Origin of the sequence: Burkholderia sp. ABCPW 14, assembly GCF_001523835.1 — a bacterium.
GTDB lineage: Bacteria > Pseudomonadota > Gammaproteobacteria > Burkholderiales > Burkholderiaceae > Burkholderia > Burkholderia mayonis.
This window is the reverse complement of the sequence record NZ_LOVS01000061.1, coordinates 1-56,191: the sequence shown is the minus strand read 5'-3', so window position 1 is coordinate 56,191 and position 56,191 is coordinate 1. Positions and strand designations below refer to the sequence as shown.

Genomic DNA, 56,191 nt, shown 5'->3' with positions numbered 1-56,191 from the left:
AGGTCGAGCAGCAGCAGCGCGTACGGCGTCGTGCGCAGCGCGAGCGTCGCCGCGTCGCCGTTCTGCACCCAGTCGACCGCGAAGCCTTCCTGCTTCAGCCCCTGTTCGAGCCCGCTGCCGATGAGCGGATCGTCTTCGACGAGCAATACGCGCATGTTTCGTGATTCCGTCAGAGTGGTGCGGTGCGCGCGCGAGCGTGCATGCCGCTTGCGGGCATGATAAGCGGTCGATGCTTAGCGGCGGCTTAAAGCGTCGGGAAATGCGAGAAGGAGCGCGGTGGGACGCGGGTCGTCGGACGCTCGGACGGTCGAACGATCGACGGGGCAAGGGGCAAGGGGCAAAAGGGCGGGCGGGGAGATTAGGCGACGGATCGCGGATCGCGGATCAAACGATCGGAGGATCGGAGGATCGGAGGATCGAAGGGATCGAAGGGATCGAAGGGATCGAAGGGATCGAAGGGATCGAAGGGATCGGGGCGGCCGGCGATCGAGCCTCCGGCTTTCCCGGCATGATCGATTGGCTCGCCCACGCATCCACGGGTCCACGCATCCGAACATCCGCGCATCGTCCGACACGTCGCCGCAAACGCCTTTACCGCCCGCGTCACGTGGCATTCGCGCCCGTCGGGCGCGCAGGGCGGGTGATACCATGTCCGATCGACTTTTTCCGCGATCACGATGCCCGCCGATTTCGACGAACTCGCGTCCCTGATTCGGGCGCAATTTTCCGCGCTGAGCCCGCAATTCCAGGTGGGCGCGGCGTTCCTGCTCGATCATCCCGACGAGGTGGCCGTGTCGTCGATGCGCAAGGTCGCGCTGCGTGCGAACGTGCAGCCGGCGTCGCTCGTGCGGCTCGCGCAACTGTTCGGCTTTCCGGGCTGGAACGAGCTGCGCGATCTGTTCGTCGCGCGCGTGCGCACGCGGCCGCAACCGCTCACGCAGCGCGCCCGCTCGCTCGTGAAGCCGAACGCGAAGGCGTCGCTCGCGACCGATCTGCTTGCCGCGCAGCAGCACAACCTCGAAGCGACCGCCGCGCAGAACGCGCAGGCGCTCGCCGATGCGGCGAAGCTGATCCGCAGGGCGGCGCACGTGCACGTCGCGGGCTTTCGCTCGTGCTATCCGGTCGCGTTCGGATTCGTCTACGGCTACCGGCTGTTCCGGCCGACCGTGTCGCTGCTGACGGGTGTCGCGGGCTCGCTCGACATGGAGCTGCGGACGATCGCGAAGAACAGCGTGACCGTCGTCGTCAGCTTCGCGCCGTATTCGGCCGAAGCGACGCGCGTCGCACAGGCGGCGCGTGCGCACGGCGGCAAGATCGTCGCGATCACCGACAGCGCAGTGTCGCCGATCGCGCTGCATGCCGACGCGCAGCTGATCTTTGCGCACGACAGCCCGTCGTTCTTCCCGTCGCTCGTCGCCGCGCACGCGCTGGTGGAGGCGCTCGTCGCGCAATTGCTCGCGCTCGAGGGCGGCGACGCGATCGCGGCGCTCGAGCAGGCCGAGGCGGAACTGCACGCGAAGGGCGCGTACGTCGTCTGAGCGCGGCGCCGCACCCGCGCGGACTGCGAAAGTCTTTCATCCGGCGATATTCAGGCGCCGCCAATTTCTCACGGCGAATTTGAAAATCAATTCGCGCCGCGATTGGAAACGTTTCCACGTATCGGTGCGCCGATTTAGAGCGGCGGCGATTGGCGTGCGGCAAATGGAACCGCGCCGATCACCGCTTCGGAGGTCGCGCCGACGCGCCGCCAGGGCGGCCAAGGGGCCGTAACGATGCTGCGACTTATTAACCCGAGTCGAGAAAAATTTTAATGGCGACTTGCCGGTTATTCCGTCGATTGATAATCTCCGGGAGATGAAGAAATAGCCGGATCAAAGATCCGGAAAAAATGAATAAATAAATCATTTCCGAGAAAAGGCCACCATGACAACTTACCGTGATACCCATACCACATCATTTCGGATTGGCGACGTCGTGACGCTCAAGACAGGCGGCCCACGCATGACGGTGACGTATGCCGGCCCGGTCGTGTTCGACACGGGCGAGTGGGTGATCTGCCAATGGTTCGACGAGCACGGCGAGTTTCGCCAGGAGATGTTCCCGAACGAGACCGTCGTGCTCGAGCCGCGGACGATTTCTGCAGGGCTTGCGCGGATGCGCTCGCTCTCGGTGCGCGGCGGCATGCAGGTGTGAGCCGGGAGCGACCGCGCCAGGGCGTCGAGCATTTGTCAGGAAGCCGGCGGACGCGTGACCGCCGAGCGATGCGCTGCGGCCCGGACGGGCACGCGGCATGGCCGCTTTCGTGGATGGATTGCGGTGCCGCTCATGTCGATCGGCACGGCATGGGAAAGCACGGAAGGCGCTGCGATCGCGCGCGGGTTCAGCGAGTGCCTTGCTTCTCCGCCCACCGCTCCTGCGCGTCGATCCGCCGCTGCACACGTTCGACGAGACCCGTCGAGAACGTTTTCATGCTGAGCGCGCGGCGCTTGAGCCGCACGTCGCCGGCGAAATCATCGGCCGTGTCCGGCTGCAGCACCCAGTAGAGCGTGAGCAGCCAGCCGATGCCCGTCCAGCCGAACAGCGCGTTGAACAGCGCGATCGTGAACTTGTCGCGACGACGGCGGCGATCGGCGATGATCGCCGGAAGAAAGTAGAGCGCGATCGCGACGACCGAGCCGACAAGCTGGATCAGGATTTCCATCTGCATGGTGCTTCTCCATCCGTGCTGCGGTGCGACTTGACGCCGCACGTGCGATGGGACTGATTGTCGCGCTTTTTCGGTTGTTGTGCTGACAACTAATTGTTGCGGTTTCGTAACCGATCGATCGGCGCCTTACGCTGCGTTAAGCGCCGTTGCCGTGCGCGAGCGCGAATCCTTCGTCGAGCCAGCCCGTCACGCCGCCGAACATCCGCTTCACCGGCCGCCCGAGGCGCACGAGCCTGAGCGCCGCGCCGTTGCAGTGCGGGCCCGCGCAGTAGACGGCGAGGCACGTGTCTCGCGCAAAATCGGACAGCTTGCTTTCAATGATCTTTCGATGCGGCAGATTGAGCGCGCCGGGCACGTGTCCGGCCGCGTATCGCCGCGGCTTCGATGCGCGTTAGCGAGCGTCGGCACGCGAGCGGCTTGGCGGTCCGGAAGGTGCCGTCGCGATGGCGGCCGGCCTGGCCCGATTCGGCCCGGCGGCGATCGAGCGACGCAAGTCGAGTCGAGGCATTCGTCGTGCGATGCCGCCATGCGATCGACATCGAAAAACGCGCCGGACGGCGGTTCGATTCGACCTCGATGTCGATCTCGCTTTCATCCGAGTGACCGGCCCCTCGATCGGCGCGGAGAAACGATGTATCGAGTTGCATCGCACAACGCGCATCGCCTTTCCGATGCGTGCGTAACCGCCCGCATCGGCGCTATCATCGCCACTCCACTTCCGTTAGACAGTTCGCCTGTTCAGCGCCATGACCATCGCCACCGCTCCCGCCATCGACCACGACCGCCTCGCCGATTTCATCGAACGCAAATGGAACGACGAGATCCTGCATGCGTTGACCGACTACATCGCGGTGCCCGCGAAAAGCCCCGCGTTCGATCCCGACTGGGCGAAGCGCGGCTATCTCGAGCGCGTCGTCGTCGATGCCGCGCAGTGGTCCGAGCGGCAGCCGGTCACGGGTCTGAAGGTCGAGATCGTGCGGCTCGCCGGCCGCACGCCGGTGATCTTCTTCGAGACGCCTGCAACGCGCTCGGACAGCACCGACACGATCCTGCTGTACGGCCATCTCGACAAGCAGCCCGAATTCGACGGCTGGCGCGCTGACCTCGGCCCGTGGACGCCGAAGTTCGAGGGCGGCAAGCTGTACGGCCGCGGCGGCGCGGACGACGGCTATGCGATCTACGCGAGCCTCGCGGCGCTCGGCGCGCTCGACGCACAGGGCATCGGGCGGCCGCGCTGCGTCGGCCTCATCGAGACCAGCGAGGAATCGGGCAGCTACGATCTGCTGCCGTACGTCGACGCGCTGCGCGCGCGGCTCGGCGACGTGAGCCTCGTCGTGTGCCTCGATTCGGGCGCGGGCAATTACGATCAGCTGTGGCTCACGACGTCGCTGCGCGGACTCGTGTCGGGCGACTTGCAGGTCGAGGTGCTCGAGGAGGGCGTGCATTCGGGCGTGTACGGCGGGATCGCGCCATCGAGCTTCCGCGTGATGCGGCAGCTCTTCGAGCGGCTCGAGGACGCGGGGACCGGCAATCTGCTGCCATCGTCGTTCCACTGCGACGTGCCGGCGAGCCGCTTGCGCGAGACGGAAGCGGCCGCGTCGATTCTCGGCGACACCGTGTGGAAGGGGCTGCCGTGGGCGTGCGGGCAGGACGGCAAGCCGGTGCTGCCGACGACGACCGATCCGCGCGAGGCGCTTCTCAATTCGACATGGCGGCCGTCGCTGTCCGTCACGGGCGCGCAGGGGTTGCCCGCGCTCGAAAACGCGGGCAACGTGCTGCGGCCGCGCACCGCGTTCAAGCTGTCGCTGCGGCTGCCGCCGCTCGTCGACGCCGCGCAGGCGGTCCAGCAATTGAAGGCGCTGCTCGAGCTCGATCCGCCGTACAACGCGAAGGTCACGTTCAAGCCGGATGCGGGCGCGGCGACCGGCTGGAACGCGCCGGACGTCGCGCCGTGGCTCGGTGCGGCGCTCGACGATGCGTCGCGCCGGCACTTCGGCACCGACTGCGCATACATGGGCCTGGGCGGCACGATCCCGTTGATGAACGTGCTGCAGGAAGGTTTCCCGGCCGCGCAATTCATGGTGTGCGGGGTGCTCGGCCCGAAGTCGAACGCGCACGGGCCGAACGAGTTCCTGCACGTGCCGTACGCGAAGAAGCTGACGGCCGCGGTGGCCGACGTGATCGCCGCCGCGCGCTGATGCGCTTGCCGATTCGAACTTCCCCTGCGATGACGGCCGCGTTGCCGCATGTCTGCGGCGGCGCGGCTGCGGACGTGTGCTCGCGTGCGGCGCGGCGAGGCGGCATCCGATGAACTGGAAAGCGGAGAGGCTGCGCGCGGACGAACTGGCCGAGCGGCTCGCGGGTCTCGGGCCGATCGGCGTCGCGCGCTTCTTCAGCGGCGCGTCGCTCAGGCTCGACGGCGTGCTGTTCGGATTCGTTCACGAAGGATCGCTGTTCCTGCGCGTCGACGACGACAATCGCACGGCGTTCGAGCGCGCCGGCATGCAGCCGTTCTCGTATCCGGGGCGCACGCGGACGGTCGTCGTCGGCGGCTATTACGAGACGCCCGCCGACGTGCTCGAAGACGTCGGTACGTTGCGCGACTGGTGCCGCGACGCATATCGCGCGGCTGTCCGCGCGGGCGCGGGCGCGCGCCGCGCGAAGCGGAAGTAGCGCGGCGGCGTGCCGCAGCCGGGCGGCGCGCGTCGGCATTCGCAATGGTGTACGGTGTGTGCGATGGCGTGCCGGCGAAGCGGAAGGCAGAGGCAAAGAGAACGAGGTGATTGCGCGCGACCGCGTGCTACAGGCTTCGGTCGCTGCGCGCCGCGCTTCGGCGTGAGCGCGCGGGCCGAGAGGGACGGGTGCGTATTTGGCTCGTCGACATGGATAGGCGCGCGTGTCGATGCCGGTGCGGGCAGCGGCGGGATACATGATTGCACAGGCATCCCAATGCAAGCGCATCGCCCGATTGCATCGACGCGCGTGCCGTGCAAGCGTGTCGCCGAACCCGTATGCAGTCACGAAGAGTCACGAAGCAAGCGGTACTCGCATCGCGGAGAAGATAAACGCTGGCGCAGCCGATGCGCTCGACGCGAGGTGTACGATGCAAGGCCGCATCGTATGCCGATCCGGCCGACAACAAGATTTCCCCACCTGGAGACATGCTCATGCTCGTCCTGATTCTCGGTTTGTTGATCTTCCTGGGTACGCATTCGATTCGGATGGTCGCGGGCGATTGGCGTGCCGCGCAGATCGCGAGTCTCGGCGAGAAGCGCTGGAAGGGCATGTATGCACTCGCGTCGGTGGTCGGCTTCGTGCTGATCGTCTGGGGCTACGGGCTCGCGCGCGCGAACGCGGCGGCGCTGTGGTCTCCGCCGATCGGCGTCAGGCATCTGACGGGGCTCCTGACGGCGATCGCGTTCGTGCTGCTCGCGGCCGCCTACGTGCCGGGCACGCGGATCAAGGCGCTCGTCGGCCATCCGATGCTCGCGGGCGTGATGGTATGGGCGATCGCGCATCTGCTCGCGAACGGAACGCTGCACGCGGAGCTGCTGTTCGCCGCGTTCTTCGTGTGGGCGCTCGTCGACTTCATCGCGTCGCGTGCGCGCGATCGGCGCGACGGTATCCGCTATCCGGCAGGGTCGCTTGCGCGCGACGGCGCCGCGATCGGCGTGGGCCTCGTCGCGTGGGCGCTGTTCATGCTCGTGCTGCACGGCTGGCTGATCGGCGTGCGGCCGTTGGCGTGACCGCGCTGCGGCATCGCCGCGGCCCGCGCGATGCCGCAGCGATGCCGCGGATCGACAATCGATCGCGGATGGGTGCATCGCCGCATCACGAATCGGCCCGATCGAATCCCGATATATGACGACCGAATGGCAAAACGCTGAACATCGGAAAGCCGAGTGATTCCTATTTGAATGGCGCGAAATATAATTATTGATAGATTCGTGCCCGATAATCGAATGCTCGTCAACGAGCGATCGCAGTCAGGCGACCGGATGGCGCAAGGCTGAGCGCCGAACGGTCGCGCTGTCGAATCGAAATCTTGAGCAATCGAGGCTAAGGTATTGAAAATCGCCGCCGATAAGTGCCTCGGAGGCAATATGCGCCTCCTTGAAGTATCTCTTTATTTTCGTTTTTTTAATTCTCGCCAGCCGCATTTCAGGCGGCTACGTTTGCGTTCGAAGCTGCCCCCCACGCAGCGAAGGAGCGACGCATGAAATCGACCCGCACGCTGAACGCACTGTTAGCGGTGCTAACCGTATGGCCGCTGCTGCTCCGGCCGGCGGACGCAGGCGCACAGACCCAGCTCACTTACACGACGTCGTGGATCGGCAACACGTTCGGCTTCGGCGACGGCAAATGGGTGCAGCAGGATATCGAGGCGATCGCGGTCGCGGCCGACGGCACCGTTTACGCAAACGCGCCGTGGGACGAGAGCGGTGCGGAGGTCAGCGCGTACCGCGGCGGCGATCGCATCGCGGTGGCCGGATGGACCCACGGCTGGGGCAGCACGGGCGGCGATGCGATCGCGGTCAACGGCACCTATCTGTATGCGGCGATGTCGATCGGCAACGAAAACGGCTTGCTCGTCGGCGCCGACTATCCGCCGAAGGGGCAGACATGGTATGGCGTCACGCGCCGTCCGCTCACGAGCATCAAGATCGGTGCGCCGTTCGCGAGCGGCATCGGCAACAGCTGGAATCCGACGAAGAACAGCTTCTTGCGTGTGAACGTGTCGCCGATGGGCGTCGACGGCAGCGTGCGCGGCATCGCGGCGACCGACAAGGAACTATACGTCGCGAACACCGCGTCGAACCTGATCGTCGTCTACGACGCGAACACGATGCGTCAGCTACGCAGTTGGCGGGCGAACCAGCCGGGCCGCATCGCCGTCGACGCAGACGGCTCGCTGTGGGTGATCGAAGGCTATACCGCGGCGGTGGGCCGCGCGATCACGCATTACACGGCGTCGGGCGGCGCGTTGCCGTCGCTGGCCGCGCTGCCGCAGGGCGTGCTGCCTGCCGATCTCGCGATCTCGCCGTCGGGGCAGTTGCTGATCGCCGACAGCGGACCTTCGCAGCAGGTCTATGTCTATGCGAAGCCGGCCGGCGTGCCGGTGCTGTCGAGCATCCTCGGCACGCGCTCGGGGATCTTCCACGCCGTCAAGGGCACGCCCGGCGACTGGCGCTTCAACGGGCCGACGGGCATCGGCTTCGACCGCGGCGGCAACCTGTACGTATCGCAGAACGGCGTCGGACCGCGTGCGCCGGGTTCGACGCTGACGGGCGAAGGCGCGGTGCTCGAGAGCTACGTTTATGCGAGCCAGGCGCTGAACTGGCGACTCTACGGACTCCTGTTCGTCGACGGCGGCTCGATCGATCCCGACGAGCCGAGCCAGGTGTTCACCGGCTCGAAGCGCTTCGCGATCGACTACACGAAGCCGCCCGGCCAGGATTGGCGCTACGCGGCGTTCACGCTCGATCGCTTCGGCTACGCTGACGATCCCGCGTTCCATCTGCCGAAGGGCGTGCGCGGCGAGCCGATGCTGCGGCGAGTCGGCGGCCGCCGGCTGCTGTATGCGATCGACATGTATTCCCACTATCTGAGCATCTATCGCTTCGATACGGCGACGCAAGGGCAGATCGCGATTCCGGCCGGCCTGTTGTCGCAGAATCCGATTCCCGGCGCCTGGCCCGTCGGGCAGCCGGCGTACGGCGAATGGATGTGGCGCAACACGAACGGCGACGGCAAGGTCGACGCGAGCGAGATCGTCGCGAATCCGTCGACCGGCAACGCGATGCAGAACGGCTTCTGGTGGGTCGATTCGGCGGGCGACGTGTGGCTCGGCTCGCTCGTGAGCGGCATCCGCTGGCTGCCGTTCCAGGGCTTCGACGCTCACGGCGACCCGATCTACGACTACGCGAGCGCGCAGATGTTCGCGATGCCGGCGCCGTTCAACCGGATCGCGCGTGTGTCGTACCAGCCGGACAGCGACACGATGTACGTCGCGGGCTTCACGCCGGCGCTGCCGTACGATCCGGCGCACTGGAAGGAGCAGGGGCGCGTGCTCGCCCGCTACGACAACTGGCGCGCGGGCGCGCCCGAGTTGCGCTACGCGATCATGCTGCCGTGGGATATGAGCGCGAATCCGCAGCGCACGACGGTCGGCTTCGCGGTCGCGGGCAATTACATATTCGTCGTCGAGCTGTACACCGCGAAGATCGACGTCTACGACGCGCGCAGTGGCGATCTCGTCGGCTACATGACGCCGGGCGCCGCCGTCGGCGGCACGAGCGGCTGGGTCGATGTCTCTTTCGGGATCAGCGCGTTCCTGCGTCCGGGCGGCGAGTATGTCGTGCTCGTCGAGGACGATGCGCGCGCGAAGCTGCTGATGTATCGCTGGACGCCGTGATGCTGCGTCACGGCGTTGGTTGCGGGCGCCGTCCGGATCGAATGCGCGGGGCGGGGGGCGGGAGGCGGCGGAGGAGAGATGCGGCGCGAGCGGGTGCGGCGGTGTGGGGTGGCGCGCAAGATTCGCGTCGCGGTTATTTGGAGAAGGTATGCTCGCCCGCGAACCGCGAACCGCGAACCGCGAACCGCGAACCGCGAACCGCGAACCGCGAACCGCGAACCGCGAACCGCGAACCGCGAACCGCGAACCGCGAACCGCGAACCGCGAACCGCGAACCGCAAGCCGCAAGCCGTGTGCGTGGCGCTCGTCACGACCGACGCGCACGCGCTGTATCGCCCGGTCGGCTTCACGACGCCCGCGCATCCGGATCGCTGGATGGAGCTGCATCGGCGCGACGTCTACGCGCAGCCGCAGCCGCAGCCGGGCGCGCACTGAGCTCGGCCGCCCGCCGCCGCGCTCGGCGCGCCGCGCATACAATACGCGCTCACCGATTTTCATGGAGCGCACTATGACCGAGCAGGAAGCCGAACGAATCGCGACGCATCGCCATTACAAGGGCGGGCTGTATCGCGTGATCGGCGTCGCGCGGCATTCGGAGACGGAGGAGTCCCTCGTCGTCTACGAACAATTGTGGCCGAAGGAGCGCAGCCTTTGGGTGCGCCCCGAAGCGATGTTCAACGAAACGCTCGCCGACGGCGCGCCGCGTTTTCGCAAGCTGAGCGATTGACGCGCGCGGCGCGCGCCGATGGACACGCGCGCGCCGGCGAATCGGCGATGCCCGTCTGAGCGCGTCGCGGCTGTCTCTTTGATTGCCTCGGCGTCTTCTCGGTCGGCGCGATCAACGTGCGCGGGACGACGATCCTCGCGCTTCGGCGTCCCCGCGATGCTCGTCGCGGCGCGCCGCTCGCTCGTGATCGGCTTTCCGGCCCCGGACGTCAATCCGCACCGATCGCCCGCGCAATCTCCTTCGGCGCGTCGCCGACCTCGACGACGGGCGTCTCGTGCCAATCGGCAAGCTTGCGTACCGCGCGGCCGATGTCGACCGCGAGTCCCGCGCCGAGCCGCACACCCGGCTCGATGTGCACCGCCTTCAGCTCGAACATGCGTTGCGCGCGATGCGCCTTCGCGTCGACGCGGCCGACGAGCCGCCCGCGATGCAGGATCGGCAGGCAGAAGTAGCCGTAGCGGCGCTTGTGCGCGGGCGTGTAGCACTCGATCGTGTAATCGAAGCCGAACAGCGTCGATGCGCGCCGCCGGTCCCAGATGACGGGATCGAACGGCGACAGCAGCGTCGTGACTGTCGAGCGCAGCGCGCCGTCGCGTGCGGGGTCGACGAGCGGCGCGAGCTCGCGATGCACGAACGCGTCTTCCTTCCAGCCTTCGACCGTGACCGGCAGCAGCTCGCCCGCGTCGGCGAGCGCATGCAATTCGTCGCGATACGGGCGCTTCGGCAGCCGGTAATAATCGGCGATCCAGTCCGCGCGGACGATGCCGAGCGCGCGGCAGGTGTTGTCGACGAGGCGTGGCAGCACCGCTTCGCGCGGCGGCAGGTCGCGCGCGTCGTCCCAGTCCGGCAGCACGCGCTCGGCGACGTCGTAGACGCGCTGAAAGTTGCGCCGCTCGGCGACCATCAGATGCCCGGTCGAGAACAGCACTTCGAGGTGCCGCTTCTCGGGCTTCCAGTCCCACCAGCCGTTGCCCTTGCCGGCGCTGCGCGTGAAATCGGCGGAGCGCACGGGGCCGCTCGCTCGGACGTGCGCGAGCAGCTTGTCGATTTCCTTGCGATGCTTCGCATGCCATTCGGCCGCATATTTCCAGCCCATTCCGATCGGGTTGAGCATCTTGTGACGCATCAAGCCGAAATCCTCGATCGGCAGGAAGCACGCCTCGTGCGACCAGTATTCGAACAGCTTCGCGTCGGCGAGATGCTCGTCGAGCCATTGCGGCGCATATGGGCCGAGCCGGCTGAACAGCACGAGATACGGGCTGCGCGCGACGACGTGGATCGTGTCGATCTGCAGTTGCGCCATCCGGCGGACGGCGGCGAGCACATCGGCCTTGACGGCCTTGCGGCGAGGCGGCGTCAGCAGGCCCTGCGCGGCGAGGTGCAGCGCGCGGGCGGAGGCGATCGAGAGTGGGGCGGTCACGAGCGGCGCGAATGAGCAGACGGAAGCGGATGCGCCACTTTAGCGCGATTCCGCGCGGCGCGCCGTGCGCAGCGAAGCACTGCTGCGCGGGCGTCTGACAATCGTTGACAGAAGTCTCTCGGAAGTTTCCTTATAGTCTCATCGACACAAGCACTCTGCTTCCGACGCACGATATCTCAATGGCACGCAGGGAGCGAGTCCGGACGTCTCACCCCCGTCGAGACGGCCGGAGCAGTTCAAGCGGACATCCATGCGGCTTTCAGCCGGCCCCGAGTGGATGTCCGCCGATTTTTTTGGGACGCAGGAATTTCGGCATCCAAATTTCGAACGGCGGCGCGCGCATTCCTTCAGTACATCCCCCACCTTCAGCACCGATTCCCCGCACGTTCGGCACGCTCGACCGCTTCAACTGCGCTTGCCGCGCGCGACCTCGTCGCCTGCGTTCGGCGGCAGCCGCCGCGTGATCGGGATCGATGCGAACGAGCACAGCCCGACGACGACGAACGCCGGCCAGAAGTCCGACCAGACCATCGTCGGATGCCCTTGCGCCCAATGCGATACGTGCAGCACGAGCCCCGCGACAGTCACGCCGAGGCCGAGCGACATCTGCTGGACGACGCTGCCGAGGCTCGTCGCGCGGCCCGCGTCGCGCGCGGAGATCTCCGCGTAGATCATCGAATTGAGGCTCGTGAACTGCAGCGCGGGGAAAATGCCGCCGACGAGCACGATGAGCCAGATCGCGAGCACCGACATCCCCGGATGGAACACGCCGTACGCGGCGATCGCGAGCCCGGCGAACGCCGCGTTGTACATCAGCACCGTGCGAAAGCCGAAGCGCTTGAGCGTGCTCGGCGCGAGCACCCGCGTGAGCGCGCCGCCGACAGCCGACGCGCACGTGATCGCGCCGGAATGGAACGCGCTCATCCCGAGCCCTTCCTGCAGCGCGAGCGGCAGCAGGAACGGCACCGCGCCGAGGCCGATCCGGAACAGCGAGCCGCCGACGACGCTCGCGTGATACGTAGGAATGCGCAGGAATCTCAGATCGAGGACCGCCCGCTCGACGCGCCGCGCATACAGCACGTACATGCCGACGAGCGCCGCGCCCGTCACGCTCATCGCGAGCGCGGTGCCGCGCGACGTGAGCGCGCCGTCGAGCAGCGTGAGGCCCATCAGCAGCAGCGCGGCGCCCGCGGCGGAGAGAATGAAGCCGGACCAGTCGAGCGGGCCGGGGTCCGGCTCGTGCGTGTTCGCGATGTGCTTGTTCGCGAGATAAATGCCGAGGATGCCGATCGGCACGTTGATGAAGAAGATCAGCCGCCAGTGCAGGTACGTCGTGATGAAGCCGCCGAGGAGCGGCCCGGCGGCCGGTCCGAAGAGCGCGGGCACGCTCAGGTAGTTCATCGCGCGCACGAGCTCCGAGCGCGGCACCGCGCGGAAGATGATGATGCGGCCGACGGGCACCATCATCGCGCCGCCGACGCCTTGCACGAAGCGCGCGAACGTGAAGAGCTCGAGACTGTTCGACGCCGCGCACAGCAGCGAGCCCGCGACGAAGATGCCGATCGCGGTGCGGAACACGGTGCGCGCGCCGAAGCGGTCGGCGAGCCAGCCGCAGATCGGGATGAACACGCCGAGGCCGACGACGTAGCTCGTGATCGCGATGTTGAGCGTGACCGGATTCTGCCCGAAGTCGCGCGCCATCGCGGGCAGCGCCGTGACGATGATGTTGGCATCTACGCTCTCCATGAACAACGCGCAAGCGACGATCAGCGGTGCGATGAAGGCGTAGATAGCAGACGGCATGGCAACGACGCGCGATAAAGATGCCATTATTGCATCGATTGTTGCAGCATGCTTGCGCATGCAACGACGTGTTGCCGCCGCACGTCGCCGGTTGCGCGCGGTGTGCGTTTGCGCGGCTGATCGACTTCGAGGCGCGGCGGCAGCCCGTCGAGCGGCGGGGCGGCGACGTCGCCGGGCGGATCGTCGTGGCGCTGCTCGCGGCGTTCGGCAAGGACGGCGCGCGTCCGCTCGACACCCCGGTCGTCGCGGCGCACGACATGCTCGCGATCGTGAAGGGCATCGTCGACGTGCTGGCGAGCGCGCCGACGCCGACGCCGACGCCGACGCGGCCGCGCTCGAAGCGCGCGTGCTGTGCGCGGTGCACGGCTATTCGCGCGCAATGTGCGATGGACCGCTTGCGTGAGCGCCGGTTTTCGTGCGAATCTGCGCGGCGCGGCATCCGACAGACAAAAGCCGCGCCGCGCCGGGCACGCGTGACAGGAGACCTTATTGCCGTTCATCTCGAAAACGGGAGGAGGAGATATGGTCACGCCGCGGCATCGCCGGCTTCATGTTGAAAATCCGTTCTATCGTTGCCTGTTGAGCGCGCCCGCATGGGTTGCGCTCGTCGCCGCGGCCGGCATCGGCTGCACGAGTGCGACGCTCGCGCGCGCCGATTCGTCGCGCGTGCCGGCTTCGGCGGCCGCATCCACGGCGGCCGTCTCCACGGCGGCCGCATCCACGCCGAGTGTGGCGTCGATTCCGCCGCCGCCGAGCCAGCTATACGGCGATCTCTTTGTTGCAGTGCAAACCGCGCAGATCTTCGAAGACCAGAAGACCTTCGTCGATTCGACGCCGAACGCCGATCCCGCGACGATCGTCCAGCTGTACCAGCAGCAGAAGGGTCAGCCCGGCTTCTCGCTGAAGGCGTTCGTCGCGCAGTACTTCACGCCGCCGACCGATCAGTCGGTGACGCCGCCGCCGAGCCAGACGCTGCGCGAGCACATCGACTGGCTGTGGCCGAAGCTCACGCGCACGACGACGACCGTGCCGCCGTACAGCTCGCTGATTCCGCTGCCGAAACCGTACGTGGTGCCGGGCGGACGCTTCCGCGAGGGCTACTACTGGGATACGTATTTCACGATGCTCGGCTTGCAGGAGGCGGGCCGCGAGGATCTCGTCGACAACATGCTCGAGAACTTCGCATACCTGATCGACACCGTCGGCCACGTGCCGAACGGCAACCGCAGCTATTACGCGAGCCGCTCGCAGCCGCCGTTCTTCGCGTACATGGTGGCGCTCGCGGCGAAGGTCGAGGGCAATCGCGTCTATCAGAAGTACCTGCCCGCGCTGCGCAAGGAGTACGCATACTGGATGCAGGGCGAGAGTACGACGCCGCGCGGCTCGGCGACGCGCAACGTCGTCGCGATGCCGGACGGCGCGGTGCTGAACCGCTACTGGGATGCGAGCGACACGCCGCGCGACGAGTCGTATCTCGAGGACGTCAAGACCGCGCAACAGGCGAGCGGCAGGCCGTCGGCCGAAGTCTGGCGCGATTTGCGCGCGGCGGCCGAGAGCGGCTGGGACTTCAGCTCGCGCTGGTTCGGCGACAGCCGCACGCTCGCGACGATCCGCACGACCGCGATCGTGCCCGTCGACCTGAACAGCCTGATGTTCCATCTCGAGACGACGATCGTGAAGGGCTGTGCGGCGACGCGCGACTTTGCATGCGTCGCCGAGTTCGCCGGCCGCGCCGGCAAGCGCGCGGTCGCGATCAACCGCTATTTGTGGAACCGCAACGGCTACTACGGCGACTACGACTGGAAGCTCGGCAAGCCGCGCGACAACCTGTCGGCGGCGGCGCTGTATCCGCTGTTCGCGGGTGTCGCATGGCCGGAGCGCGCGAAGCAGACCGCGAAGAACGTGCAGAAGACGCTGCTCAAGCCGGGCGGGCTCGCGACGACGACCTACGACACGACGCAGCAATGGGACGCACCCAACGGCTGGGCGCCGCTGCATTGGATCGCGCTCGTCGGACTGCAGCAATATGGCGAGAAGGCGCTCGCGAACGACATCGGCACGCGTTTCCTTGCCGACGTGAAGGGCGTGTACGCGGCGCAGGGCAAGCTCGTCGAGAAGTACATCGTCGAGGGAACGGGCACGGGCGGCGGTGGCGGCGGCGAGTATCCGCTGCAGGACGGCTTCGGCTGGACCAACGGCGTGACGCTCAAGCTGCTCGATCTGTACGGCGGGTGACGCGCACACTCGGGCGGGGCGGACGCGAGCGGCGGCCGGCTCGCGTCCCGCCAGTTGGTTGCGTGTGCAACGATTGCGGCCGAGGTTCGGCTGCTGCCGGTGACGGTTGTTGATGGCCGTTCGACGCCGTGCGGCTCGGCGCGCGCTCGCACGGCGCGACGGCGGCGGCATGGGCGTCGCGTCGCCGTCGAGCGGAGATTGGCGCTTTGCGTTCGCGATCCGCGATTGCTGTTCGGCCTTCGACTATGGCCGCTTGATCGTGACCATCGCGACGACGTGACAACGTGACGACGTGACGACGTGACGACGTGACGACGTGACAACGTGACGACGTGACGACGTGACGACGTGACAACGCGACAACGCGACAACGCGACGCCGCGACGCCGCGTGCAAACATGCGCCAATACGCGCATCAGATCAATCCGCGCGCCGACGCGAAATAAGTCAACTGAATCCGGTTCGCGACGCCGAAGCGCTTGCGCAGCTTGCGCAGATGGTAGTCGACGTTGTGCGCGCTGGTGTCGAGCCGTCGGCCGATCTCCTTGTCGGATGCGCCTTCCGCGATGCCGACGAGCAGCTCGCGCTCGAACGGCGTGAGGCGCTCGGCCGCGCGCTCGCGCGACGACGCGATCAGTTGCGGCGCAGCGAACCGATGCACCGACAAGCCGAGCGACAGCACCTGCTCGAGCGTCGCGGACGAGATCCAGTCGCGCGAGCGCCGTGGCGCGGTGTAGCTCGCGAACGCATGCATCCGTGTGCCCGGCACGAGCATCGAATACATCACGCCGCTGCACATGTCATCGTCGTGCATCACGCGCAGAAAGCCGTCGAGTGCATCCGAGCCGCGCGCCGCGTGATCCCGCGCGAGCTGCCGCAGGTCCCAGACGACGGGCATGCCCAACGCGCGCGTGCCGAGCATCCGCGGATCGACGTCGTGATGGCGGCGGCGCACGTAATCGCCGCGATACGCGGCGGGCGTGAACGCTTCGTGCAGATACAGGCATTCGGCGTCGTCGCGCGAGAACTCGATCGCGAAATAGGCGAACGTCGCAAAGCCCATCAGCCGCAACAGGCTCGTCGCGATGCGGCCGCATTCGGCGGTGCCGCGCGCGCTCGCGAGCATCTCCGCGACGCCCAGGCGGGGCGCGAAGCGCGGCTCGGCATCGGCCGCGCACCTCGCGTGGCCGCACCAGACGACGTCGATCGTCTGCGCTTCGCGCGTCGTGCCGTCCGGATTCGAGCGCGGCACGGGGCGCGCGACGTCCGCGACGGCGGTGTCTTCCTGCACTGCAATGTCCGACATGACGAAAAACCTCGCGGCGGTAATCCGATGCCGTCCGACCGAGCGGCCGGACGCGATGTGCGATCGCAACTCGCATGCTTGTGGCGAGCGCGTGCGCAGCCTGCGCGTTTGCGACATGCGCGTTTGCGACATGCGCGTTTGCGACATGCGCGTTTGCGACATGCGCGTTCGCGACGTGCGCGTTCGCGACACAGGTGCGTCCAACATGCGGGTCGTCGATGCGCATGTCGCAAACGCGCACGTCGTCGCCACGCATGTTTGCGACCGACATCGAGACGACACGCGGCGCACGCTTGTCACGGGCGAAGGCATTGTACAAAGCGGCGCGCTTGCGCGTAATATCTTGTAATACTAACCGCGCTCGGCAGCGATACGAAAGCGCGGACCAAAGACCATTTGCTTGTCGGGGTTCCTGCGCAACAGCATCACGCACACAAGAAGCCGGCTTCCCCCATGACAATTGTCGACAGCGCGCCGCGCATCGAGTGGTTCTCGCATGCCGAGCTCGTCACGCCGCGCGGCGAATTTGCGCCGCGCGATGCACATCCTTCCGTCACGTCGTTCGCCGTGTCGCACGATTGGCCGCGTCGCGCGGCGTTCGACGTCGCGGACTGCGACGCGCGCCTGCGCGCAGCCGGCTTCACGACGCTCTGCTACGGCGCATTCGAGCTGATCGGTCAGCAGATGCTCGCCGCGTATCTGTTGCGCGATTTCGCGCCCGTATCGTTCGTGCGTGCGTACGTCGAAGGCCGATTGTTCGAGGCCGATCCGCGTTTCGCCGAATGGCGGCAGGGCGTGTCGCCGATCGCGTGGCGGATCGACGAGCTCGATGCGCATGTGCGCCGCGCCGGCGAGCGGCGCATGCTCGCGCTCGTGAATTCGTTGCGCGCGCATGCAATGCACAGCGGCGTGATCTTCTGCTGGCCGGTGCCGCATCTCGATCTGCGCGTCGCCGTGAGCCTCGCGTCGGAGGCGCACGACGCATGGCTCGACGATCGCGTGATCGGCTGCGCGCTCGCGCTCAGCCTCGACGTGCATCGCGCCGCGCAGCCGTACCTCGATGCGCGCGTCGGCGGAGCACGCGCGTTCGTGCTCGAGGACGACGAAGCAGCGGTGCTCGAGCGGCTCGTGCATGGCCTGTCCGATCAGGAAATCGCGAACGCGCTCAGCACGTCGCTGCATCGCGTCGGCGCGCAGATCCGCACGCTCGAAAAACGCTTCAACGCACGCAATCGCGCACAGCTTGCCTATCTCGCAGCGCGACGTTCGCGCGGATGACGAAACGCGCATCGGACGCGCGCCGGATGGCGCGACGCAACAAATTCGCACATCGTGTACAAAACTGCTTACAGGCGAATTAATTTTTCACTAGAAAAAAATGACCGCTGCAAGCCGGATTAATTGATGAATATTTTCTTCGTAATATGCGCCCAACCGACGGGTGCAGGGCGTCCGTCAAGCCATATCCTTTTCACTATTCAATCGAGATATTCGTCATGTGCGGAATCAGCGGCTTCGTGGGCCCTGTTGCATGCGCACCGGAGGCAGCCCGCGCGACCCTCGCGCGAATGACGGACAGTCTCGCGCATCGCGGCCCGGACGATACCGGATTGTGGGTCGATCCCGACGCGGGCGTCGCGCTCGGGCATCGGCGCCTGTCGATCGTCGATCTGTCGGAGCATGGGCATCAGCCGATGCTGTCGGCGTGCGGCCGCTACGCGATGACGTTCAACGGCGAGATCTACAATTTCCGCGAGTTGCGCCGCGAGCTCGAACGCGAGCGGCGCGCGCCCGAGTGGCGCGGTCATTCGGACAGCGAAGTGCTGCTCGCCGCGTTCTCCGCGTGGGGCATCGATCGTGCGCTGCAAAAAGCGGTCGGCATGTTTGCGCTCGCGCTCTGGAATCGCGAGTCGCGCGTGCTCACGCTCGCACGCGATCGCATCGGCGAGAAGCCGCTCTATTACGGACGCGTCGGCGGCTCGTTCGTGTTCGGTTCGGAGCTGAAGGCGCTGCGGTGCTTTCCCGGCTTCGGATCGCGCGCGATCGATCGCGACGCGCTGTGCCTGTATCTGCGACACGCGAGCGTGCCCGCGCCGTACACGATCTACGAAGGGATTCGCAAGCTGCCGCCCGGCACGTATGCGCAGCTCGAGAACATCGAGATCGAACCCGCGCCGCGCCGCTACTGGTCGCTCGAGCGCGTGATCGCCGCGGGCCGCGCGAATCCCTTCGACGGCGACGCGAACGCCGCCGTCGCGCAGCTCGATCACGTGTTGCGCGATGCGATCGCGGAGCAATCGGTCGCCGACGTACCGCTCGGCGCGTTCCTGTCGGGCGGCGTCGATTCGTCGGTGATCGTCGCGCTGATGCAGACGCAGACCGCGCAGCCGGTGCAAACGTTCACGATCGGTTTCCACGAGGCAGGCTACGACGAGGCGGGCTATGCGAAGGCGGTCGCGCGGCATCTCGGCACGTCGCACACCGAGCTCTACGTGAAGCCGTCCGATGTGCTCGCGACCGTCCCGCGCATGCCTTCCGTCTACGACGAGCCGTTCGCCGATTCGTCGCAGATTCCGACGCTGCTCGTGTCCGAGCTGACGCGTCGTCACGTGAAAGTGAGCCTGTCGGGCGACGGCGGCGACGAACTGTTCGGCGGCTACACGCGCTATTTCCTCACGCCGCGTCTGTGGGGCCGGCTGCGTCGCGTGCCGGCGTCGGTGCGGATGCGGATCGCGGCCGCCCTGCACGCGCTGCGGCCCGACCACGCGGATCAGATCGCCGCGCTCGTGCAAGGCGTATGGAGCTCGTCCGCGCAGCGCGACGCGTCGCCGCGTGTCGGCGACCGGCTGCACAAGCTCGCCAACGTGATGACGGCGGACAGCCGCACGTCGCTGTACCGGCTGCTGATGTCGTCGGTCCATCATCCGGAGCGCTTCACGCTCGCGGGCCACGAGCCGAAGACGCTGATCGACTCGCCTGGCGCGTGGCCCGCCGGCCTGTCGTTCGCCGAACAGGCGATGGCCGTCGATACGCTCACGTACCTGCCGACCGACATCCTGACGAAGGTCGACCGCGCGGCGATGGCGGTGAGTCTCGAGACGCGGATGCCGTTTCTCGATCATCGCGTCGTCGAGTTCGCGTGGCGGCTGCCTGAGGGGCTGCGCATCCCGGATGCACAGGACAAGTGGCTGCTGCGCAAGCTGCTCTATCGCTATGTGCCGCGGCCGCTGATCGACCGGCCGAAGCAGGGCTTTTGCGCGCCCGTCGGTGCGTGGCTGCGCAACGAGCTGAGCGACTGGGCGACGGAGCTGCTGTGCCCCGCGCGCCTGCGCGACGAAGGCTATTTCGACGCGGCGCGGGTCGATCGGCTGTGGCGGCAGCACCAGTCGGGCCGGATGAACTGGCAGCATCCGCTGTGGACGGTGCTGATGTTCCAGGCGTGGCTCGAGCGGCAGCGCGCCGAGTAGGCCGCCGAGCGCATGGCGGAAGCCGTCCGCGCGGGGCGGCGCGGGCGGCGTTCAGTGATATTCGGCGACGAGCTCGCGGTGCGGCGCGGCGGCCGGGCGCGCGACCGGCGCGGCCGCATCGGCGTCGACGTGCGGTTCGCCGACGCGCGCCGCTTGCTGCCCGTCGTGCGGCTCGACGCGCATCGTCGCCGCGCCGAACAGCACGAGCCGGTAGCCGATCGAATAGATCGGAATGATCCGCATGTTCTTGTCGTAGTCGAGGCCGAGCTTCGAGCGGATGCGCGACACGTGCGTGTCGAGCGTGCGCGACGACACGGCGAGCTCCCGGCCCCACACAGTCTCCTGGATCGCCTGGCGCGACACGACCTTGTTCATGTTGTCGAGCAGGAATTCGACGACGTCGAATTCGCGAGGGGTCAGGTTGACCGGTTCGCTGTCGATCTCGATGATGCGTCGGACGAAGTTGATCTTGATGTTGTCGATATACAGATACTTGCAATCCATGATGATCCTCGCGATTCGCAGATGGATGGGGCGAATGACACGAGGGGCTTATTGCAATTGTCGGGCCAGCTTGGCGCGATGCAGCAGGCAAGCGCTTCGAAAGGTCTTTTTTTATGGCTCAAGTGCATGAATTGACAGCATTTTCATGCGAGCGTCGCTGGCTTGTCATCATGCCTGAAATGTAACAATCTGAAACTGTTTGAAGGTGTGTTACGTAGCACGGGCGCTCGTGTTACGTCGGTGCGAGCGGCGACGTAACACGCGGGGCACGATTGGGGCGGGCGCGGCCGGTCGGGCTTCGGCTGCCGGGGCGGCGCATCGCGGTCGGGGCGGAATCCGCAAGAAGCGCGTCCTTTGGTGTGGCGTCGGACGAGGGCGGCTGGTTGCACGCGCGAGCAGCGGGGGCGCCGAGCCGCCGTTGCGGATTGCGATAACGGTCGACGGCCTTTCGACGATTTGACGAGTGGCGCCGGCGCGCCGGCGCGCGGCGACCGGCTCACAGCCCTTTCGGGACGACCGGCTCACGGCGACCGGTTCGAGACGGCCGGTTCGAGACGACCGGCTCACGGCGATGGGTTCAAGACAATCGATTCGACGCGATCATCTTCAATTGCCGGTTCGACACGACCGTTTCGAGAGCACACGTCGAATATGACCGCTTCAAGAACAACCGTTCCAAAGCGAGCGACCCGCGCGCCGCGCGCGACGGACGGCGCAAGCATGTCTGCCATGCCCGTCACGCGTTACGCGGTGGCTTCCCCGGCAGCGGGAAACGGCAGCGTATGGTGCCGCTTGCCGGTCGCGGCGAAGATCGCGTTCGCGACAGCCGGGCCGATCGGCGCGACGCCCGGCTCGCCGACGCCCGTCGGGGCCTCGCCCGACGGCACGATGTGCACCTCGACCTTCGGCATTTCCGCGATCCGCAGCACCCGGTAGCCGTCGAAGTTGTTCTGCTCGACCTTGCCGTCCTTCAGCGTGATCGCGCTGTGCAGCACCGCGCCGAGTCCGAAGCCGATGCCGCCTTCCATCTGCGCGGCGACGATGTCCGGATTGATCGCGGTCCCGCAATCGACTGCGCAGACGACGCGCTCGACCTTCACGCCGCCATGCTCGTCGACCGACACCTCGGCGACCTGTGCGACATAGCTCTTGAACGCCTCGGCGACCGCGATCCCGCGCCCGCGGCCCTTCGGCAGCGGCTTGTGCGGCTCCCAGCCGGCCTTTGCGGCGGCGAGCTCGAGCACGGCCTTCATGCGCGGCTCGTGCGCGAGCAGGTCGCGGCGGAACAGGTACGGGTCCTTGCCCGCCGCGTGCGCGGCCTCGTCGATGAACGCCTCGACCGCGTACGCGGTGTGCGAGCTGCCGACGACGCGCCACCACAGCACCGGCACGCCGGCCTTCGTCGTCGTCAGCTCGACCGACACGTTCGGCACCGCGTACGGCAGGTTCGCCGCGCCCTCGACCGACGTCTGGTCGATTCCGTTCTTCACCATCACCGGCTCGAACGGCGTGCCGGCGAGGATCGACTGGCCGACGATCCGGTGTCGCCACGCGACGAGCTTGCCGTCCTTCGTGAGCGCCGCGTCGAGCTTGTGGAAGTACATCGGCCGGTAGAGGCCGCCGTGGATGTCGTCCTCGCGGGTCCATTGCAGCTTGACGGGCGTGCCGTTCGCGCCGAGCGCCTTAGCGATCGACACCGCCTCGACGACATAGTCCGACCACGCGTTTGCGCGCCGGCCGAAGCTGCCGCCCGCGTACAGCGTGTGGATCTTCACCTTCGACGGATCGAGGCCTGCGACGCGCGCCGCGTTGCCCTGGTCGATCGTCTGGAACTGGTCGCCCGCCCAGATTTCGCAGTTGTCGGCCGTCAGCTTGACGACCGCGTCGAGCGGCTCCATCGGCGCGTGCGCGAGATAGGGGAATTCGTAAGACGCGGAGATCCGCTTCGCCGCGGCGGCGAGCGCGCGCTCGGCATCGCCGTCGCGGCGCGCGGGCGTGCCGGGGCGCTCGGCGAGCTGCCGATACTCGCGCATCATCGCATCGGAGCTGCGCTTTTCCGCGTTCGATTCGTCCCATTCGACCTTCAAGGCCTCACGGCCCTGCTTCGCGGCCCAGAAGCCCTGCGCGACGACCGCGACGCCGCGCTCCACCTGGACGACCGACACGACGCCCGGCACGGCCTTCGCCGCCGTCGCGTCGAACGACTTCACGGTCGCGCCGAAAAGGGGCGGCCGCTGCAGCAGCGCGACGAGCATGCCGGGCATCGTCACGTCGATCGTGAACTGCGCGGTGCCGTCGGATTTCGCGAGCGCGTCGACGCGCGGCACCGGCTGGCCGATCAGGCGGAACTCACGCGGCGACTTCAGCGTGACCTTGTCGGGCACGGGCAGCGCGGCCGCGGCCGTCGCGAGCGAGCCGTAGGCCGCCTCGCGGCCGCTGCCCGCGTGGCGCACGTAGCCGTCGCGGGTCGTCAGCTCGGCGGCGGGCACGTTCCATTGCGCGGCGGCCGCCGACACGAGCATCGCGCGCGCCTTCGCTCCCGCTTCGCGCAGCTGCATCCACGAATTCGCCATCGCCGAGCTGCCGCCCGTGCCTTGCAGCTTGCCGAACTGCAGGTTCGCGTAGCGCGTCGCGTCGGCGGGCGCGCTCTCGACGCGCACGTCGCGCCAGTTCGCGTCGAGCTCTTCGGCGACGATCGTCGCGATGCCCGTGTACGCGCCCTGGCCCATCTCGACGTGCTTCGCGATCACGGTCACGCTGTTGTCGGGCGCGACGCGCAGGAACGCATTCGGCGCGAACGCGCCGGTCGCGGCGGCGTCCGCGCCGGCAGCGGGCGCGGTGGCGGCGAGCGCCGGGCGGCTCGCGTCGAGCCATTCGAAGCCGATCGTGAGGCCGACCGCCGCGGCGGCGCCGGCGGCCTTCAGGAACGAGCGGCGGGACGCGTGCATCGCGTCCGGGAGATCGAGGTCAGGGGTCATCGCTCAGGCCTTCAAGGTGGCGGCCGCTTCGTGGATCGCGGCGCGGATGCGGGTGTAGGTTGCGCAACGGCAGATGTTGCCGTTCATCGCGGCGTCGATGTCGGCGTCGGTCGGCGCCGCGTTCTGCTCGAGGAGCGCGGTCGCTGACATGATCTGGCCGGACTGGCAGTAGCCGCACTGCGGCACCTGCAGCTTGACCCACGCGGCCTGGACGGCCTTCGCGGGCTTGCTCGCCAGCCCTTCGATCGTCGTCACGCGCTTGCCGGCGACGGCCGCGAGCGGCAGCACGCACGAGCGCACCGCCTGGCCTTCGAGATGCACGGTGCACGCGCCGCATTGCGCGGCGCCGCAGCCGAACTTCGTGCCGTGCAGGCCCGCGTCTTCGCGGATCGCCCAGAGCAGCGGCATTGCGGGATCGGCGTCCAGCGTCAGATTCTTGCCGTTCAGCACAAACGAGGTAGACATGGACAATCTCCGTGGGGAAATCCCGGACTTGGCGCCGGGTGATACCCGGCAGTGTGAGGGACGGACCGCCGCCGCGTTTACACAATCCTGCAAAAATAATGAACAATCCTGCAAATCCCCGAGGGCCGCGTGCGGCGGTTGCATCGTCCGCGCGCGTGCCTGCTACGATCACGACGACCGACGCTTTTTCATTGACGATGGAACAGCGCTACAACACGTTCGACCCCGCCGCGCACGCGGCGTCCCCCCGATCCGATGCGCAGCCGCCGCTCGCGCTGCGCGAAGCCGCACGCCGCGAGCTCGCCGCGCTGATCGAGCGCTTCGCGCCCGTCGACGGTGCGTATCCGAGCGCGATTCCCGCGCTGTCGTTCTTCCGCTGCTCGTCGCCCGCCAACCTCGGCTGCAGCGTCACGCGCGCCGCGTTCGTGTTCGCCGCGCAGGGTGCGAAGCGGGTGACGGTCGCGGGCCAGGCGTACGAATACGATCATCAGCACTGCCTCGTCACGTCGGTCGATTTGCCGATGCTGTCGCAGGTCACGCGCGCGTCGGCCGGTGCGCCGTATCTGTGCGTGAAGATCGCGCTCGATCTGCCGCGGATCGCCGAGCTCGCGGCCGAGATGCGGATGCCGCCGCCGGACGCGGTGCCGACGGGCGAGGGAATCGTCGTCGGCGCGCTGTCCGAGCCGCTCTTCGACGCGGCGCTGCGGCTCGTGCGATTGCTCGATACTCCAGACGACATTGCGATCCTCGCGCCGTTGATCGAAAAGGAGCTGCTGTACCGGCTGCTGACGAGCGGGCAGGGCGCGCGGCTGCGGCACATCGCGGTCGCGGGCAGCCAGACGTACCGGATCGCGCGCGCGATCGAGTGGATCAGGAATCATTACGCGGAGCCGCTCAGGGTCGAGACGCTCGCGCAGCAGGTCAACATGAGCGTGTCGTCGCTGCATCATCACTTCAAGCACGTGACGACGCTGAGTCCGCTCCAGTATCAGAAGCAGCTTCGGCTGCACGAGGCGCGCCGGCTGCTGATCGGTCAGCACGCCGACGTCGGCTCGGTCGCGCTCAGGGTCGGGTACGACAGCCCGTCGCAATTCAGCCGCGAGTACAGCCGGCTGTTCGGCGCGCCGCCGTTGCGCGACGTCGTGCAGTTGAGGCGGCGCAACGGAATCGGCATGCAGGAATGACGTGAGGTTCGCGCATTCGATCGGACACGAGACGCCGGTCTCGATTCGGGGGCATGTCACGTGGCGAGGGACGTGCGTCTCATTCGATTCGCATGGTCATGCACGCATCTGCGCGCGAGCGATGCGACGATACGAACATGAATATGGACATCGAAATGGCTGTCGACGTGGTGCGCGAGTTCTGGCGCTTGATGAGCACGAACGATTTTCACGCGGTCGCGGCCGTGCTCGCGGACGACTTCGTGCTCGAATGGCCGCAATCGAACGAACGCGTTCGCGGCGCCCGAAACTTCGCGCTGCTGAATAGCGAGTACCCGGCGCATGGACCGTGGATGTTCACCGTCGGCCGCTTGATCGGCGACCAGCACGAAGCCGTGTCCGATGTGTCAGTGACCGACGGCGTTCAGCGAGCGCGGGCGATTTCATTCTTCACGGTGGTGCATCGGAAGATCGCGCGCATCGTCGAATTCTGGCCCGTGCCGTACGATGCGCCATACGATCGCTCGCATCTCGTCGAGCCGATCGAATAAGCGAAGCGGTATGACGGGCGTGACGCGTCGGATTGCATCGGATCGTGTCGCGCGGTCGCGAATTGCATGCGCACGTGCATGTATGTACGCGCGACATGCGCATCGAATGATGCGATGCGGACTGCGAGAAAATCAAGCGCTCGCTTCAGGAGGGCTCGATGAATCACGCGTTGCGAACGGCCGCGCATGGGCGCGCGCAAGCCTCAAGCGCAAGCCTCAAGCGCAAGCCTCAAGCGCAAGCCTCAAGCGCAAGCCTCAAGCGCAAGCCTCAAGCGCAAGCCTCAAGCGCAAGCCTCAAGCACAAGCCTCAAGCACAAGCCTCAAGCACAAGCCTCAAGCGCAAGCCTCAAGCGCAAGCCTCAAGCGCAAGCCTTGAAAACGCACGCCACCAATGCAAAGCGGCGTTCGCCTGGTCTGCGAACGCCGCTCTCGACGTGTGATGTGTCGTGGTGGTTTGGAGGGGCGACTTCCGATCGACGTGTCCGATTCGAAAATCGATCGCGTGGCCGATCGTCCCGCGCGGTACTCGGCGATGCGTTGCCGGACGCGCGCGCCGCGTTCAGCGCACGACGGTGAAGCCCTGATGCTCGGGCTGGAACGACTCCGAGTCGACCGCCTGCAAGCGCCACGCGCCTTGTGGGCGCTTGCCGCCGAGGTCAGCGGTGCCATGCTCTTCGTCTTCGGACGACGGCTGTACGTTCGAGAACGACAATCCTTGCAGCCGGCACAGCGCTTCGCCGCTGTCGGCCGAGCACAGCGCAATCGCGCCTTCGACATCCTTCACTTTGCCCCACGTCGGCAGATCGATGCCCTGATGCGCTTCGCGTGACCACAGGTGCTCGTCGGTGTCGAGCCACAGGACCGCGAATTGCTGCGCAGAAGAATCGCTGCCATTGATTCGAATGGTGAGGCGCATGCTTCGTCTCCTTTCGAAGGTTAGCCGGTGAGCTTTCCCAGTCTAGGTGGATTGACGCGGAACGCAAGAAGCGTTGCGAAAAGATTGACGCGGGTCACATCGTCCGGCACTGGACGATGCGCGCGAAACTGATATGAGCGTAGCGTGCGCGCGCGGACTCTTCTGCGCAATCAGGTGTTTTCATGAGCGATGCATGCACACGCGTGTCATATATGATCCGACCTCGTTGCATGCGGGTGCGTCGATTTGCCGCCCGCATGCGGTCCGCATGCCACCAATGCGGCGCGCGCGATGCGCATTTTCTGCGGCCCGGAATAACGATTCCCGAATCGATCGGTTGGTCGCGGCGAGCCCCGTTGATAGATTGGTCCCTTGTTCCTCAACGGAGACACGCATGTCCGCGATCTATGAGACGACAGTCCAACCCGCGCGCGATGCGTCCGCGCGAGACGCGCATCCAATCGCGAGCGACGCCGAGGCGCTCGACATCGCGCGCACGCTCGCCGCGCGGCTCGCACAAGGCGCTGCCGAGCGCGATCGCGAACGCCGGTTGCCATACGACGAAATCGACTGGTTCTCGCAATCGGGCCTGTGGGCGATCACGGTGCCGAACGCATACGGCGGCGCGGGCGTGTCGCACGTAACGCTGACCGAGGTCGTGAAGATCGTCGCGGCCGCGGACCCGTCGCTCGGCCAACTGCCGCAGAACCATTTCGGTCTCGTCGACGTGATCGCGCTCACGGGCACCGACGAGCAGAAGCGCTTCTTCTTCGGCGAGATCCTGAAGGGCAAGCGCTTCGGCAACGGCTTCTCGGAAAAGGGCACGAAAAACGTGCTCGACCTGAAGACGAAAGTGATTCGCGACGGCGACGGCTATCGCGTCGACGGCACGAAGTTCTATTCGACGGGCGCGCTGTTCGCGCATTACGTGCCGGTGCTCGGGATCGACGACGACCGCAAGGGCTGGCTCGCATACATTCCGAAGGGCACGCCGGGGCTTTCCGTGATCGACGACTGGTCGGGCTTCGGCCAGCGGACGACCGCGAGCGGCACGGTCAAGCTCGACAATGTGCGCGTGCCCGCGTCGCACGTGTTTCCCGCGCATCGCGTATCGGACCAGCCGACGCTGAACGGTCCGCTGTCGCAGATCATCCAGGCGGCGATCGACGCGGGCATCGCGCACGCGGCGCTCGACGATACGCTGCGCTTCGTGCGCGAACGCTCGCGACCGTGGATCGACAGCGGCGTCGAGCGCGCGGTCGACGATCCGCTGACGATTCGCGAGATCGGGCGTCTCTTCATTCAACTGCACGCGGCCGATGCGCTGCTCGAGCGCGCGGCGCGCACGCTCGACGCGATCGCCGCGCAAAGCGAGATCGCCGAGGACGACGTCGCGCGCGCATCGGTCGCGGTCGGCGAGGCGAAGGTGCTGACGACCGAGATCGCGCTGCTCGCGAGCGAGAAGCTGTTCGAACTCGCCGGCACGCAGGCGACGCTCGCCGAGCACGGCCTCGATCGCCACTGGCGCAACGCGCGCACGCATACGCTGCACGATCCCGTGCGCTGGAAGTACCACCTCGTCGGCAACTACTATCTGAACGGCGTCGCGCCCGCGCGCCACGCGTGGAACTGAGCCGATGAACGCCGTCACGCAATCGTCCGTCGCGCGCGCGGCGCGGCGGATTTCGAACGATGCCGAGGCGATCGGCGCGGCCCGCACGTTCGCGGCGACGATCGCGCCCGACGCCGCCGCGCGCGAGCGCGAACGCCGCCTGCCATACGCGGAGCTCGACGTCTATTCGGCGACGGGCCTCTGGGGCATCGCGCGCGCCGCGTTCGCCGACGCGCGCCGCTTCGTGCGCGAGCGCGCGCGGCCGTGCATCGACAACGGCGTCGAGCGCGCGAGCGACGATCCGCTGACGCTCGAGCTCTTCGGCACGCTCGCGGTGGATCTCGACGCGGCCGGCGCGCTGACCGAGCGCGCGGGCTCGCGCGTCAACGCGGCGATCGACGGCGCGAACGCGCGCACGGTCGCGGCCGCGTCGATCGCGGTCGCGAAGGCGCGGGCGGCGACGACCGAGATCGCGCTCGCGGCGTCGTCGCGTCTGCTCGAACTCGCGGGCACGCAAGGCGCGCTCGCCGAGCACGCGCTCGATCGCCACTGGCGCAACGCGCGCACGCACACGCTGCACGATCCGGTGCGCTGGAAATACGTCGCGATCGCCGACCACTATCTGAACGACGCGCTGCCGCCGCGCCACGGCGCGCTGTGACGCGCGACCGCGCATCGACCAGCACAGAGCAGCACCGACCGGCATCGAGCACCGACCCGCATCGAGCACCGACCGGCATCGAGCACCGACCCGCACCGACCGAATCGAGAGACCGCTCCACCATGACCCGTCAGATCCGTTTCAACGCCTTCGACATGAATTGCGTCGGCCACCAGTCGCCGGGGCTTTGGGCGCATCCGCGCGACGAGTCGTGGCGCTATCGCCAGCTGAGCTACTGGACCGAGCTCGCGCAACTGCTCGAGCGCGGCAAGTTCGACGGCCTGTTCATCGCCGACGTGCTCGGCATCTACGACGTCTATCAGGGCAGCGGCGAAGCGGCGATCCGGCAGGGCGCGCAAGTGCCCGTCAACGATCCGATCCTGCTCGTGTCCGCGATGGCGGCCGCGACGCGGCACCTCGGCTTCGGCATCACGTGCTCGCTGTCGTACGAGCATCCGTATCCGTTCGCGCGGCGCATGTCGACGCTCGATCATCTGACGGGCGGGCGCGTCGGCTGGAACGTCGTCACGTCGTATCTCGACAGCGCCGCGCGCAACCTCGGACTGTCGCAGCAGACGAGCCACGACGAGCGCTACGCGATCGCCGACGAGTATCTCGACGTCTGCTACAAGCTGTGGGAGGGCTCGTGGGAGGACGGCGCGGTCGTGCGCGACGCCGCGCGCCACGTGTTCGCCGAGCCGTCGAAGGTCCATCCGATCGGCCATCACGGCCGCTATTACGACGTGCCCGGCATCCATTTGTGCGAGCCGTCGCCGCAGCGCACGCCGGTGCTCTATCAGGCGGGCGCGTCGAAGCGCGGCAAGGACTTCGCCGCGCAGCACGCGGAGTGCATCTTCGTCGCCGCGCCGTCGCGGACGATCCTGAAGGCGTTCGTCGCCGACATCCGCGAGCGCGTGAAGCAGTTCGGCCGCGATCCGCACGACGTGCTGATCTTCAACCTGCACACGGTGATCACGGGCCGCACGTCGGCCGACGCGCACGCGAAGCACGCCGACTATCGCCGCTACGCGAGCGACGAGGGCGCGCTCGCGCTGATGTCCGGCTGGACCGGGATCGACCTGTCGAAGTACGACCTCGACGCGCCGCTCGCGCACGTCGAGAGCAATGCGATTCAGTCGGCGGTCGAGGCGCTGTCGAGCGCGGATCCGACGCGCAAGTGGACCGTGCGCGAAATCGCGCGCTGGGGCGGCATCGGCGGACTCGGGCCGGTGTCGGTCGGCGATCCGCGCGAGATTGCCGACGATCTGCAGTCGTGGGCCGACGAAACCGGCGTCGACGGCTTCAATCTCGCGTATGCGGTGACGCCGGAGACGTTCGTCGACGTCGTCGAGCTCGTCGTGCCGGAGCTGCAGCGGCGCGGCGTCTATCAGACCGACTACGCGCCGGGTACGCTGCGCGAGAAGCTGCATCGCGCGGGGCCGCGGCTCGCCGCGCCGCATCCGGCCGCGCGGTATCGCGTCGGCGGCGAACACGCGGTCGCGCAGCGCGTCGCGGCGGGGGAGTGAGAGCGCAGCGGCGGGGCGCCGTCGTCGCTCGGCGGCGATGCGGTCGATGAATGGTTCGACGCGGCGTCGCGTGATCGCGGATTCAACGGCAGACCGAGTGGGGAATCGGGTGGCAATACGAACGGCGAAGCGAGCAGCCAGACGGACGGCGAAGCGAACGGCAAAGCGAACGGCAAAGCGAACGGCAAAGCGAACGGCAAAGCGAACGGCAAAGCGAACGGCAAAGCGAACGGCAAAGCGAACGGCAAATCGGCGCCGCCAAGCGGATGCCGCGCGTTTCGAGGAAGCGACGCGCGTCGACCCGACGCATCGCTAGCCGCTTTCGCGAAGCGGCCGGCGCGATTCATGGCGAATCGCCGCCTCCGCCACGGTCGACTCGCGTCAAGTCACCCGCTCCCGCGCCATCTGCTCGCGAGCCGGCATCTCGAGCGCCGGCAGCGTGATCACGAAGCGCGCGCCGCCGGTCGGCGCATCGCCGAGCCGCACGTCGCCGCCGTGCGCGAGCGCGACGCGCCGCACGATCGTGAGCCCCAACCCGAAGCCGCCTGTCTGCCGGTCGCGGCTCGAATCGAGCCGATGGAACGGCTCGAACACGCGGTCGCGATCGGCGGCCGGAATGCCGGGGCCGTCGTCGTCGACCGTCAGCACGAGCGCGCCCGCTTCGCCGAGCGCCGCTTGCAGCGAGATCGTCGTCGCCGCGTAGCGCATCCCGTTGCGGATCAGATTCAGCAGCGCGCGCGCGACGAGCTTCGCATCGCACACGTGGCACGCGGGCGCGCCGTGCATCGATACGTCGAACGTGAGGCTGCGATCGGCGATGTCGTTCGCGACGCTGCCCGCGACACTGTCGACCAGCTCCGCGACCGTCACCGGCATCAGCACGAGGTGTCCTTCGCCTTGCTCGAGCCGGCCGATCGTCAGCAATTCGGTGACGAGCTCGTCGAGCTCGCGCACGTCGCGGCGCAGCGCCTCCTGCCGTTCATGCATGCGCCCGGTCGCGTCCGGCGACGCGAGCAGCGCGAGGCCGAACTCGAGTCGCGCGAGCGGCGTCTTCAGTTCATGCGAGATCCCGTGCATCATCTCGCGCTGCCGCTGGATCGACGCTTCGATCCGCTGCGCCATGTCGTTGAACTGTTGCGAGAGCCCGTAGATGTTCGACTTGCGCGATAGCTGCGCGCGCGTCGACAGCCGGCCGCCGCCGAATGCGCGCGCGGCCGCCTCCAGCTTGCGCAGATCGCGCCAGTGGTAGTGAATCCACAGCGCGACGGCGAGCAGCGTCGCGAGCGCGACGGTCAGGTACGCGTAGATCTGGATATCGAGGCTCGGCGGCTCGTTCGGGTGCGCGTGCAGCACGGTGCCGTCGACGAGCGGCATGAAATAGTCCTTGCCGTCGTAGCTGATCGTGATCTCGCCGTGATCGAGGTCGCGTTGCTGCTCGGCGCTCAGCAGCTTGCGGGCATCGTCCATCGAGATGAATTCGAAGCCCTCGTCGCCGTGCTTCGCGAGCTCGCTCAACGCGTGCTTGCGCTCCGGACCCGGATGGCGCTCGAGATAGTCGTTCAGCACGAACGCGTAGGTGGCGAGCGTCTCGCGCGTCGCGCTCGAGATGCGCGCGTAGAAGAACCGGTCGAACGACGTATTGATGAAGATGATCGCGGCCGCGGCGCAGATGACCACGACGAGATACAGCCTGACGAGCGAGCGCAGCATTCAATCGTCCCAAGCGGAAGGGCTGAACAGATAGCCGCGTCCCCAGATCGTCTTGATCTTGTGCGGCTCGGACGACGCGTCCTCGAACCGGCGCCTCAGCTTCGAGATGCCCGAGTCGACCGAGCGGTCGAGACCGTCGAACTCGATGCCGCGCAACTGCTTCATGATGTCGTCGCGGCTCAGCACGGTGCCCGCCGCGCGCGCGAGGATCAGCAGCAGGTTGAATTCGGCCGTCTTCAGGTCGACGGGCTCGCCGCGCCACGTGACCGTGCGGTTCGGCGGCGAGATCGTCAGCTCGCCGAACACGAGCGCCTCGCTCGCCGGCGTGTCGACGGGCGCGCCCGGCTGCGTGCGGCGCAACAGCGCGCGGGCGCGCGCGACCAGCACGCGCGGCTCGATCGGCTTCGTCACGTAATCGTCGGCGCCCGTCTCCAGGCCGGCGACCTGGTCGTAGACGTCCGAACGCGCGGTCAGGATCAGCACCGGCACGTTCGAGAACGCGCGGATTCGGCGGCACACTTCCATGCCGTCGAGATGCGGCAGCATCAGGTCCAGAATCACGAGCGCGGGCTGGTGCTCGCGCACGGCCGCGACGGCGAGATCGCCGCGCCGGATCACCGTCACCGAGAATTCGTAGCTGTCGAGATACTCGCGGATCAGCTGCGCGAGGCGGTCGTCGTCTTCGATCAGCAGCACCCGATATTTGAGCGGGACTTCGTTCATGGTCTCCTCGGAATGGTTCTGCACGCGCGCGTGGGCGCGGGCAGGGCACGCGCATTCTAGCCGCGCGCGCCGTTTGTCGGGGTCGGCTGTAACAATCGCCGACAATCGAACACAAATCCGCACATATTCCCGAAACTTTCGGGACAGATTCGCGCGGCGCACGAACCTAGACTGCGGACTTCCCGACTCTTCCCCCGACATCGTGAGCCCGTCCATCCGCTCTCTTCGCTATTGCGTGCCGTTCGCCGGCTTGATGTCGGTTGCGCCCGCGCATGCGGAAAACGTCTATACGCTCTCGATCGGCGGCGGCTTCATGCCGCGCTATGCGGGCAGCGACCAGTATCACGGCGTGGTCGCGCCGTTGTTTTCCGCGAACTTCGACAATGGCTTCTTCATCGGCCCGCTCGACGGCGTCGGCTACAAGCTGAAGCTGCCCGGCGACGCGTTCGTCGCGGCTGCCGTGACCTACGATCCGGGCCGCGCGGACGAGAACCGCTACGGCCTGCCGGGCTCAAACTACCTGAAGGGAATGGGGCGCGTGCCGGGCTCGGTGCTCGTCGCGGTGCGCGCGGGCGTGAAGCTGTACGGCGGCAGCATGCTGAGCGTGACGGTCGATACGCCCGTCACGCAGACGTCGCGCGGCGTGTCCGGGCACGTCGAGCTCGCGGTGCCGGTGTTCAGCGCCGGGCGCAACGAAGTCGTCGTGACGGGCTCGGTGCACGCGGCGTCCGGCAGCTACACGCAGACGTTCTATGGCGTGACCGACGCGCAGGCGGCCGCGACCCGCTTCGCGCCGTACTCGACGAAGGGCGGCATCGACAGCGCGTCGATGTCGGCCGCGTGGACCTACGCGTTCTCGAAGCACTGGTCGGTGAACACGAGGGCGGGCGTCACGCATCTGCTCGGCCGCTACGGGAACAGCCCGATCGTGCAGCAGAAGACCAACTACTTCGGGCTGTCGTCGTTGACTTATCGTTTTTGATTTTGAAGAGGAGGTGGCCATCGTGCTGATCTGGAAAACCGCGCTCTCGCTGACCTGGCGGGCGGGCCTCGTGTCGCCCGCGAGCGCGCCCGCCGCGGCCGCGCACGTCGACCGGGTCGTGCTGACCGGCGCGACCGGTTTCATCGGCGGCGCGGTGCTCGTATCGCTCGTCAATGCCGGGCTGCTCGATCGCGTCGTGTGCGTCGTGCGCGCGTGCGACCGCGCGCACGCGCTCGCGCGGCTGCGCGCGGCCGCGCTCAGGAGCGGCCTCGCGCCGTTCTGGGCGGAGCGGCTCACCGAAGCGAACGTGATTGCGGGCGAGCTCGACGGCGCGTTCGCCGACGTCGACGCGGCGCGCCTCGCGTCGGCGTCGCACGTGATTCATTGCGCGGGCGTCGCGTCGCTCGCCGACGCTCCGGTCGTCAACGAGACGAACGTCGACGCGACGCTGCGCTTCGCGCGCCGTTTCGCGGGCAGCCGGCGGCTGCAGCGTTTCGTGCACGTCGGCGCGGCGTTCGCGTGCGGGATGAAAGGGCGCAGCACGGTTTGCGAGGACGACGCGCCGACGCGCGGCCGCGAGGTCGACTTCGTGCCGTATACGCGCGGCAAGCGCGACGCGGAAGCGCAACTGCGCGCGCTCGGCCTGCCGCTCGTCGTCGTGCGGCCGTCGTGCGTCGTCGGCCATACGCTGCTCGGCACGCAGCCGTCGGCGAGCACGTTCTGGATGTTCCGGATCGTTCACGCGGCGCGCCGCTTCACCGCGCGGCCGATGACGCGCATCGACGTGGTCGCGGTCGACGACTGCGCGCGCGCGCTGATGCTGCTCGCGCTGAAGCCGTCGCTCGCGCACGACACGTATCACGTATCGGCGGGCGACGAAGCGCCGACCGTCACGCAGATCGTCCGCGCGATGGACGAGGCGGTGGGCCTCGGCGACGAGCCGCGCTACGCGCTCTGCTCGTCCGCCGAGTTTCCGTCGATCGCGCGCGACGTGCTCGGCCGCCGCGACGTCGCGTGCGCGCGCGTGATCGAGCGGGCGTTGCAGTCTTACGCGGCGTTCGCCGAACTCGACTACGTGTTCGACAACGCGCGCGTGCGCGACGAGATCGACTTTGAACCGCTGCCGTTCGTCGACTACGTGAACGAGTGCATGCGCACGTCGCGCGGCGTCGACGTGCTCGCGCAGATGCCGCGAGCGGTCCGCTGACGGCGCGCGCGGCGGCCGCGCGTCACGAGCCGCCGACTTCGATCAGCTTGTCGAGCGCCGCGTACACTTCGCCCAGCGCGTCCGCGCCGAAGCGCTGCTCGATGAGCCGGTACTGCTCGTCGATGCGCGGACTGATCTGCGTGACGAGCTGACGACTCTGCGGCGTCAGGCTGACGATCAGCCTGCGCTGATCCTCCTGGGCGCGCGTGCGGCGAATCAGGCCGTCGCGCTCCATCCTCTCCAGCACGCCCGTGAGGCTCGGGCTCAGGATGCAGCAGCGCCGCGCGATCTGCCCGGCTTCGAGCTCATGAGACGGTTCGCCGTCCAGCACGCGAATGATCCGCCATTGCTGCTCCGTCAGCGCAAACTCCTTGAGGATCGGCCGGAACCGGCCCATCAGCGTTTCGCGGGCCTCGAGCAGCAGCATGGCCAGATTGCGATGATCGAACGTACGATTCATGAGGTTCCTGGAAGGACGGTTGATCCATCAATCTTAGCAGGGCGAAAATCGTCGGGGACCGCCTTATCGAGGTTATCAGGGTTATCGCGGTTGTTCTTTTCCCGGGCTGTAGTTAATATGTTAAGTAATTGACCCGGCCGCGCGACGCGGCGGAGGATGAATCGTATGGAGCTGTCTCTTGTCGCCGCTGGCGCGACCGTCGACACGGTGCGCATCGGCACGGTCTACGGCGCGTTGCTGAACGACCGCGGCGCGCTCGCGGCGCTCGGCGACGCGGTGCATGCGCCGCCGTACAACAAGCCGCCGCAGGCGCCCGTGCTGTACGTGAAGCCCGCGAACACGCATGCGGGCGACGGCGCGGCCGTCGTCGTGCCGGCGGGCGTCGATGCGCTCGAGATCGGTGCGACGGTCGGCGTCGTGTTCGCGCGGCGCACGACGCGCGTGCCGGTCGAACGGGCGCTCGACTTCGTTATAGGTTTTACGCTTGCAAGCGACGTGTCGGTCCCGCATCCCGATTATTATCGGCCGGCGGTACGCTTGAAGTGCCGCGACGGCTTCTGCCCGCTCGGGCCGGCGATCGTTGCGCGCGCAAGCATCGGCGATCCGGACGCGCTCGCCGTGACCGTGCGCGTCAACGGCGAGCGGCGCTACGAGGCGAGCACCGCGAATCTGATTCGCCCCGTCGCGCAGTTGATCGCCGACGTGTCGGCGTTCATGTCGTTCGACGCGGGCGACGTGCTGCTCGTCGGCGTCGGCCCGAACGCGCCGCGCGCGGCGGCGGGCAGCGCGATCGAGATCGAGGCGCCGGGCCTCGGCGTGTTGCGGCATACGTTGATGGCGGAGGACGCACGATGAAGACCGCACGCGTAGTATTCAACGGCGCGCTGCACGCGGCCGAGCCCGCGGGCGAGGGGCGCGTGCGGCTCGATACCGGGCGCGTGCTCGCCGAGACGGACGTCTCGTGGCTGCCGCCCGTCGTGCCGCGCACGACGTTCGCGCTCGGCCTCAACTATGCCGATCACGCGAAAGAGCTCGCGTTCAAGGCGCCGACCGAGCCGCTCATTTTCCTGAAGGGACCGAACACGTTCGTTGGCCATCGAGCGCGGACGGTGCGGCCGGCCGATGCGACGCACATGCACTACGAGTGCGAGCTCGCGGTCGTGATTGGCCGCGAGGCGCGCAACGTGAAGCGCGCGCAGGCGCTCGACCACGTGCTCGGCTACACGATCGGCAACGATTACGCGATCCGCGATTATCTCGAAAATTATTACCGACCGAACCTGCGCGTGAAGAACCGCGACACGTGCACGCCGCTCGGGCCGTGGCTCGTGACCCGCGACGAGATCGGCGATCCGATGAATCTCGCGCTGCGCACGACGGTCAACGGCGTGCAAACGCAGCGCGGCAACACGCGCGACATGATCTTCGACGTCGCGTCGCTGATCGAGTACATCAGCGGCTTCATGACGCTCGCGCCCGGCGACCTGATCCTGACCGGCACGCCCGAAGGGCTCGCCGACACGAAGCCGGGCGACGAGGTCGTGACCGAGATCGAGGGCGTCGGCCGGCTCGTCAACACGATCGTCGGCGAAGCGGATTACTATCGCGTCGGCTGAGGCCGTCGCACAAGGAGAGACGCATGAGCATCAAGCACTGGATTGGCGGCCGGGAAGTCGAAAGCCGAGAGACGTTCACGACGTTCAACCCGGCGACGGGCGAGCCGATCGCCGAGGTCGCGTCGGGCGGCGCGGAAGAAATCGACGCGGCCGTGCGCGCCGCGAAGGAAGCATTCCCGAAGTGGGCGAACACGCCGGCGAAGGCGCGCGCGAAGCTGATGCGCAAGCTCGGCGAACTGATCGAGCGCAACGTGCCGGCACTCGCCGAACTGGAGACGCAGGACACCGGCCTGCCTATCTCGCAGACGAAGAAGCAGCTGATCCCGCGCGCGTCGGAGAACTTCCACTTCTTCGCCGAAGTGTGCACGCAGATGAACGGCCGCAGCTATCCGGTCGACGACCAGATGCTGAACTACACGCTGTATCAGCCGGTCGGCGTGTGCGCGCTCGTGTCGCCATGGAACGTGCCGTTCATGACCGCGACGTGGAAGACCGCGCCGTGCCTCGCACTCGGCAACACGGCGGTGCTGAAGATGTCGGAGCTCTCGCCGTTGACGGCCGACCAGCTCGGCCGCCTCGCGCTCGAAGCCGGCATTCCGGCCGGCGTGCTGAACGTCGTGCAGGGCTACGGCGCGACCGCGGGCGATGCGCTCGTCCGGCATCCGGACGTGCGCGCGGTGTCGTTTACGGGCGGCACGGTGACGGGCAAGCGGATCATGGAGCGCGCCGGCCTCAAGAAATATTCGATGGAGCTGGGCGGCAAGTCGCCCGTGCTGATCTTCGACGACGCCGATTTCGACCGCGCGCTCGATGCGTCGCTCTTCACGATCTTCTCGATCAACGGCGAGCGCTGCACGGCCGGCTCGCGGATCTTCGTGCAGCGGACGATCTACGACAGGTTCGTCGCCGAGTTCGCGCGCCGTGCGAACAGCCTGATCGTCGGCGATCCGGCCGACGAGAACACGCAGGTGGGCTCGATGATCACGCGCGCGCACTGGGAGAAGGTGACGGGCTACGTGCGGCTCGGCATCGACGAAGGCGCGCGGCTCGTCGCGGGCGGCCCGGACAAGCCGGCGAACCTGCCCGCGCATCTCGCGAACGGCAACTTCGTGCGGCCGACCGTGTTCGCCGACGTCGACAACCGGATGCGGATCGCGCAGGAAGAGATCTTCGGGCCGGTCGCGTGCCTGATTCCGTTCGACGGCGAGGAAGACGGGCTGCGCCTCGCGAACGACACGCCATACGGCCTCGCGTCGTACATCTGGACGCAGGACGTCGGCCGCGTGCATCGGCTCGCGCGCGGCATCGAGGCGGGGATGGTGTTCGTCAACAGCCAGAACGTGCGCGATCTGCGCCAGCCGTTCGGCGGCGTGAAGGAATCCGGCACCGGCCGCGAGGGCGGCGAATACAGCTTCGAGGTGTTCGCCGAGATCAAGAACGTCTGCATCTCGATGGGCAGCCATCACATTCCCCGCTGGGGCGTGTGACGTCCGCGGACAACGAACGATACGCCGCGCGCCGGCGCCGTTGGCCGGCGACGCGGCAGGAGACTCACGATGGGAAAGCTGTCACTCGCCGCGAAGATCACGCACGTGCCGTCGATGTATCTGTCCGAGTTGCCGGGCAGGCATCACGGCTGCCGTGCCGAGGCGATCCGCGGTCATCAGGTGATCGGCGAGCGCTGCCGCGCGCTCGGCGTCGACACGATCGTCGTCGCCGACACGCACTGGCTCGTGAACGCCGGCTATCACGTGAACTGCAACGGGCATTTCGGAGGCGTCTACACGAGCAACGAGCTGCCGCATTTCATTCGCGACATGCGTTATGAATATCCGGGCAATCCGGCGCTCGGCCATCTGATCGCCGCGACCGCGAACGAGCGCGGGATCGGCACGCGCGCGCACGAGATCGACAGTCTCGAGCTCGAGTACGGCACGCTCGTGCCGATGCGCTACATGAACGCCGATCAGCACTTCAAGGTCGTGTCGATCGCGGGCTGGTGCATGTGGCACTCGCTCGACGAGAGCCGGCGCTTCGGCGAGGCGCTCAAGCACGCGATCGAAGCGAGCGATTCGAACGTCGCGTTCTTCGCGAGCGGCTCGCTGTCGCATCGCTTCAACGACAACGGCAGCCCCGAGGCGGCGATCCACATGATCAGCCGCGAGTTCTTCAAGCAAGTGGATCTGCGCGTCGTCGAGCTGTGGAAGCAGGGCGATTTCGCGACGTTCTGCAAGATGCTGCCCGAGTACAACGAGCACTGCTACGGCGAAGGCGGCATGCACGACACCGCGATGCTGCTCGGCCTGCTCGGCTGGGATCGCTATGACAAGCCGATCGAGATCGTGACCGACTACTTCGCGAGCTCGGGCACCGGGCAGATCAACGCGATCTTTCCGCTGGCGTGAACGCCATGAATGCCGTGCGCGCCGTGCGCGCGTCGCGCGCCGATTCGCTTCGGACGCCGACGCAATCCTGAAGAATACGGAGAGCCGACATGCCTCACATCATCGTCGAATACACCGCGAACATCCGTGATGACGCGCGGATTCCCGTGCTGCTCAAGACGGTCAACGAGACGCTGATCGCGCAGGGCGGCGTGTTCCCGACAGGCGGCATCCGCTCGCGCGCGATCGAGCTGCAGGATTACTGCGTCGCCGACGGCACCGCCGACGACGCGTTCGTCCACGTGACGTTCAAGATCGGCTCCGGGCGCGACGAGGCGACGAAGAAGGCCGCGTGCGACGCGCTGTTCGACGCGATCAAGGCGCATTTCGCGGCGCTCTACGCGCGGCGCTCTCTTGCGCTGTCGATGGAGCTGACCGAGTTCAGCGAGACAGGCTCGTACAAGCACAACAACATCCACGCGCGCTACAAGCGCAGCGCGTGATTCCAACCCCGACAACGACGACCATGCTAGATTCCGCCACCATCGAGTTGCTCGCCCGCCGGCTGCACGTCGCCGAGCGCGAGCGCAGGCAGATTCGCCAGATCTCGCTCGACTATCCGGACATCACGATCGACGACGCGTACGCGATCCAGCGCACGTGGGTCGGCATGAAGCTCGCCGAAGGGCGCGTGCTGAAAGGGCACAAGATCGGCTTGACGTCGAAGGCGATGCAGTCGTCTTCGCAGATCGATGAGCCCGACTACGGCGCGCTCTTCGACGACATGTTCTTCGAGGACGGCGCGACGATTCCGACGCGCCGCTTCATCGTGCCGCGCGTCGAGGTCGAGCTTGCGTTCGTGCTCGGCAAGCCGCTGAAGGGGCCGAACTGCACGGTGTTCGACGTCTATGACGCGGTCGACTACGTCGTGCCCGCGCTCGAGATCATCGACGCGCGCAGCCAGTCGATCGATCCGGACACGAAGCGTCCGCGCAAGGTGTTCGACACGATCGCCGACAACGCGGCGAACGCGGGCGTCGTGCTCGGCGGGCGTCCCGTGCGGCCGATGGACGTCGACCTGCGCTGGGTTGCGGCGATCATGTCGCGCAACGGCGTCGTCGAGGAGACGGGCGTCGCGGCGGGCGTGCTGAACCATCCGGCGAACGGCGTCGCGTGGCTCGCGAACCGGCTCGCGCGCTTCGACGTGGCGCTCGACGCGGGCGAGATCATTCTCGGCGGATCGTTCACGCGGCCGTGCGCGGCGAAGAGCGGCGACACGTTCAGCGTCGATTACGGTCCGCTCGGCGCGATCCATTGCTACTTCGAGTGACGGCCGACGATGCGGATTCCTGACAACACGTTCAAGGCCGCGCTCGCGCGCGGCGAAGCGCAGATCGGGCTGTGGCTCGGACTCGCGAATCCCTATAGCGCGGAAGTCGTCGCGGGCGCGGGCTTCGACTGGCTGCTGATCGACGGCGAGCACGCGCCGAACACGGTGCCGACGATCCTCGCGCAATTGCAGGCGATCGCCGCGTATCCGTCGCATCCTGTCGTGCGCGTGCCGTGCAACGATGCGGTCGCCGTCAAGCAGGTGCTCGATCTCGGCGCGCAGACGCTGCTCGTGCCGATGGTGCAGAGCGCGGACGAGGCGCGCGCGGCCGTCGCGGCGACCCGCTATCCGCCGCACGGCATCCGCGGCGTCGGCAGCGCGCTCGCGCGCGCGTCGCGCTGGAATCGCGTCGACGATTACCTGCGGCAGGCGAACGACCGGATCGCGGTGCTCGTGCAGGTCGAGACGCGTGCGGGGCTCGACGCGATCGATTCGATCGCGCGCGTCGAAGGCGTCGACGGCGTGTTCATCGGGCCGGCCGATCTCGCGGCCGATCTCGGACATCTCGGCAATCCCGCGCATCCGGACGTGCAGGCGGCGATCGACCGCGCGATCGCCTCGATCGTCGCGGCGGGCAAGGCGGCGGGCATCCTCAGCGCGGACGCGCGCGCCGCGCGGCGCTATCTCGAAGCCGGCGCGACGTTCGTCGCGGTCGGCGTCGACACGACGCTGCTTGCGCGCAGCGCGGAGCGGCTCGCCGCGCAGTTCAAGTCATCGGCCGATGGCGCGGCCCGCGCGGGCGACGGCACTTACTGACTCCGCGCCCCGCCCGCATCGCCCGAATCGCTCGCATCGGAGGGGCGCGCGCGCCGCGCGCCGTCCCGATGCTCGCCGGGCTCCGCGCTCACATACTGCCCTGGCGTCGTGCCGAGCGCCCGGCGGAACATGTCGATGAACGCGCTGACGTTGTCGTAGCCGAGGTCGAGCGCGACCGTCGTCACCGTCACGCCGTCCGCGAGCCGTTCGAGCGCGCGCAGCAGGCGCGCCTGCTGACGCCACTGCGCGAGCGTGAGCCCCGTCTCGGCCACGAAGCGGCGGCTCAGCGTGCGCGGCGCCATGCCGGCCCACGCCGCCCATTCGTCGACGCGGCGATTGTCCGCCAGATCGCCGGCCAGCGCATCGGTGATCCGCACGAGTCGCGGATCGCGTGGGCGCGGCAACCCCAGCGATCCCGCTTTCGCCGTCGCGATCTCATCCAGTATCACGTCCGCGATCCGCGCGCGCGTGCAGTCGAGCTCGGCGCCGCGCCAGCTCGCCGCGCGGCGAACCGCCTCGCGCAGCAGCGGCGACGCGATGATCGCGCGCGGCGCGTCCGGCAAGGATGCGCACCGGTGTTGCGCGATGAAGACGCTCCAGCCGGAAAACGGGCCGAACGAGCGCAGCGAATGCACGCGGTGCGGCGGGATCCAGATCGCGTGGATCGCGGGAACCACCCAGTCCTGGTCGTCGAGCCCGATCGACACGAGCCCGCTCGATGCGCCGACGAGTTGTCCGCGCGCATGGCTGTGCGGTGCGGTCGTGCGCGCGTCGTGCTGCGTCAATTCGGCGGCGGCGACGAACGGGCCGTCGGAGGACATCACGAGTTCGACGGGAAGGAGTGGATCGAGCATGGCCTGAATACCGTATCGAATGGCTTTTATACCGGAGACTGGCCTTGAGTGCACGCCTACACTGCGTTCACGTTCATTCGATCCGGCGTGCGATGCGAGCCGGACCGATCTTCCCCGAACACACCGAGCGACTCGAAGCCGGCGGCATGGCGATCGGCGGCAGCGCCGTCGCCGCATGCCTCGCGAATGCGCGCGCGGCGGCCGGCGTCGCCGGTGCGCTGTCCGCGCCGCAAGCGATCGATTCATTCGACACACTCGAGATTCGCGATGCAGCGCCGCGCGTGTCGCCACGCGCGGCGATCGCGCGATCCCGTTGCAATTCGATGAGCAAGGAGCCTTCATGAAAGCTGCTGTTGTCCAGGGCGCGGGCCAGCGCCCGAGCTACGCCGAATTCGATCCGCCGCGCGCATCGGCCGGCCATCGCGTGATCGACGTGACCGCATCCGCGTTGAGCCGGCTCGCGCAGGCGCGCGCATCGGGCGCGCACTATTCGTCGACGGGCCGTTTCCCGTTCGTGGCAGGGGTCGACGGGACCGGGCGTCTCGACGACGGCCGGCGCGTCTATTTCCTGGGGCCGCAGGCGCCGTTCGGCGCGATGGCGGAGCACACGCTCGTGCCCGAAGCGAACTGCGTTCCGTTGCCCGATTCGCTCGACGACGTCACGGCGGCCGCGATCGCGATTCCGGGCATGTCGTCATGGGCGGCGCTGACCGAGCGCGCGCGGCTCGTGGCGGGCGAGACGGTGCTCGTCAACGGCGCGACCGGCGCGTCGGGGCGGCTCGCGGTCCGGATCGCCAAACATCTCGGCGCGGCGAAGGTGATCGCGACAGGGCGAAATGCGGACGCGCTCGAAGCGCTGAAATCGGCGGGCGCCGATGTCACGATCTCGCTGGCGCAGGATGACGAACCGGTGGCGCGCGCGTTCGAGACACATTTCCGCGCGGGCGTGGATGTCGTGCTGGATTATCTGTGGGGCGCGAGCGCGCGGTCCGCGTTGATTGCCGCGGCGAAGGCGTCGCCCGATGGGCATCCGGTGCGCTTCGTGCAGATCGGCACGATCGGCGGCGCCGACGTATTGCTGCCGGGCGCGGTGCTGCGCGCCACGGCGATCACGCTGATGGGCAGCGGCATCGGCAGCATTTCGCTGCCGCGCCTGTTGAACGCGGCGCGCGCGGTGTTCGGTGCGGCGGACGCCGCCGGACTGCGGATCGACACCGAAACGATGCCGCTTGCGCGCGTCCACGCGCATTGGGACGACGCGGACAGCCGCGTGCGCCCGGTGTTCACGATGAATGCGTCCGGGTGACGGCGCGCCGCCTCGCGTCATCGCGCGTCGGCGATCAGAACCGCTGCTGCATCCCCACCGTGACGCCGACCTGCGTATCGGCGTACCCGGCCGAATCGCGCGACAGGCTCACGTTCCGCCCATGCTGCGCGATCGCGAAGCCGCCCGCCGCGTACAGCACCGTGCGCTTCGACAGCGCGTATTGCGCGCGCAGCGACACGAGCGTCGGATCGGCGTCGGTGCCACCCTTGATGTTCTGGTGATAGACCGCGCCGATCAGCGAGAACGCCGGTGTGAAGTCGTACGAGCCGCCGATCCAGTACATGTCGCTCAGTTGCGTCGCCGCCGTCGTGTGGTATGTGCGGCGGTAGTTGCGGTAGCCCGCCATCGTTTTCAGTTGGCCGAAGTCGTAGCTGACGCCCGCATGCATCCCCTGCACGTAGTCGACCGGGTCGGCGGGCGTCACACTGTCGCGTGCGCCGTTCTGGCGGTCGAACGTGACGACCGCGGCGAACGGGCCGCTCTCGTAGCCGAGTGCGAAGTCGTACTTCGAGCTCGTCTTCATGCTGCCCGGCACGTTGCCGAAGCCGTACATCGCGCCGAAGCGGAAGCCGCCGTACGAGCCGTCGTAGCGCACCGCGTTCGACGAGCGCGTGAAGAGGCCGTCCTTGCGGCCGCCCGTCGCCGTCGACGACGTCGCCCACGAGTAGTTCTGCGCGTAGCCCATCGGATCGAACGGCAGCATGTAGTCGTACGTGACGGTGAAGTTGCGGCCGAGCGTCAACTCGCCCCACTTGCCCTTGAGGCCCACCGTCGCGCGCCGCGCGAAGATCGAGTCGGGGCCGTCGTCGAAGCCGCCGTTCGCGAGGTCGATCCCGCTTTCGAGCCGGAACACTGCCTTCAGGCCGCCGCCGAGATCCTCGACGCCGCGCAAGCCCCAGCGCGACGTGTTCTTGTTGCCCGACTTGAGGCGAAGCGCGCTGCCGCCCTCGGGCGCCGCGTGGTTCACGTACTCGACGCCCGCGTCCATGATGCCGTACAGCGTGACGCTCGATTGCGCGAGCGCGTGGCTGCCCGCAACGCTCGCCCACGTGGCGAAGCCGGCTGTGATCGCATTTCTGCCGGCGATGCGGCGGTGCTTTTTCATCTTCGGTGTCTCCGATTGAATGATGTTGTTTTAGGTGGCGCGCGCACGTGCGCCGTCGAGCGGCGTGCGCGCGCCGGGTGCGCCGGCGGATGTCGGCGCGGGGTTGCTGCGTGGTGCTACAGGGGCGCTACAGGGGCGCTACAGGGGCGCTACGGGGGCGCTACGGGGGATTTCGTCGAGGCGGCCGGGGAGGGCGTCATGCCGGGTGATCCGAAACAATAGGCGGCGCCGCGTGCGTCGAGCGATTCGTCGCGGCGTTCGCATGCGGCCGATTCCGCGTGCATGTCGCCCGACACGGCTCACCGTTCACTGTCCGCATCGCGTTCGCCATCACGCAGGCCAAAGGCAGTACGTCATCCGACGCATGCGCCGCCGCCGGCCGCGCCCGGTCTCGGTCAGCCCGCCTTCGCGAACGCCCAGCAGTCGTTCGCCGGGAACTCGAGCCAGTGCCGGCCCGCCGCGCGCGGCACCGAGCCGAACGCGCGCAGCCGCAGCTCGCCGCAATGGAACAGGTATTCCCAGCGGTCGCCGAGATACATCGACGTCACGAGCTCGGCGGGCAGCCGGTTCTCGCCCGGGCCGTCCGCGACCTGCACGCGCTCGACGCGAATCACCGCGTGCGCGTCCTGGCCTTGCCGCAGCGCGCCGCGCGCGAGCGCCGCGAGCCGCCAGCCGTCGCCGGCGAGCGTCACGCGCTCGCCTTCGACCGCGTCGACGCGCGCGTCGATCCGGTTGTTGCTGCCCATGAACTCGGCCGTATACAGCGTGCGCGGCTCGCCGTACAGCTCGGCGGGCGTGCCCTCCTGCTCGATGCGGCCGTCGCGCAGCAGCAGGATGCGGTCCGACATCGCCATCGCCTCGGCCTGGTCGTGCGTCACGCACAGCGCGGACAGCCCGAGCGACACGATCAGCTCGCGCAGCCACGCGCGCGCTTCTTCGCGCAGCTTCGCGTCGAGGTTCGACAGCGGCTCGTCGAGCAGGATCACGGGCGGGTTGTAGACGAGCGCGCGCGCGATCGCGACGCGCTGCTGCTGGCCGCCCGACAGCTGATGCGGATAGCGCCCGGCGAGATGGCCGAGGCCGAGCTGGTCGAGCGCGCTCTGCACGCGGCGCTTGATCTCGCCCGCCGCGACGCGGCGCAGCTTGAGCCCGTAGCCGACGTTGCCGGCGACGGTCCGATGCGGCCACAGCGCGTACGACTGGAACACGAGGCCGAGCGAGCGCGCCTCGACGGGCAGGTCGACGTGGCGCGCGCCGTCGAAGAACGTACGCTCGTCGAGCCGGATGCGGCCGGACGACGGCGTCTCGAGCCCGGCGACCGCGCGCAGCAGCGTCGTCTTGCCGCTGCCCGACGCGCCGAGCAGGCACACGACCTCGCCCGCGTTCAATTCGAACGACACGCCCTTCAAGATCGGGTTCGCGCCGTAGCTCAGATGCAGATCGTCGACGATGAGCTTATCCATGCAGTTTCACTCCGAAGCGCAACGCGACGGCGAGTCCCGCGCCGACCATTGCGATGTTGATGACGGACAGCGCGGCGACCTGATCGACCGCGCCCGTCGCCCAAAGCGACACGAGCAGCGCGCCGATCACCTCGGTGCCGGGCGACAGCAGATAGACGGCCGTCGAGTATTCGCGCTCGAAGATCATGAAGATCAGCAGCCACGCGGCGAGCAGGCCGAAGCGCACGAGCGGCAGCGTCACGTCGAGCGACACGCGCGCGCGCGTCGCGCCGACGCTGCGGCCCGCTTCCTCGAGCTCCGGTCCGACCTGCAGGAGCGCGCTCTGGATCACGCGCATCCCATAGGCGAGCCACACGACCGTGTACGCGATCCAGATGCTCCACATCGAACTCTTCAACTCGCGCAGGCCCGGCACGAACAGGAAGATCCACAGGAACGCGAGGCCGGCGAGGAGGCCCGGCACCGCGCGCGGCAGCAGCACGATGTAGTCGAGCAGGCGCGCGGCCCAGTCGTGGCGGCGGTGGCCGGCGAACGCGACGAGCGAATAGAAGCCGACCGCGAGCGCGCCGCCGATCACGCCGATGCCGAGCGTGTTGACGATCGCGCGCACGAGGTTGTCCTGCTCAAACAGCTCGACGAAGTTCGCGACCGTCAGCACTTCGGCGAGCGCCACGCCTTCGCCCCAGTTCGTCACGAACGCGCGCAGCACGATGCCCGAGATCGGCACGATCACGGTGAGCGCGAGCCACACGGCGACGATCGCGAGCGCGACCCAGCGCCACGCGCGCAGCGGCAGCACGGTGGGGCGGCCGGCCTTGCCCTTCACGGTCACGAAGCGGTTCGCCGACTTCAGCAAATGGCGCTGCAGCAGCACGAGCGGGAACGTGATCGCGATGATGCACACGGCGACGGCCGCCATCAGGTGATACGACGGCACGCCGAGCTTGTTCGTCAACTTGTACAGGTACGTCGCGAGCACGAGGTGGCCTTCGGGGTCGCCGAGCACGAGCGGCAGCCCGAACACTTCGAAGCCGAGGAAGAACACGAGCACGCCCGAGAAGAGCAGGGCGGGCATCGTCATCGGCAGGCTCACGTCGAGCGCGACGCGCAACGGCCGCGCGCCCGTCACGCGCGCCGCTTCCTCGACGTCCGAGCCGAGGTTGCGCAGCGCGGCCGACGCGTACAGGTACACGTGCGGCACATGCGTCAAGCCGACGATCAGCGTGATCGCGAAGATCGAATAGACGTTCCAGGGCACGCTCGATACGCCGAGCAGATCCTTGAACCACACCGAATAGAAGCCGACCGGACCGGCCGCGACGACGTAGCCGAACGCGAGCACCATCGGCGACACGAACACGGGCGTGAGCACGAGCGGCTCGAGCCAGCGGCGGCCGGGCAGGTCGGTGCGCACCATCAGGAACGCGAGGATGCCGCCGAGCGGAATCGAGATGAACAGCATCCCGCCCGCGACGATGAACGAGTTCTTCACGGCCGACCAGAAGTCGGGATCGGTGAAGATGAAGCGGAAGCCTTCGATGCCGAGCGTGCGGTTCGCGTCGAAGAACGGCGCGGACAACAGGCTCTGGAACACGATGAACGCGATCGGCAGCGCGACCGCGATCGTCAGGACTGCGACGACGATCCAGCGCAGCATGCCCGCGAGCGGCCAGAGTCCGCCCGCCGCCGGCGGGGGCGGCGCGCCGTCGCCGCGAGCGCGCGTCACGGGCGCGGACGGTCGGCCGGTGCTGGTTGTAAGCATGAGTTCGCCCTTGCGGCCCGCGGGCCGCGTCGATGGAGAAGGAATGTGAAAAGGGGCGTTCGCGCGGCGGCGGCCGCGCGAACGGTCACGCGCGCGGGCTCAGCGCTTGAGCGATTGCTGCCACTGCTTGAGGAACGCGAGGCGCTTCGACTGATCGAGGTAGACGAGCAGGCCCGAGCCGATCTGGATCGGCTTCAGCGAATCGCCGAGGTCCTTCGTGAGGCTCGTCATCGACGTCTCGCCCGCTACGTCCGCGCGGATCGAGTAGAGATTCGCCTGGTTCGCGATCAGCGTCTGGCCGCGCTTCGACAGCAGGTAATCGACCCACAGCTTCGCCGCGTTCGGATGCCGCGCCTGCTTCGAGATCGTCACGAGGCGGCTCACGACGAGCGTGTAGTCGGTCGGAAACACATAGCCGATCGATTTGTCCTTCTTCGCCTTCGCGTACGCATACGAGCCGATGATGTTGTAGCCGATGAGATTCTCGCCCGACGAGATGCGCTCCATCATCGCGCCCGTGCTCGACTGCAGCTTCGGCCCCGTCGCGCCGATCGCGCGCACGAGCTCCCACGTCGCCTTGTCGTTCACGTGCGCATCCTGCGTCAGGTAGTTGAAGCCGACGCCGGACTTCTCGATGTCGTAGGTCGTCACCTTGCCCTTGAACTTGTCGGGCTGCGACTGCAGCAGCTTGATCAGGTCGGCGCGCGTCTTCGGCACGTCGTTCCCGGGAATCAGGCGCTTGTTGTAGACGATCGCGAGCGGCTCGTAGGTCGTGCCGTACGCCTGCTTCTGGTACTGCGCCCATTGCGGCAGGTGCGGCGTCTCGGGCGAGTCGTACGACGCCATCAGCCCGTCGTTGACGAGCTTCACCTGCAGATCCATCGCCGAGTTCCACAGCACGTCGGCGCTCGTGCTTTTCGCGGCGCTTTCACTGACGTAGCGGTTGTAAAGCTCGGTGCTGTTCATGTCGTTGTATTCGATCTTCACGCCATACAGGCTTTCGAAATCCTTGATGAGCGGGCGCACGAGCGCGGTGTCGGTCGTCGAGTAAACGACGAGCTTGCCTTCCTGCTTCGCGGCGTCGATCACGCGTTGGTAGTTACCCGGATAGCCGGCCGGGACCTGTGCGCCGACAGTGCTTGCGGCGACGAAAAGAATGGCGGCGATGGCGGCCGGTGCGTACTGCATGTCTTCCTCCAGTTGCGTCTTGTTTGGTTCGAGTGACGCGGATGTTAAGCGGCGGGCACTTTCAGCGCGCTTTCATTTTTCGTCGCAATGGCTTTCTTTTGATTATGGATTTCCCGAGGTTTGCTGATGCGCGTGCTGCTCGTCGAAGACAATCCGATCCTCGCGCAGTCGCTTGCCGACGCGCTCGCCGCCGCGCGTTTCGCGGTCGATCACATGGCGGACGGCGAGGCCGCCGACCACGTGCTGCACACGCAGGACTACGCGCTCGTGATTCTCGATCTCGGGCTGCCGAAGCTCGACGGCCTCGAGGTGCTGCGGCGGCTGCGCGCGCGGCGCAACCCGGTGCCCGTGCTGATCCTGACCGCGCACGGCTCGGTCGAGGACCGCGTGCGCGGGCTCGATCTCGGCGCGGACGACTACCTCGCGAAGCCGTTCGAGCTGACCGAGCTCGAAGCGCGCGCCCGCGCGCTGATCCGGCGCAGCCTGGGCCACGAGCACGCGCGCGTCGAATGCGGGCCGCTTGCGTTCGACAGCGTCGATCGCAGTTTTCGTCTGAACAATGACGCGCTCGCGCTGACGCCGCGCGAGCGCTCGGTGCTCGAAGTGCTGATCCTGCGCAACGGCCGCGCGATCAACAAGGAGACGCTGTCGGAGAAGATCTTCGGCCTCGACGAATCGGTGAACGCCGACGCGATCGAGATCTACGTGCACCGGCTGCGCAAGAAGCTCGAACGCAGCGGCGTCGCGATCGTCACGCTGCGGGGGCTCGGCTATCTGCTCGAGGCGCAGCCGCGATGACGCGGCTCAATCTGCGCGCGCAGGTCGCGCTGTGGCTGCTGCTGCCGTTTCTCGGTCTCCTCGCGCTCGATTCGTGGCTCACGTACCAGCGTGCGATGAACGCCGCGCACGTCGCGTTCGACCGCACGCTCGCGTCGTCGCTGAAGTCGATCCGCGAGGGCGTGCGGCTCGTCTCCGGCGACGTCGAAGTCGATCTGCCGTATCTCGCGCTCGAGATGTTCGAATCGAACGACGGCGGCAAGATCTACTATCTGATCCGCGGCGACGATGGCCGGGCGATCACCGGCTACCGCGACCTGCCGCCGCCTCCGCCGAAAGCGGGCGCGCAACTGTACGCGCCGTCGTTCTACGACGCCGTCTACCGCAGCGAGCAGCTTCGGATGGCCGCGCTGCGGCTGCCCGTGCACGACGTGCCGAGCGCGCGAACGCGCGTCGTCTGGGTGATGGTCGGCGAGACGATCGAGGCGCGGCAGGCGCTCGCGCGCGAGATTCTCGCCGGCTCGCTGCTGCAGGAGGGCTTGCTCGTCGTGCTCGCGCTCGGCATCGTGTGGCTCGGGGTCGGGCGCGGGCTGCGGCCGCTGAACCGGTTGTCGGCGAAGGTCGCCGCGCGCGCGGAAGACGACCCGACGCCGCTCGAGACGAGCGGCATGCCGAGCGAAGTCGCGCCGCTCGTCGAATCGATCAACCAGTACATCGGCCGCACGCAGCGGATGCAGGTCGCGCGGCGGCGCTTCTTCGCCGACGCCGCGCATCAGTTGAAGACGCCGCTCGCGGCCGCGCAGGCGGGTGTCGAGCTGGCGCTGCGGCCTGCCGAGCACGCGCGCGTGAGCGTGCATCTGCGGCGCGTGAACGGCGCGGTGCGGCAGGCGGCGAAGATCGTCCAGCAACTGCTGTCGCTGTCGCGGCTCGAATCGGACGTCGCGCCGGCGATCGCGCGCAAGCCGGTCGCGCTCGCGAAGCTCGCGCGCAGCGTGACGCTCGACTGGTCGAGCGTCGCCCGCGCGCGCGGCATCGATCTCGGCTTCGAGCAGGACGCGAGCGTCGACGTGATGGGGCGCGCGGATCTGCTCGGCGAGCTGGTCGGCAATCTGATCGACAACGCGATCCGCTATGCGGGCGACGGCGCGGTGATCACGGTGCGGGTCGCGCGCGACGGCGACTTCGCGCGGCTCGAAGTGATCGACGACGGGCCGGGGATCGCGCCCGACGAGCGCGACGCGGTGTTCGAGCGCTTCTATCGGAGCCTGGCGACGCTCGCGGTCGAGGGGACGGGGCTCGGGTTGTCGATCGTGCGGGAGATCGCGCGCGTGCATTGGGGGAAGGTCGAGCTGGACGATGTGCTCGGCGAGGGCGATGAGGGCGATGAGGTGGGCGAAGGCGGCAGGAGCAGCAAGAGCGGCGAGAGCAGCGAGAGCAGCGAGAGCGAGGGGCGGTCGAGCGATGGTCCGGCGGACCGCCATGCGCAAGGCCGCGGGCTCGTCGTGCGGGTGACGCTGCCGGTGCATACCGGGTGAGCGCTTGTCGCGAAATCGACGGGACGCCGAAATCGACAGGATCGGCGCGATATGCGTGGCAGACGGGATCGGCGCGATAGCGGGATCGGCGGGATGGACAGGATCGACGGAATCGGCGAGGTCGTCGACGGCGGGTGTCGAGCCGGCATGGCCAATTGTGGCGAGCCGGGGCGTCTTCGTGCGGCGGCGCGCTCGATTGATTCCGGCGCGCGCGGGCGCAAACGCGCCGCCGACGTGCAACGAACGCAGCCGCCTCGTCGCTCGAAACCCTTGCGCGCTCCCGGCTTCGCGAGCGCGGGCGAGCTCAATCGCCGAACGCGATCTCCGCGTCGACCGACTGCCCGACCTCCAGAAACGCGCCTTCGCCGTTCACGACGATCGCGTTCTTGCCGAACGTCAGCGCGCCGTCGAACTGCGCGCTGCCGCGATAGACGCTCATCGTGTCGAGCGGTTCGTTCGGCCAGGCGGGGTCCGGCGCGCCGGTGCGCTGGTCGATCGTCGGGACCGGGCAGCGCGTGCAGAGCTTCACGAGGCTCAGGCGCACGCCGCGATTGCCCGTCTGCACGTCGAGGTAGTCGACGTAGTCCTCTTCGTAGGCGTCGAGGCCCGTCAGCACGACGTTCGGCCGGAAGCGGTCCATCGGCACCGCGGACGCGCCCTTGCGGCGCAGCCGCGCGTTCAGGTCGTCGAGCGACGGCTGGCCGACGACCATGATCGGAAAGCCGTCCGCGAACTGCGCGTACGACGTGAACGGGCCCGTCCACGTCGCGCCGACCACGCGCCGCGCATTGGGCGCGAAGCGCGCGAGCCGCGCAGGCGTGCCGAGGAATTCGCTGAACCAGCGCGCCGCATGCGCGCCGGTGTCGAGTGCGTTCACGGTGTCGCGCCAGATGGTCGCCGCGAGCGGTTCCGCGCCCGCGAGCGCCGACGCCGCGAGCGGCGTGCGCAGCTCCGGCATGCCGGGCGCGGCGACGATGAGGTCGCGCTCGCCGATCTCCGTGCGCACGAGCGCGAGCTTCGGATGCGTACGCTGCGTGATCATCGCGCCCGTCGGGTCGGTGACCATCCAGTTGCGGTCGTATTCGAGCCCGGTGACGAGCAATTGCGCGCGAACCTTCGCAATGCCCGCGCAGGACTTGATCGGATAGACGAAAAGATCGCTGATGACTGGCATGGCGCGCTCGAACACGGAGACCGGTACGGAGTAAGGAAAACGCAGGCGGAAGCGTGATTCTGCCAGATTGCCCGCGTCCCCGACCGTTCGCGTCCGAGCGTGTCCACCAGACATGCCGAGGCGGGGCGCGCGAATCCTCGGCCGGCCTCGCGTTCGCCGCGGCTGGCGGCGGGACGGCCGATCGTCGCGTCACGCAGTGTGGGCAAGCGTGCGCCATGTCCGTCGTGGCCGGTCCGGGGCCCGGTCTTTCCGCCATCCAGGGCTGTTTTGCCGGGGGAAACGCCGCCGCTGCGCGCCCGACAAGCGCACGAGCCGCCGCTAGCTCGACGCGAGCGGAAAGCCGCGATCGAATGTCGGCCGCACGTCGAGCGGACGCTTCAGCAGGCCCGCCTTTCGATAGAAATCGGCGGTGCGCTGCTGCTCGGCGACGATCGTCTTGTCGATCGGCTGCCACTGCGTGCGGCGCCGCTCGAACTGCAGGCGCGCGGCGGCGGGCGGGATGCCGATGATCCGCGCGAGCGTCGCCGAATACGTGTCGACGTGCCGATACGACCACATCTGCGCGCGCGCGACCCGCTGCAGGAAGTCGTGCAGCACGTCGCGCTTCGCGGCGATCGCGGCGTCGGTCGCCGCGAGGTAGCTCAAGCCCGACCACAGCCCGCGCCCGTCGACGAGCACGCGCGCGCGGCCGCTCGTTTCCGCGAGCGCGGTGTACGGCTCCCAGGTCGCCCACGCGTCGATCGAGCCGCTCGCGAGCGCGAGCATCGTGTCGGCGGGCGGCAGGAAGCGGAATTCGACGTCGGCGGGCGCGAGGCCCGCCGCGTCGAGCGCCTTCAGCGTGACGAAGTGGCCGATCGAGCCGCGCGTCGTGCCGACGCGCTTGCCTTTCAGGTCGGCCGCGCGGCGCAGCGGCGCGTCGGGCGCGACGACGACCGCGGTGCCGTATGGGTCCGAGCGGTTCGCGCCGATCACTTTCACGCGCGCACCGGACGCGAGCGCGAAGATCACGGGCGCGTCGCCGATCGGGCCGCAGTCGACGGCGCCCGCGTTCAGCGCTTCGGCGAGCGGCGCGGCGGCGGGGAACTCGGACCACTGGATGTCGTATGGAACGCCTGCGAGCGCGCCCGCCGCTTCGAGCAGCGCGCGCAGGCCGCCTTTCTGGTCGCCGGCTTTCAGCAGCGCGCGCGTGGCGGCTTGCCTGCCGGTTTGTCCGCCGGTTTGCGCGCGGGCGGTGAGCGGCGCGGCGAGTGCGGTCGCGGCGGCGTACGCGAGGAATCGACGTCGGGAGGCGTGGGATGTCGATGTCAGCGGGGCGTTGGACGTGCGCGTGTCGAGTGGCGGTCGGTCGAGGTTCGGGCGGGCGATGTCGAACGAGCTGATCGAACGGCGCGTGGCGCTTGGGGCGCTTGGGGCGGTCGTGTCGATTGGGGCGTCCGGCTTGCTCGGAGGGGCGAGGTTCGTGGTCATGTGGTCGGTGGTATCGGAATAGTCCGAGGAAGTGGGTTGGTTCGTCGATGCATTCGATGTGCTCGATGTGCTCGATGTGCTCGGAGTTTTCGGCGAGTTCGAAACGCTCGAAACGCTCGAAACGCTCGAAACGCTCGAAACGCTCGAAACGCTCGAATCGCTCGAATCGCTCGAATCGCTCGAATCGCTCGAATCGCTCGAATCGCTCGAATCGCTCGAATCGCTCGAATCGCTCGAATCGCTCGAATCGCTCGAATCGCTCGAATCGCTCGAATCGCTCGAATCGCTCGAATCGCTCGAATCGCTCGAATCGCTCGAATCGCTCGAATCGCTCGAATCGCACAATTCGAACTTTCGCGCCGATCCGAAAAGTTCAATCCGTGTGGCGCCGCTCGCCGCATTTCCGGCGCTTTTGCGGGCTTCGCGCGGCGCGCATTGCGCATTCGGCCGATGCGTCAATGCGCGAAGCCGCCCTGCACGTAGCGCACCGGCTGCGCATCGATGCGCAGCAGCAGCGCGGTCAGCGCATCGCCGCCGCCGCGCGACGGCCGGGCCGAGCGACGCGACGGCGGCGCCGACGTGCACAGCAGATCCGCGTCGCGCCAGCCGCGCTCGCCGCGCTTGGCCGCCGCGCGAAGCCAGCCGTCGCGGTCGGCGAGCAACTGCGCGCCGGCGAACGCCTGCGGCTCGACGCCCGCGAGCGCCGCGAACGTGTCCCATGCGCCGGGCGTCGCCGCGACGCAGGCGGCGCGGCCGGCCGCGCTCGACGTCGCGGGCGCGCGGCCGTCGCGGGTGACGAGCAGCGTCTGCCAGCGCGCATCGTCGATGGGCGGCGCGTCCCGGTCGCCGAGCGCGACGACGCGTACGCGCTGTCCGCCGCGCCAGTGCGCGAGCGGCTGCGGCGCGCCGTCCGCGCAGCGCACGTCGAGCGCGGGCAGCCGCACCGGCAGCGGCCAGCCGTCGCCGCTTTGCGCGCCGCCGTGCGCGGCGAGCACGGTCAGATAGTCGAGCACTGCCCAGACATCGCCGTCCGACAGGCGGCCCGCGAAGCCCGGCATCGTCTGCGCGCCGTGCGCGTCGCGCATGCCGGCGACCACGCGCCAGAACAACTCGCCGTCGAGACGGCGGCCGAGCAGCGGACCGACGACGGTCGGCGGCCAGCGCCCGAGCGTGCGGGCGAGCGGACCTTCGCCGCGGCCGTCGTCGCCGTGGCAGGCCGCGCAGTGCGCGGCGTACAGGCGCGCGCCGTGCATCGCCGACGCGACCGATAACGGCTCGGGGTTCGTCCGGAAGCTGGTCGGCACGGCGTCGGCGAGCCATAGCGACGGCGCGGGCCACGGCGCACATGCGGCCGACAGCACGGCGACGGACAGCAGGACGATGCGACGCCGCCGCCAGACGAGCGCGATGGCCGCGATCAGCGCGGCGGCCGAGGTCATCGCAAGCGCCGCGCCGAGCGCGCGAGCGACGCCGAGATCGAGCCGCAGCGTCTCGGCGGCGACGCGTCGCGCCCATGGCCATGCGGGCTGGCCGTGACTGTCGCCCGCGATGCCGAGCGCGTGCGCCGCATGCAGCAGCGCGAGCTGGGCCGCGTGCAGTGCGCTCAGCAGCACGTTCAGCCAAGGTTCGGCGGACGGCGCGTTCATCGGTTCGTCGGCGAATGCGGCGTGCCGCTGCGCCTGCGAATCACGTCGCGCATGCGGAACCGGAAGATCGCATGAGCCGTCCGAACTGCGGGAACTGCGGGAACTGCGGGAACTGCGGGAACTGCGGGAACTGCGGGAACTGCGGGAACTGCGGGAACTGCGGGAACTGCGGGAACTGCGGGAACTGCGGGAACTGCGGGAACTGCGGG

At 68.0% G+C, this 56,191-nt stretch carries 55 protein-coding genes and 1 pseudogene (1 of these 56 cut by a window edge); 32 read left to right on the top strand and 24 right to left on the bottom strand.

The genetic code is table 11. The features are described from left to right. Positions 1-155, bottom strand: partial view of a response regulator gene (locus tag WS62_RS08785; RefSeq protein WP_010108399.1) — the beginning only. The gene continues 508 nt to the left of window position 1, outside the view; only the first 155 of its 663 coding nucleotides appear in the window; its start codon is at positions 153-155; the stop codon falls past the left edge of the window. 203 nt (positions 156-358) lie between these two features. Beyond that, the gene (locus tag WS62_RS08780) at positions 359-676 is read right to left on the bottom strand and encodes a hypothetical protein (protein ID WP_066570193.1); all 318 of its coding nucleotides are present in this window, start codon (positions 674-676) and stop codon (positions 359-361) included. A gap of 1 nt (position 677) precedes the next feature. Between WS62_RS08780 and WS62_RS08775 the strand changes: the two genes are divergently transcribed. Both WS62_RS08775 and WS62_RS08770 read left to right on the top strand, forming a co-directional pair. Continuing rightward, a complete protein-coding gene (locus WS62_RS08775) occupies positions 678-1,538 on the top strand; it encodes a MurR/RpiR family transcriptional regulator (RefSeq protein ID WP_066570189.1) in 861 nt (286 codons plus the stop codon). Positions 1,539-1,923: 385 nt separating this feature from the next. Beyond that, the gene (locus WS62_RS08770; protein ID WP_066485076.1) at positions 1,924-2,193 is read left to right on the top strand and encodes a YodC family protein; all 270 of its coding nucleotides are present in this window, start codon (positions 1,924-1,926) and stop codon (positions 2,191-2,193) included. A gap of 187 nt (positions 2,194-2,380) precedes the next feature. Here the strand turns inward: WS62_RS08770 and WS62_RS08765 are convergent, their stop codons facing one another. Both WS62_RS08765 and WS62_RS08760 read right to left on the bottom strand, forming a co-directional pair. After that, entirely contained in the window at positions 2,381-2,707 is a 327-nt protein-coding gene (locus WS62_RS08765; RefSeq protein ID WP_066570186.1) for a superinfection immunity protein, read from the bottom strand. Between the two features lie 136 nt (positions 2,708-2,843). Next, positions 2,844-3,086 (bottom strand): annotated as a pseudogene (locus WS62_RS08760) (rhodanese-like domain-containing protein); the annotation flags it as partial. Positions 3,087-3,150: 64 nt separating this feature from the next. Between WS62_RS08760 and WS62_RS08755 the strand changes: the two are divergent. From WS62_RS08755 to WS62_RS08725, 7 genes are all read left to right on the top strand, one after another. Continuing rightward, the gene (locus WS62_RS08755) at positions 3,151-3,390 is read left to right on the top strand and encodes a hypothetical protein (protein ID WP_156440912.1); all 240 of its coding nucleotides are present in this window, start codon (positions 3,151-3,153) and stop codon (positions 3,388-3,390) included. 63 nt (positions 3,391-3,453) lie between these two features. Continuing rightward, positions 3,454-4,905 (top strand): M20 family metallopeptidase, encoded by a 1,452-nt coding sequence (locus WS62_RS08750; RefSeq protein WP_066570178.1) that lies wholly within the window; start codon positions 3,454-3,456, stop codon positions 4,903-4,905. Between the two features lie 109 nt (positions 4,906-5,014). After that, the gene (locus WS62_RS08745; protein ID WP_066570239.1) at positions 5,015-5,380 is read left to right on the top strand and encodes a TfoX/Sxy family protein; all 366 of its coding nucleotides are present in this window, start codon (positions 5,015-5,017) and stop codon (positions 5,378-5,380) included. Between the two features lie 494 nt (positions 5,381-5,874). Further along, the gene (locus WS62_RS08740; RefSeq protein WP_066570238.1) at positions 5,875-6,453 is read left to right on the top strand and encodes an NnrU family protein; all 579 of its coding nucleotides are present in this window, start codon (positions 5,875-5,877) and stop codon (positions 6,451-6,453) included. Between the two features lie 470 nt (positions 6,454-6,923). Continuing rightward, positions 6,924-9,122 carry a hypothetical protein gene (locus WS62_RS08735; RefSeq protein ID WP_066570175.1) on the top strand — a complete coding sequence of 733 codons (2,199 nt, stop codon included), beginning with the start codon at positions 6,924-6,926 and terminating at the stop codon, positions 9,120-9,122. 297 nt (positions 9,123-9,419) lie between these two features. After that, the gene (locus WS62_RS37340) at positions 9,420-9,557 is read left to right on the top strand and encodes a hypothetical protein (protein WP_231748232.1); all 138 of its coding nucleotides are present in this window, start codon (positions 9,420-9,422) and stop codon (positions 9,555-9,557) included. Positions 9,558-9,630: 73 nt separating this feature from the next. Continuing rightward, positions 9,631-9,849, top strand: coding sequence for a DUF1653 domain-containing protein (locus tag WS62_RS08725; RefSeq protein WP_066485065.1), 219 nt, complete (start codon positions 9,631-9,633; stop codon positions 9,847-9,849). A gap of 208 nt (positions 9,850-10,057) precedes the next feature. Here the strand turns inward: WS62_RS08725 and WS62_RS08720 are convergent, their stop codons facing one another. The 3 genes from WS62_RS08720 to WS62_RS08715 form a co-directional block, all read right to left on the bottom strand. Then, the gene (locus WS62_RS08720; protein ID WP_066570171.1) at positions 10,058-11,269 is read right to left on the bottom strand and encodes a winged helix-turn-helix domain-containing protein; all 1,212 of its coding nucleotides are present in this window, start codon (positions 11,267-11,269) and stop codon (positions 10,058-10,060) included. Positions 11,270-11,407: 138 nt separating this feature from the next. Next, entirely contained in the window at positions 11,408-11,620 is a 213-nt protein-coding gene (locus WS62_RS39015) for a hypothetical protein (protein WP_156440914.1), read from the bottom strand. Between the two features lie 54 nt (positions 11,621-11,674). Further along, entirely contained in the window at positions 11,675-13,072 is a 1,398-nt protein-coding gene (locus tag WS62_RS08715) for an MFS transporter (protein ID WP_066570163.1), read from the bottom strand. A gap of 185 nt (positions 13,073-13,257) precedes the next feature. On the opposite strand from WS62_RS08715, the gene WS62_RS37960 reads away from it, so the two are divergent. After that, on the top strand, positions 13,258-13,629 hold the full coding sequence (locus WS62_RS37960; RefSeq protein WP_231748231.1) for a hypothetical protein: 372 nt from the start codon (positions 13,258-13,260) through the stop codon (positions 13,627-13,629). Further along, the gene (gene treA, locus WS62_RS08705; protein ID WP_066570159.1) at positions 13,595-15,307 is read left to right on the top strand and encodes an alpha,alpha-trehalase TreA; all 1,713 of its coding nucleotides are present in this window, start codon (positions 13,595-13,597) and stop codon (positions 15,305-15,307) included. Before WS62_RS37960 ends, treA begins: the two co-directional genes overlap by 35 nt. A gap of 415 nt (positions 15,308-15,722) precedes the next feature. Here the strand turns inward: treA and WS62_RS08700 are convergent, their stop codons facing one another. Next, positions 15,723-16,613 (bottom strand): helix-turn-helix transcriptional regulator, encoded by an 891-nt coding sequence (locus tag WS62_RS08700; protein WP_066570236.1) that lies wholly within the window; start codon positions 16,611-16,613, stop codon positions 15,723-15,725. 91 nt (positions 16,614-16,704) lie between these two features. On the opposite strand from WS62_RS08700, the gene WS62_RS37330 reads away from it, so the two are divergent. From WS62_RS37330 to asnB, 3 genes are all read left to right on the top strand, one after another. Further along, positions 16,705-16,962, top strand: a complete 258-nt coding sequence (locus tag WS62_RS37330) for a hypothetical protein (RefSeq protein ID WP_197422796.1) — start codon at positions 16,705-16,707, stop codon at positions 16,960-16,962. 104 nt (positions 16,963-17,066) lie between these two features. Then, positions 17,067-17,891, top strand: a complete 825-nt coding sequence (locus tag WS62_RS08695; RefSeq protein ID WP_066570157.1) for an autoinducer binding domain-containing protein — start codon at positions 17,067-17,069, stop codon at positions 17,889-17,891. Between the two features lie 218 nt (positions 17,892-18,109). Continuing rightward, complete coding sequence (gene asnB, locus WS62_RS08690; RefSeq protein WP_066570155.1) at positions 18,110-20,080, top strand: asparagine synthase (glutamine-hydrolyzing); 1,971 nt, start codon at positions 18,110-18,112, stop codon at positions 20,078-20,080. A gap of 51 nt (positions 20,081-20,131) precedes the next feature. Here asnB and WS62_RS08685 read toward each other — a convergent pair whose 3' ends face one another. From WS62_RS08685 to WS62_RS08675, 4 genes are all read right to left on the bottom strand, one after another. Beyond that, on the bottom strand, positions 20,132-20,584 hold the full coding sequence (locus tag WS62_RS08685; protein WP_066570154.1) for a winged helix-turn-helix domain-containing protein: 453 nt from the start codon (positions 20,582-20,584) through the stop codon (positions 20,132-20,134). Between the two features lie 563 nt (positions 20,585-21,147). Continuing rightward, the gene (locus WS62_RS36115) at positions 21,148-21,315 is read right to left on the bottom strand and encodes a hypothetical protein (protein WP_156440910.1); all 168 of its coding nucleotides are present in this window, start codon (positions 21,313-21,315) and stop codon (positions 21,148-21,150) included. 12 nt (positions 21,316-21,327) lie between these two features. Then, a complete protein-coding gene (locus tag WS62_RS08680; RefSeq protein ID WP_066570153.1) occupies positions 21,328-23,562 on the bottom strand; it encodes a xanthine dehydrogenase family protein molybdopterin-binding subunit in 2,235 nt (744 codons plus the stop codon). A gap of 3 nt (positions 23,563-23,565) precedes the next feature. Beyond that, positions 23,566-24,027: a (2Fe-2S)-binding protein gene (locus WS62_RS08675; protein WP_010108435.1), complete on the bottom strand. Its 462-nt coding sequence runs from the start codon at positions 24,025-24,027 to the stop codon at positions 23,566-23,568. 197 nt (positions 24,028-24,224) lie between these two features. On the opposite strand from WS62_RS08675, the gene WS62_RS08670 reads away from it, so the two are divergent. From WS62_RS08670 to WS62_RS36110, 3 genes are all read left to right on the top strand, one after another. Continuing rightward, positions 24,225-25,211 carry an AraC family transcriptional regulator gene (locus WS62_RS08670; RefSeq protein WP_066570152.1) on the top strand — a complete coding sequence of 329 codons (987 nt, stop codon included), beginning with the start codon at positions 24,225-24,227 and terminating at the stop codon, positions 25,209-25,211. Between the two features lie 98 nt (positions 25,212-25,309). Next, positions 25,310-25,741 (top strand): nuclear transport factor 2 family protein, encoded by a 432-nt coding sequence (locus tag WS62_RS08665; protein WP_066570233.1) that lies wholly within the window; start codon positions 25,310-25,312, stop codon positions 25,739-25,741. 158 nt (positions 25,742-25,899) lie between these two features. Next, positions 25,900-26,181, top strand: coding sequence for a hypothetical protein (locus WS62_RS36110; RefSeq protein ID WP_156440909.1), 282 nt, complete (start codon positions 25,900-25,902; stop codon positions 26,179-26,181). Between the two features lie 119 nt (positions 26,182-26,300). On the opposite strand, the gene WS62_RS08660 is transcribed toward WS62_RS36110, so the two are convergent. Then, the gene (locus tag WS62_RS08660) at positions 26,301-26,657 is read right to left on the bottom strand and encodes a DUF3564 family protein (protein ID WP_066485034.1); all 357 of its coding nucleotides are present in this window, start codon (positions 26,655-26,657) and stop codon (positions 26,301-26,303) included. 394 nt (positions 26,658-27,051) lie between these two features. Between WS62_RS08660 and WS62_RS08655 the strand changes: the two genes are divergently transcribed. From WS62_RS08655 to WS62_RS08645, 3 genes are all read left to right on the top strand, one after another. Beyond that, on the top strand, positions 27,052-28,290 hold the full coding sequence (locus WS62_RS08655; protein WP_066570147.1) for an SfnB family sulfur acquisition oxidoreductase: 1,239 nt from the start codon (positions 27,052-27,054) through the stop codon (positions 28,288-28,290). 4 nt (positions 28,291-28,294) lie between these two features. After that, positions 28,295-28,930, top strand: a complete 636-nt coding sequence (locus tag WS62_RS08650; RefSeq protein ID WP_082720806.1) for an acyl-CoA dehydrogenase family protein — start codon at positions 28,295-28,297, stop codon at positions 28,928-28,930. Positions 28,931-29,052: 122 nt separating this feature from the next. Next, the gene (locus WS62_RS08645; protein ID WP_066570144.1) at positions 29,053-30,456 is read left to right on the top strand and encodes an LLM class flavin-dependent oxidoreductase; all 1,404 of its coding nucleotides are present in this window, start codon (positions 29,053-29,055) and stop codon (positions 30,454-30,456) included. Between the two features lie 381 nt (positions 30,457-30,837). Here the strand turns inward: WS62_RS08645 and WS62_RS08640 are convergent, their stop codons facing one another. Beyond that, a complete protein-coding gene (locus tag WS62_RS08640) occupies positions 30,838-32,166 on the bottom strand; it encodes an ATP-binding protein (protein ID WP_066570142.1) in 1,329 nt (442 codons plus the stop codon). Then, the gene (gene bprR / locus WS62_RS08635; protein WP_066485021.1) at positions 32,167-32,889 is read right to left on the bottom strand and encodes a two-component system response regulator BprR; all 723 of its coding nucleotides are present in this window, start codon (positions 32,887-32,889) and stop codon (positions 32,167-32,169) included. A gap of 235 nt (positions 32,890-33,124) precedes the next feature. Between bprR and WS62_RS08630 the strand changes: the two genes are divergently transcribed. Both WS62_RS08630 and WS62_RS08625 read left to right on the top strand, forming a co-directional pair. Beyond that, on the top strand, positions 33,125-33,871 hold the full coding sequence (locus WS62_RS08630) for a MipA/OmpV family protein (RefSeq protein ID WP_066570140.1): 747 nt from the start codon (positions 33,125-33,127) through the stop codon (positions 33,869-33,871). Between the two features lie 22 nt (positions 33,872-33,893). After that, positions 33,894-35,078, top strand: a complete 1,185-nt coding sequence (locus WS62_RS08625; RefSeq protein ID WP_066570232.1) for an SDR family oxidoreductase — start codon at positions 33,894-33,896, stop codon at positions 35,076-35,078. A 22-nt stretch (positions 35,079-35,100) separates the two neighbouring features. Here WS62_RS08625 and hpaR read toward each other — a convergent pair whose 3' ends face one another. Then, positions 35,101-35,538: a homoprotocatechuate degradation operon regulator HpaR gene (hpaR, locus tag WS62_RS08620; protein WP_066485018.1), complete on the bottom strand. Its 438-nt coding sequence runs from the start codon at positions 35,536-35,538 to the stop codon at positions 35,101-35,103. 165 nt (positions 35,539-35,703) lie between these two features. Between hpaR and WS62_RS08615 the strand changes: the two genes are divergently transcribed. The 7 genes from WS62_RS08615 (at position 35,704) to hpaI (ending at position 41,684) form a co-directional block, all read left to right on the top strand. Next, positions 35,704-36,393, top strand: a complete 690-nt coding sequence (locus WS62_RS08615; RefSeq protein ID WP_066570138.1) for a fumarylacetoacetate hydrolase family protein — start codon at positions 35,704-35,706, stop codon at positions 36,391-36,393. After that, positions 36,390-37,154 (top strand): fumarylacetoacetate hydrolase family protein, encoded by a 765-nt coding sequence (locus tag WS62_RS08610; RefSeq protein ID WP_066570136.1) that lies wholly within the window; start codon positions 36,390-36,392, stop codon positions 37,152-37,154. The genes WS62_RS08615 and WS62_RS08610 overlap by 4 nt, the downstream gene beginning before the upstream one ends. A gap of 23 nt (positions 37,155-37,177) precedes the next feature. Then, positions 37,178-38,641 (top strand): 5-carboxymethyl-2-hydroxymuconate semialdehyde dehydrogenase, encoded by a 1,464-nt coding sequence (gene hpaE / locus WS62_RS08605; RefSeq protein WP_066570133.1) that lies wholly within the window; start codon positions 37,178-37,180, stop codon positions 38,639-38,641. 69 nt (positions 38,642-38,710) lie between these two features. Beyond that, positions 38,711-39,559, top strand: a complete 849-nt coding sequence (gene hpaD / locus WS62_RS08600; protein ID WP_066570130.1) for a 3,4-dihydroxyphenylacetate 2,3-dioxygenase — start codon at positions 38,711-38,713, stop codon at positions 39,557-39,559. An 89-nt stretch (positions 39,560-39,648) separates the two neighbouring features. Then, a complete protein-coding gene (locus WS62_RS08595; protein WP_066570129.1) occupies positions 39,649-40,041 on the top strand; it encodes a 5-carboxymethyl-2-hydroxymuconate Delta-isomerase in 393 nt (130 codons plus the stop codon). Between the two features lie 23 nt (positions 40,042-40,064). Further along, a complete protein-coding gene (gene hpaH / locus WS62_RS08590; RefSeq protein ID WP_066570126.1) occupies positions 40,065-40,868 on the top strand; it encodes a 2-oxo-hept-4-ene-1,7-dioate hydratase in 804 nt (267 codons plus the stop codon). Between the two features lie 9 nt (positions 40,869-40,877). After that, positions 40,878-41,684, top strand: a complete 807-nt coding sequence (hpaI, locus tag WS62_RS08585; protein WP_066570123.1) for a 4-hydroxy-2-oxoheptanedioate aldolase — start codon at positions 40,878-40,880, stop codon at positions 41,682-41,684. Here the strand turns inward: hpaI and WS62_RS08580 are convergent. Then, entirely contained in the window at positions 41,678-42,538 is an 861-nt protein-coding gene (locus WS62_RS08580; RefSeq protein ID WP_066570120.1) for an AraC family transcriptional regulator, read from the bottom strand. The genes hpaI and WS62_RS08580 overlap by 7 nt on opposite strands. A gap of 340 nt (positions 42,539-42,878) precedes the next feature. On the opposite strand from WS62_RS08580, the gene WS62_RS08570 reads away from it, so the two are divergent. After that, positions 42,879-43,844 carry a quinone oxidoreductase family protein gene (locus tag WS62_RS08570; RefSeq protein WP_066570117.1) on the top strand — a complete coding sequence of 322 codons (966 nt, stop codon included), beginning with the start codon at positions 42,879-42,881 and terminating at the stop codon, positions 43,842-43,844. Positions 43,845-43,878: 34 nt separating this feature from the next. Here the strand turns inward: WS62_RS08570 and WS62_RS08565 are convergent, their stop codons facing one another. The 4 genes from WS62_RS08565 to WS62_RS08550 form a co-directional block, all read right to left on the bottom strand. Continuing rightward, positions 43,879-44,970: a porin gene (locus tag WS62_RS08565; RefSeq protein WP_066570114.1), complete on the bottom strand. Its 1,092-nt coding sequence runs from the start codon at positions 44,968-44,970 to the stop codon at positions 43,879-43,881. A 395-nt stretch (positions 44,971-45,365) separates the two neighbouring features. After that, the gene (locus tag WS62_RS08560) at positions 45,366-46,433 is read right to left on the bottom strand and encodes an ABC transporter ATP-binding protein (RefSeq protein ID WP_066570112.1); all 1,068 of its coding nucleotides are present in this window, start codon (positions 46,431-46,433) and stop codon (positions 45,366-45,368) included. Continuing rightward, the gene (locus WS62_RS08555; protein ID WP_066570109.1) at positions 46,426-48,195 is read right to left on the bottom strand and encodes an ABC transporter permease; all 1,770 of its coding nucleotides are present in this window, start codon (positions 48,193-48,195) and stop codon (positions 46,426-46,428) included. Before WS62_RS08555 ends, WS62_RS08560 begins: the two co-directional genes overlap by 8 nt. Positions 48,196-48,294: 99 nt before the next feature. Next, positions 48,295-49,383, bottom strand: coding sequence for an ABC transporter substrate-binding protein (locus WS62_RS08550; protein WP_066570107.1), 1,089 nt, complete (start codon positions 49,381-49,383; stop codon positions 48,295-48,297). A gap of 126 nt (positions 49,384-49,509) precedes the next feature. On the opposite strand from WS62_RS08550, the gene WS62_RS08545 reads away from it, so the two are divergent. Both WS62_RS08545 and WS62_RS08540 read left to right on the top strand, forming a co-directional pair. Then, positions 49,510-50,181 (top strand): response regulator, encoded by a 672-nt coding sequence (locus tag WS62_RS08545; protein ID WP_066570230.1) that lies wholly within the window; start codon positions 49,510-49,512, stop codon positions 50,179-50,181. Next, positions 50,178-51,695: a sensor histidine kinase gene (locus WS62_RS08540; RefSeq protein ID WP_066570105.1), complete on the top strand. Its 1,518-nt coding sequence runs from the start codon at positions 50,178-50,180 to the stop codon at positions 51,693-51,695. The genes WS62_RS08545 and WS62_RS08540 overlap by 4 nt, the downstream gene beginning before the upstream one ends. A gap of 304 nt (positions 51,696-51,999) precedes the next feature. Here the strand turns inward: WS62_RS08540 and WS62_RS08535 are convergent, their stop codons facing one another. The 3 genes from WS62_RS08535 to WS62_RS08525 all read right to left on the bottom strand — a co-directional run bounded on the left by WS62_RS08535 (position 52,000) and on the right by WS62_RS08525 (position 55,982). Further along, complete coding sequence (locus WS62_RS08535; protein WP_066570103.1) at positions 52,000-52,869, bottom strand: MOSC domain-containing protein; 870 nt, start codon at positions 52,867-52,869, stop codon at positions 52,000-52,002. Positions 52,870-53,187: 318 nt separating this feature from the next. Next, on the bottom strand, positions 53,188-54,177 hold the full coding sequence (locus WS62_RS08530; RefSeq protein WP_066570228.1) for an ABC transporter substrate-binding protein: 990 nt from the start codon (positions 54,175-54,177) through the stop codon (positions 53,188-53,190). Positions 54,178-54,791: 614 nt separating this feature from the next. Beyond that, positions 54,792-55,982, bottom strand: coding sequence for a c-type cytochrome (locus WS62_RS08525; RefSeq protein ID WP_066570102.1), 1,191 nt, complete (start codon positions 55,980-55,982; stop codon positions 54,792-54,794). Between the last annotated feature and the right edge of the window lie 209 nt (positions 55,983-56,191).

Excerpts from the sequence above, each read along its gene's own strand:
- WS62_RS08775 (WP_066570189.1), top strand. The coding sequence starts at position 678 with ATGCCCGCCGATTTCGACGAACTCGCGTCCCTGATTCGGGCGCAATTT.
- WS62_RS08770 (WP_066485076.1), top strand. The coding sequence starts at position 1,924 with ATGACAACTTACCGTGATACCCATACCACATCATTTCGGATTGGCGAC.
- WS62_RS08765 (WP_066570186.1), bottom strand. The coding sequence starts at position 2,707 with ATGCAGATGGAAATCCTGATCCAGCTTGTCGGCTCGGTCGTCGCGATC.
- WS62_RS08755 (WP_156440912.1), top strand. The coding sequence starts at position 3,151 with ATGGCGGCCGGCCTGGCCCGATTCGGCCCGGCGGCGATCGAGCGACGC.
- WS62_RS08750 (WP_066570178.1), top strand. The coding sequence starts at position 3,454 with ATGACCATCGCCACCGCTCCCGCCATCGACCACGACCGCCTCGCCGAT.
- WS62_RS08745 (WP_066570239.1), top strand. The coding sequence starts at position 5,015 with ATGAACTGGAAAGCGGAGAGGCTGCGCGCGGACGAACTGGCCGAGCGG.
- WS62_RS08740 (WP_066570238.1), top strand. The coding sequence starts at position 5,875 with ATGCTCGTCCTGATTCTCGGTTTGTTGATCTTCCTGGGTACGCATTCG.
- WS62_RS08735 (WP_066570175.1), top strand. The coding sequence starts at position 6,924 with ATGAAATCGACCCGCACGCTGAACGCACTGTTAGCGGTGCTAACCGTA.
- WS62_RS08725 (WP_066485065.1), top strand. The coding sequence starts at position 9,631 with ATGACCGAGCAGGAAGCCGAACGAATCGCGACGCATCGCCATTACAAG.
- WS62_RS08715 (WP_066570163.1), bottom strand. The coding sequence starts at position 13,072 with ATGCCGTCTGCTATCTACGCCTTCATCGCACCGCTGATCGTCGCTTGC.
- treA (WP_066570159.1), top strand. The coding sequence starts at position 13,595 with ATGGTCACGCCGCGGCATCGCCGGCTTCATGTTGAAAATCCGTTCTAT.
- WS62_RS08700 (WP_066570236.1), bottom strand. The coding sequence starts at position 16,613 with ATGTCGGACATTGCAGTGCAGGAAGACACCGCCGTCGCGGACGTCGCG.
- WS62_RS08695 (WP_066570157.1), top strand. The coding sequence starts at position 17,067 with ATGACAATTGTCGACAGCGCGCCGCGCATCGAGTGGTTCTCGCATGCC.
- asnB (WP_066570155.1), top strand. The coding sequence starts at position 18,110 with ATGTGCGGAATCAGCGGCTTCGTGGGCCCTGTTGCATGCGCACCGGAG.
- WS62_RS08685 (WP_066570154.1), bottom strand. The coding sequence starts at position 20,584 with ATGGATTGCAAGTATCTGTATATCGACAACATCAAGATCAACTTCGTC.
- WS62_RS36115 (WP_156440910.1), bottom strand. The coding sequence starts at position 21,315 with ATGGCAGACATGCTTGCGCCGTCCGTCGCGCGCGGCGCGCGGGTCGCT.
- WS62_RS08680 (WP_066570153.1), bottom strand. The coding sequence starts at position 23,562 with ATGACCCCTGACCTCGATCTCCCGGACGCGATGCACGCGTCCCGCCGC.
- WS62_RS08675 (WP_010108435.1), bottom strand. The coding sequence starts at position 24,027 with ATGTCTACCTCGTTTGTGCTGAACGGCAAGAATCTGACGCTGGACGCC.
- WS62_RS08670 (WP_066570152.1), top strand. The coding sequence starts at position 24,225 with ATGGAACAGCGCTACAACACGTTCGACCCCGCCGCGCACGCGGCGTCC.
- WS62_RS08665 (WP_066570233.1), top strand. The coding sequence starts at position 25,310 with ATGCACGCATCTGCGCGCGAGCGATGCGACGATACGAACATGAATATG.
- WS62_RS36110 (WP_156440909.1), top strand. The coding sequence starts at position 25,900 with ATGAATCACGCGTTGCGAACGGCCGCGCATGGGCGCGCGCAAGCCTCA.
- WS62_RS08660 (WP_066485034.1), bottom strand. The coding sequence starts at position 26,657 with ATGCGCCTCACCATTCGAATCAATGGCAGCGATTCTTCTGCGCAGCAA.
- WS62_RS08655 (WP_066570147.1), top strand. The coding sequence starts at position 27,052 with ATGTCCGCGATCTATGAGACGACAGTCCAACCCGCGCGCGATGCGTCC.
- WS62_RS08650 (WP_082720806.1), top strand. The coding sequence starts at position 28,295 with ATGAACGCCGTCACGCAATCGTCCGTCGCGCGCGCGGCGCGGCGGATT.
- WS62_RS08645 (WP_066570144.1), top strand. The coding sequence starts at position 29,053 with ATGACCCGTCAGATCCGTTTCAACGCCTTCGACATGAATTGCGTCGGC.
- WS62_RS08640 (WP_066570142.1), bottom strand. The coding sequence starts at position 32,166 with ATGCTGCGCTCGCTCGTCAGGCTGTATCTCGTCGTGGTCATCTGCGCC.
- bprR (WP_066485021.1), bottom strand. The coding sequence starts at position 32,889 with ATGAACGAAGTCCCGCTCAAATATCGGGTGCTGCTGATCGAAGACGAC.
- hpaR (WP_066485018.1), bottom strand. The coding sequence starts at position 35,538 with ATGAATCGTACGTTCGATCATCGCAATCTGGCCATGCTGCTGCTCGAG.
- WS62_RS08615 (WP_066570138.1), top strand. The coding sequence starts at position 35,704 with ATGGAGCTGTCTCTTGTCGCCGCTGGCGCGACCGTCGACACGGTGCGC.
- WS62_RS08610 (WP_066570136.1), top strand. The coding sequence starts at position 36,390 with ATGAAGACCGCACGCGTAGTATTCAACGGCGCGCTGCACGCGGCCGAG.
- hpaE (WP_066570133.1), top strand. The coding sequence starts at position 37,178 with ATGAGCATCAAGCACTGGATTGGCGGCCGGGAAGTCGAAAGCCGAGAG.
- hpaD (WP_066570130.1), top strand. The coding sequence starts at position 38,711 with ATGGGAAAGCTGTCACTCGCCGCGAAGATCACGCACGTGCCGTCGATG.
- WS62_RS08595 (WP_066570129.1), top strand. The coding sequence starts at position 39,649 with ATGCCTCACATCATCGTCGAATACACCGCGAACATCCGTGATGACGCG.
- hpaH (WP_066570126.1), top strand. The coding sequence starts at position 40,065 with ATGCTAGATTCCGCCACCATCGAGTTGCTCGCCCGCCGGCTGCACGTC.
- hpaI (WP_066570123.1), top strand. The coding sequence starts at position 40,878 with ATGCGGATTCCTGACAACACGTTCAAGGCCGCGCTCGCGCGCGGCGAA.
- WS62_RS08580 (WP_066570120.1), bottom strand. The coding sequence starts at position 42,538 with ATGCTCGATCCACTCCTTCCCGTCGAACTCGTGATGTCCTCCGACGGC.
- WS62_RS08570 (WP_066570117.1), top strand. The coding sequence starts at position 42,879 with ATGAAAGCTGCTGTTGTCCAGGGCGCGGGCCAGCGCCCGAGCTACGCC.
- WS62_RS08565 (WP_066570114.1), bottom strand. The coding sequence starts at position 44,970 with ATGAAAAAGCACCGCCGCATCGCCGGCAGAAATGCGATCACAGCCGGC.
- WS62_RS08560 (WP_066570112.1), bottom strand. The coding sequence starts at position 46,433 with ATGGATAAGCTCATCGTCGACGATCTGCATCTGAGCTACGGCGCGAAC.
- WS62_RS08555 (WP_066570109.1), bottom strand. The coding sequence starts at position 48,195 with ATGCTTACAACCAGCACCGGCCGACCGTCCGCGCCCGTGACGCGCGCT.
- WS62_RS08550 (WP_066570107.1), bottom strand. The coding sequence starts at position 49,383 with ATGCAGTACGCACCGGCCGCCATCGCCGCCATTCTTTTCGTCGCCGCA.
- WS62_RS08545 (WP_066570230.1), top strand. The coding sequence starts at position 49,510 with ATGCGCGTGCTGCTCGTCGAAGACAATCCGATCCTCGCGCAGTCGCTT.
- WS62_RS08540 (WP_066570105.1), top strand. The coding sequence starts at position 50,178 with ATGACGCGGCTCAATCTGCGCGCGCAGGTCGCGCTGTGGCTGCTGCTG.
- WS62_RS08535 (WP_066570103.1), bottom strand. The coding sequence starts at position 52,869 with ATGCCAGTCATCAGCGATCTTTTCGTCTATCCGATCAAGTCCTGCGCG.
- WS62_RS08525 (WP_066570102.1), bottom strand. The coding sequence starts at position 55,982 with ATGAACGCGCCGTCCGCCGAACCTTGGCTGAACGTGCTGCTGAGCGCA.